At 53.3% G+C, this 57671-nt stretch carries 48 protein-coding genes (1 of these 48 running past the window's edge); 17 read left to right on the top strand and 31 right to left on the bottom strand.

Annotation, left to right across the window (positions count from 1 at the left end; translation table 11 throughout):
- On the bottom strand, positions 1 to 481 hold the 5' portion of the coding sequence (locus tag JXO48_09515; GenBank protein ID MBN2284114.1) for an FAD-binding protein. 893 nt of this gene lie to the left of the window's left edge; the window shows 481 of its 1374 coding nt (coding positions 1–481); it begins with the start codon at positions 479 to 481; its stop codon lies beyond the left edge, outside the window.
- 313 nt (positions 482 to 794) lie between these two features.
- Here JXO48_09515 and JXO48_09510 point away from each other — a divergent pair, with 313 nt between their 5' ends.
- From JXO48_09510 to JXO48_09495, 4 genes are all read left to right on the top strand, one after another.
- Entirely contained in the window at positions 795 to 2540 is a 1746-nt protein-coding gene (locus JXO48_09510; GenBank protein MBN2284113.1) for a right-handed parallel beta-helix repeat-containing protein, read from the top strand.
- Between the two features lie 202 nt (positions 2541 to 2742).
- A complete protein-coding gene (locus JXO48_09505) occupies positions 2743 to 4533 on the top strand; it encodes an acetylpolyamine amidohydrolase (protein ID MBN2284112.1) in 1791 nt (596 codons plus the stop codon).
- A gap of 358 nt (positions 4534 to 4891) precedes the next feature.
- On the top strand, positions 4892 to 5956 hold the full coding sequence (locus JXO48_09500) for a mechanosensitive ion channel (protein ID MBN2284111.1): 1065 nt from the start codon (positions 4892 to 4894) through the stop codon (positions 5954 to 5956).
- 65 nt (positions 5957 to 6021) lie between these two features.
- Positions 6022 to 7203 (top strand): 4Fe-4S binding protein, encoded by a 1182-nt coding sequence (locus tag JXO48_09495; GenBank protein MBN2284110.1) that lies wholly within the window; start codon positions 6022 to 6024, stop codon positions 7201 to 7203.
- 90 nt (positions 7204 to 7293) lie between these two features.
- Here JXO48_09495 and JXO48_09490 read toward each other — a convergent pair whose 3' ends face one another.
- The 3 genes from JXO48_09490 to JXO48_09480 all read right to left on the bottom strand — a co-directional run bounded on the left by JXO48_09490 (position 7294) and on the right by JXO48_09480 (position 12294).
- Positions 7294 to 9165, bottom strand: coding sequence for an AMP-binding protein (locus tag JXO48_09490; protein MBN2284109.1), 1872 nt, complete (start codon positions 9163 to 9165; stop codon positions 7294 to 7296).
- Positions 9166 to 9194: 29 nt separating this feature from the next.
- Positions 9195 to 10418, bottom strand: coding sequence for an acyl-CoA/acyl-ACP dehydrogenase (locus JXO48_09485; GenBank protein MBN2284108.1), 1224 nt, complete (start codon positions 10416 to 10418; stop codon positions 9195 to 9197).
- A gap of 163 nt (positions 10419 to 10581) precedes the next feature.
- Positions 10582 to 12294: an AMP-binding protein gene (locus JXO48_09480; protein MBN2284107.1), complete on the bottom strand. Its 1713-nt coding sequence runs from the start codon at positions 12292 to 12294 to the stop codon at positions 10582 to 10584.
- Positions 12295 to 12532: 238 nt separating this feature from the next.
- On the opposite strand from JXO48_09480, the gene JXO48_09475 reads away from it, so the two are divergent.
- The 5 genes from JXO48_09475 (at position 12533) to JXO48_09455 (ending at position 19362) form a co-directional block, all read left to right on the top strand.
- On the top strand, positions 12533 to 13231 hold the full coding sequence (locus JXO48_09475; protein MBN2284106.1) for a nitroreductase: 699 nt from the start codon (positions 12533 to 12535) through the stop codon (positions 13229 to 13231).
- A 174-nt stretch (positions 13232 to 13405) separates the two neighbouring features.
- Positions 13406 to 14251, top strand: coding sequence for an enoyl-CoA hydratase/isomerase family protein (locus JXO48_09470; protein ID MBN2284105.1), 846 nt, complete (start codon positions 13406 to 13408; stop codon positions 14249 to 14251).
- A gap of 434 nt (positions 14252 to 14685) precedes the next feature.
- Entirely contained in the window at positions 14686 to 15330 is a 645-nt protein-coding gene (locus JXO48_09465; GenBank protein ID MBN2284104.1) for an alanyl-tRNA editing protein, read from the top strand.
- A gap of 141 nt (positions 15331 to 15471) precedes the next feature.
- On the top strand, positions 15472 to 18261 hold the full coding sequence (locus JXO48_09460) for a S8 family serine peptidase (GenBank protein MBN2284103.1): 2790 nt from the start codon (positions 15472 to 15474) through the stop codon (positions 18259 to 18261).
- A gap of 42 nt (positions 18262 to 18303) precedes the next feature.
- A complete protein-coding gene (locus JXO48_09455) occupies positions 18304 to 19362 on the top strand; it encodes a calcium/sodium antiporter (GenBank protein MBN2284102.1) in 1059 nt (352 codons plus the stop codon).
- Between the two features lie 27 nt (positions 19363 to 19389).
- Here the strand turns inward: JXO48_09455 and alaS are convergent, their stop codons facing one another.
- The 6 genes from alaS to JXO48_09425 form a co-directional block, all read right to left on the bottom strand.
- Complete coding sequence (gene alaS / locus JXO48_09450; GenBank protein ID MBN2284101.1) at positions 19390 to 22029, bottom strand: alanine--tRNA ligase; 2640 nt, start codon at positions 22027 to 22029, stop codon at positions 19390 to 19392.
- Complete coding sequence (locus JXO48_09445; protein MBN2284100.1) at positions 22016 to 22510, bottom strand: RecX family transcriptional regulator; 495 nt, start codon at positions 22508 to 22510, stop codon at positions 22016 to 22018. The genes alaS and JXO48_09445 overlap by 14 nt, the downstream gene beginning before the upstream one ends.
- Positions 22511 to 22513: 3 nt before the next feature.
- Positions 22514 to 23530, bottom strand: coding sequence for a recombinase RecA (recA, locus tag JXO48_09440; protein MBN2284099.1), 1017 nt, complete (start codon positions 23528 to 23530; stop codon positions 22514 to 22516).
- Positions 23531 to 23630: 100 nt separating this feature from the next.
- A complete protein-coding gene (thpR, locus tag JXO48_09435) occupies positions 23631 to 24209 on the bottom strand; it encodes an RNA 2',3'-cyclic phosphodiesterase (protein ID MBN2284098.1) in 579 nt (192 codons plus the stop codon).
- Positions 24199 to 25455, bottom strand: coding sequence for a CinA family nicotinamide mononucleotide deamidase-related protein (locus JXO48_09430; GenBank protein ID MBN2284097.1), 1257 nt, complete (start codon positions 25453 to 25455; stop codon positions 24199 to 24201). Before JXO48_09430 ends, thpR begins: the two co-directional genes overlap by 11 nt.
- 9 nt (positions 25456 to 25464) lie before the next feature.
- Positions 25465 to 25935 carry a phosphatidylglycerophosphatase A gene (locus JXO48_09425; protein ID MBN2284096.1) on the bottom strand — a complete coding sequence of 157 codons (471 nt, stop codon included), beginning with the start codon at positions 25933 to 25935 and terminating at the stop codon, positions 25465 to 25467.
- Between the two features lie 265 nt (positions 25936 to 26200).
- On the opposite strand from JXO48_09425, the gene lexA reads away from it, so the two are divergent.
- From lexA to speD, 4 genes are all read left to right on the top strand, one after another.
- Positions 26201 to 26785 carry a repressor LexA gene (gene lexA / locus JXO48_09420; GenBank protein ID MBN2284095.1) on the top strand — a complete coding sequence of 195 codons (585 nt, stop codon included), beginning with the start codon at positions 26201 to 26203 and terminating at the stop codon, positions 26783 to 26785.
- 313 nt (positions 26786 to 27098) lie between these two features.
- The gene (locus JXO48_09415) at positions 27099 to 28400 is read left to right on the top strand and encodes a DNA polymerase IV (GenBank protein MBN2284094.1); all 1302 of its coding nucleotides are present in this window, start codon (positions 27099 to 27101) and stop codon (positions 28398 to 28400) included.
- Positions 28401 to 28807: 407 nt separating this feature from the next.
- Positions 28808 to 30625, top strand: coding sequence for a long-chain fatty acid--CoA ligase (locus JXO48_09410; protein ID MBN2284093.1), 1818 nt, complete (start codon positions 28808 to 28810; stop codon positions 30623 to 30625).
- Positions 30626 to 30957: 332 nt separating this feature from the next.
- Positions 30958 to 32034 carry an adenosylmethionine decarboxylase gene (gene speD, locus JXO48_09405; GenBank protein ID MBN2284092.1) on the top strand — a complete coding sequence of 359 codons (1077 nt, stop codon included), beginning with the start codon at positions 30958 to 30960 and terminating at the stop codon, positions 32032 to 32034.
- A gap of 29 nt (positions 32035 to 32063) precedes the next feature.
- Here speD and JXO48_09400 read toward each other — a convergent pair whose 3' ends face one another.
- The 15 genes from JXO48_09400 to JXO48_09330 all read right to left on the bottom strand — a co-directional run bounded on the left by JXO48_09400 (position 32064) and on the right by JXO48_09330 (position 46786).
- Positions 32064 to 32651, bottom strand: a complete 588-nt coding sequence (locus JXO48_09400; GenBank protein ID MBN2284091.1) for a hypothetical protein — start codon at positions 32649 to 32651, stop codon at positions 32064 to 32066.
- Between the two features lie 44 nt (positions 32652 to 32695).
- Positions 32696 to 34141 carry a sodium:proton antiporter gene (locus JXO48_09395; GenBank protein MBN2284090.1) on the bottom strand — a complete coding sequence of 482 codons (1446 nt, stop codon included), beginning with the start codon at positions 34139 to 34141 and terminating at the stop codon, positions 32696 to 32698.
- 199 nt (positions 34142 to 34340) lie between these two features.
- Complete coding sequence (locus JXO48_09390; GenBank protein ID MBN2284089.1) at positions 34341 to 34748, bottom strand: F0F1 ATP synthase subunit epsilon; 408 nt, start codon at positions 34746 to 34748, stop codon at positions 34341 to 34343.
- A gap of 22 nt (positions 34749 to 34770) precedes the next feature.
- On the bottom strand, positions 34771 to 36180 hold the full coding sequence (gene atpD, locus JXO48_09385) for a F0F1 ATP synthase subunit beta (GenBank protein ID MBN2284088.1): 1410 nt from the start codon (positions 36178 to 36180) through the stop codon (positions 34771 to 34773).
- Between the two features lie 55 nt (positions 36181 to 36235).
- Positions 36236 to 37117, bottom strand: a complete 882-nt coding sequence (atpG, locus tag JXO48_09380; GenBank protein MBN2284087.1) for an ATP synthase F1 subunit gamma — start codon at positions 37115 to 37117, stop codon at positions 36236 to 36238.
- Positions 37118 to 37159: 42 nt separating this feature from the next.
- The gene (locus tag JXO48_09375) at positions 37160 to 38674 is read right to left on the bottom strand and encodes a F0F1 ATP synthase subunit alpha (GenBank protein MBN2284086.1); all 1515 of its coding nucleotides are present in this window, start codon (positions 38672 to 38674) and stop codon (positions 37160 to 37162) included.
- Positions 38675 to 39220: a F0F1 ATP synthase subunit delta gene (locus tag JXO48_09370; GenBank protein ID MBN2284085.1), complete on the bottom strand. Its 546-nt coding sequence runs from the start codon at positions 39218 to 39220 to the stop codon at positions 38675 to 38677.
- On the bottom strand, positions 39217 to 39903 hold the full coding sequence (locus tag JXO48_09365; protein MBN2284084.1) for an ATP synthase F0 subunit B: 687 nt from the start codon (positions 39901 to 39903) through the stop codon (positions 39217 to 39219). Before JXO48_09365 ends, JXO48_09370 begins: the two co-directional genes overlap by 4 nt.
- Positions 39903 to 40328 (bottom strand): ATP synthase F0 subunit B, encoded by a 426-nt coding sequence (locus tag JXO48_09360; GenBank protein MBN2284083.1) that lies wholly within the window; start codon positions 40326 to 40328, stop codon positions 39903 to 39905. Before JXO48_09360 ends, JXO48_09365 begins: the two co-directional genes overlap by 1 nt.
- Positions 40329 to 40600: 272 nt before the next feature.
- Positions 40601 to 40966, bottom strand: a complete 366-nt coding sequence (locus JXO48_09355; GenBank protein ID MBN2284082.1) for a polymer-forming cytoskeletal protein — start codon at positions 40964 to 40966, stop codon at positions 40601 to 40603.
- Positions 40967 to 41015: 49 nt separating this feature from the next.
- Positions 41016 to 42119: a rod shape-determining protein RodA gene (gene rodA / locus JXO48_09350; protein MBN2284081.1), complete on the bottom strand. Its 1104-nt coding sequence runs from the start codon at positions 42117 to 42119 to the stop codon at positions 41016 to 41018.
- A gap of 189 nt (positions 42120 to 42308) precedes the next feature.
- Complete coding sequence (gene mrdA / locus JXO48_09345) at positions 42309 to 44207, bottom strand: penicillin-binding protein 2 (protein ID MBN2284080.1); 1899 nt, start codon at positions 44205 to 44207, stop codon at positions 42309 to 42311.
- A complete protein-coding gene (locus JXO48_09340) occupies positions 44173 to 44685 on the bottom strand; it encodes a hypothetical protein (GenBank protein MBN2284079.1) in 513 nt (170 codons plus the stop codon). Before JXO48_09340 ends, mrdA begins: the two co-directional genes overlap by 35 nt.
- Positions 44682 to 45503: a rod shape-determining protein MreC gene (gene mreC / locus JXO48_09335; GenBank protein MBN2284078.1), complete on the bottom strand. Its 822-nt coding sequence runs from the start codon at positions 45501 to 45503 to the stop codon at positions 44682 to 44684. Before mreC ends, JXO48_09340 begins: the two co-directional genes overlap by 4 nt.
- Positions 45504 to 45715: 212 nt before the next feature.
- Entirely contained in the window at positions 45716 to 46786 is a 1071-nt protein-coding gene (locus JXO48_09330) for a rod shape-determining protein (GenBank protein ID MBN2284077.1), read from the bottom strand.
- A gap of 119 nt (positions 46787 to 46905) precedes the next feature.
- On the opposite strand from JXO48_09330, the gene JXO48_09325 reads away from it, so the two are divergent.
- Positions 46906 to 48507: a SurA N-terminal domain-containing protein gene (locus JXO48_09325; protein MBN2284076.1), complete on the top strand. Its 1602-nt coding sequence runs from the start codon at positions 46906 to 46908 to the stop codon at positions 48505 to 48507.
- 17 nt (positions 48508 to 48524) lie between these two features.
- On the opposite strand, the gene JXO48_09320 is transcribed toward JXO48_09325, so the two are convergent.
- Entirely contained in the window at positions 48525 to 49553 is a 1029-nt protein-coding gene (locus JXO48_09320; protein ID MBN2284075.1) for a hypothetical protein, read from the bottom strand.
- A gap of 188 nt (positions 49554 to 49741) precedes the next feature.
- Here JXO48_09320 and JXO48_09315 point away from each other — a divergent pair, with 188 nt between their 5' ends.
- The gene (locus JXO48_09315; protein MBN2284074.1) at positions 49742 to 50500 is read left to right on the top strand and encodes a hypothetical protein; all 759 of its coding nucleotides are present in this window, start codon (positions 49742 to 49744) and stop codon (positions 50498 to 50500) included.
- Here JXO48_09315 and JXO48_09310 read toward each other — a convergent pair.
- Positions 50476 to 50784 (bottom strand): hypothetical protein, encoded by a 309-nt coding sequence (locus JXO48_09310; protein MBN2284073.1) that lies wholly within the window; start codon positions 50782 to 50784, stop codon positions 50476 to 50478. The two genes, JXO48_09315 and JXO48_09310, sit on opposite strands and share 25 nt — an antisense overlap.
- 228 nt (positions 50785 to 51012) lie before the next feature.
- On the opposite strand from JXO48_09310, the gene JXO48_09305 reads away from it, so the two are divergent.
- Together JXO48_09305 and JXO48_09300 are read left to right on the top strand one after the other, a co-directional pair.
- Positions 51013 to 52959: a 4Fe-4S binding protein gene (locus JXO48_09305; GenBank protein ID MBN2284072.1), complete on the top strand. Its 1947-nt coding sequence runs from the start codon at positions 51013 to 51015 to the stop codon at positions 52957 to 52959.
- Positions 52956 to 53582, top strand: a complete 627-nt coding sequence (locus JXO48_09300; GenBank protein MBN2284071.1) for an indolepyruvate oxidoreductase subunit beta — start codon at positions 52956 to 52958, stop codon at positions 53580 to 53582. Before JXO48_09305 ends, JXO48_09300 begins: the two co-directional genes overlap by 4 nt.
- A gap of 28 nt (positions 53583 to 53610) precedes the next feature.
- On the opposite strand, the gene JXO48_09295 is transcribed toward JXO48_09300, so the two are convergent.
- From JXO48_09295 to JXO48_09280, 4 genes are all read right to left on the bottom strand, one after another.
- Entirely contained in the window at positions 53611 to 55593 is a 1983-nt protein-coding gene (locus JXO48_09295; protein ID MBN2284070.1) for an HD domain-containing protein, read from the bottom strand.
- Between the two features lie 217 nt (positions 55594 to 55810).
- Positions 55811 to 56851: a diguanylate cyclase gene (locus JXO48_09290; protein ID MBN2284069.1), complete on the bottom strand. Its 1041-nt coding sequence runs from the start codon at positions 56849 to 56851 to the stop codon at positions 55811 to 55813.
- A 123-nt stretch (positions 56852 to 56974) separates the two neighbouring features.
- Positions 56975 to 57226, bottom strand: coding sequence for a DUF493 domain-containing protein (locus JXO48_09285; protein MBN2284068.1), 252 nt, complete (start codon positions 57224 to 57226; stop codon positions 56975 to 56977).
- A gap of 246 nt (positions 57227 to 57472) precedes the next feature.
- The coding region (locus JXO48_09280; protein ID MBN2284067.1) for an AtpZ/AtpI family protein at positions 57473 to 57671 on the bottom strand (199 nt) is incomplete at its 5' end.

Here is a 57671-nt window from a genome sequence, read left to right as displayed (position 1 = left end):
AGTCCCGTGTAACGCCATACTTGACGCCCCGCGGCCCACCGGCATTTTCTCCCACGTTTCCCCCCATTGTGCTGACAGCCCATGATGCCGGATCGGGGGGATAAAAAAGGCCCAGTTTGTGTGCCTCGTTCTGCAGTTCCAGGTTTGTGAGTCCCGCCTCTACGATGGCGTATCGATTTTCTTTGCTCAGCTCGAGGATCTTTTTCATCCTCGTCAGGGCGATGACGATCCCTCCCTTGTGAGGGATCGTGCCTCCGCTCAAATTCGTTCCCGCTCCCCTTGGTGTTACCGGAATTCCGGCACTGTTAGCGAGCTTCATTATTTCCGCTATCTCTTCGGTGGTTTCTGGAAGTACGACCGCTTCCGGCAGTGCCTCATCAACAGAGGCGTCATAGGAGTAGTTGATAAGATCCTCCACCGAATCAAGATAGTTGTCTTCTCCAACAATAGCACGAAGCCTTTGTGCAATTTTTCCATCGATCATGCTGCGGGGTCACTCCTTTCCCCTTATTAACATGCATAAAACATGCCCTTATAAAATTCCGCACTATGGATCGTTCGCAGAGAGCGAACCGACATCACATACAATGTCAGATTTCAGCAAATACACTTATAAGTAATGGATTTCACGTTTGTTTATGAAGTGATGACCATTACCCCGGACCGGTGAGCCAGGTTTAGCGATATCCATTGACAAACACATTGCCCAGGCATATATTCCGCTGCAGCATCACTTCATGCCTGAGCATGAAACTCGTTAAATCGTTTCGGCCGCGGAAAGCGGGGAGGCTGCAATGAGGGCAAAGAGAAAAAGTATGTTTAACACGGCTCGTTATTTTGTTGTGGTCTGCATCACGATTCTCGGTTTGCTGACAATTATCGGCACCGGTGGCGGCGGTGGCGGTGGTAGTGAAGGTGGTGGTGGTAATGGTGATGGCGGTAACGGTGATACAACGATCTGTACAGCGAGTGGATCATATGCGTTAGTCGCAGATACGCTCACCATACATTTCACTTCAAGCAATTTTGCCGATGACGAAGGTCCACAGGTCGGAGTTGAAGAATATACTGTCACATCCATTGGTGCTACAGCGATGGAATGGGTCGGTGAAGATGATACCGATGACATGATATGGACACGTGACAGCGGTACTGTTGGCGATATTACAGGCACATGGGAATATGTCGATGAAAAAAGCGGATGGACCTATGAACTTACGATAAACAGCGATGGAACATTTACAGTGACAGGGATCCAATCCGGCACTCCCGTTACACTTGTTTCCATTGCAGTGACACCTGCCAATCCGGGCATTTTCGTAGGATTCACCCAGCAATTTACAGCTATCGGCACCTACTCGAACAGTTCAACCAACAACATATCAGCGGAGGTTGCCTGGAGTTCGTCAAATACATCGGTAGCAACCATCGATGGGAACGATGGTAATGCTGCCGCACTTGCCGAAGGTACGACAACAATTACCGCTACCCTGGGGGATGTATCAGGAAGCACGACCCTCACGGTGACGTCGGGAGGAATCTATACCGGCGGCACGATCCGTATCTCTTCTAATGATGAATTTACCGCGGCAAATGGAGTGGTCAGTGGCTCGGGAACTCAGTCCGACCCCTATATCATAGAGGGATGGACAATAGACGCCTCCTCTTGTGACACCAGCGTCTGGCCATATATCAAGGTGGGGATAGCTGTTGGAAATACCTCGAAATATTTTGAGATAAAAAACTGCAGTGTGTCGAACGCTGATACTTACGGATGCGGGATCTCATTGACCCTGTTGAGCAACGGGACTGTCCGGGACTGTACGCTGGCAAATGATTATACCGGTATCAGCATCGACGGTTGTTCCAACGTTGTTATTGAAAACAATACGGTTGAAAATTGTTACATCGGCATAAGCAACGGCACCTATGCCTCGAACGGTATTACCATTTCCGACAACACCGTAACGAATTGTACGAACACGGGGATAAAGTTCCACTACCTTACAGACAGCTTTGCGGACAGTAACACGGTTACAAATAATGGCACCGGAATTTACGTATCCTCTGTTGTATCCGATACTCCTAACGGCTGTACCGTTACCTATAACACAGTGCAGGAGAACAGCTATGACGGCATCGATGTAAATGACTCACAGAACGTAAGAATAGCCAACAACGGTACAAACAATAATGGTGGCGAGGGAATCGGTGTCTGGTGCAGCTCCAATATAATCGCATATAACACATCCAATAATAACGGGTATTCAGGTATCCGTCTGGATTACGTTGGGCTTACCGACAAAACCGCCAGTAACAACGTGGTAGCGGACAACAACGCCATGAATAATGGCATGCATGGCCTCTACATTGGTTTGAATTGCGTGAATAATGACATCCATAACAACCTGTTGCTCAATAACAATGCGCTCGACAAATATTATGCTGACATGACGCCATGGTATTTCGACATTGATATTGAGGCACAGCCGAACACCCTGTTCAACAACGACTATGGGACGTCTTATATCGCTCCATAGGACATGGATGAACCATTCTCATCTGAGATCCTTGATCCGGGGGAGAGGGATGTATTCCCTATCGAAATGAAGTTGTGAATTGCCAAAATATTGCAGGCCTCTGATTTAACATGAGGTTGAAGTATCTGGGGAAGTTAAACAAAAGATACCACAGTGACCAACAGTATGATATTCTTACTTTCATCACTGGAGGTATTCCTTTATGTTTCGTATCCGGCGCATTTATGACGACACGCTTCCCCGTGACCGAGAAGCGATCGTGCAGGTACAGGCCATCCTGAGAAATCAGTTCAACGAACTCGATGAAAAGGACATCGCGCGCCTCCCGCACCAGTTAAAAAATCCCCTGAAATATCGTTTCCGCTCAATCATCTTCATCGCCGAAGATTCCCAGGGGAATGTGAAAGGCTTCGCCCTGATGCAGCACGCTCCCGATCTGGGGTTCTGTTATCTTGATTATCTCTCGATAGAGCCGGAACGAGCCGGTCGCGGTGTCGGGGGAGCCCTCTATGATCGTGTGCGGGAAGAGGCGGCAAAGTTGACCAACGAGGGACTCTTTTTTGAATGTCTGCCCGACGAAAAACATCTGTGCCGTGACAAGCAAGTATTGAAGCAGAACCGGAAACGCCTCAAGTTCTATGAGCAATACGGAGCATATCCGATTATCAACACGGCCTATGAAACACCTTTCAAACCTGAGCATGACTGTCCGCCCTATCTTGTTTTCGACCCCCTCGGAAGGAATGTAAGTCTCTCGCGGGACATACTGCGCCATGTTATCCGGGCTATTCTGAAAAGGAAATATGGAGACTCCTGCCCACCGGGCTATATTGAAATGGTTGAATCCTCAGTAACGGATGATCCCGTCCGGTTGCGCCCGCCCCGATATACTGTGACGAGGCCGGCGTTCTCCGTACAAACCACCCGCTCCATGGAAAAGAGGATCGCCCTTGTCGTGAACGACAAGCATGATATCCACCACGTTCACGAACGGGGGTATGTTGAAGCACCAGCCCGGATTCAGCGGATACTGGAAGGCATCGAAGGAATGGATCTCTTTGACAGAATGACACCTCGTCACTTCCCGGAAAAAAATATCAAGGCGATCCACAACACCCACTATGTGGAATATTTCAAGCGAATGTGTTCGCAGATGCAACCGGGAATATCCGTTTACCCATATGTGTTTCCCATCCGTAACAAGGCACATCCTCCCCGGGAAATGCCCGTCCGGGCGGGCTATTATTGCATTGATACCTTTACGCCATTGAACCGGAACGCCTACCTGGCGGCAAAACGGGCTGTTGATTGCGCGCTTACAGTGGCCCAGGCAATTCTTGATGGCTACCGCCTTGCCTATGCCCTGGTCCGCCCACCGGGACACCACGCAGAAAGAAACGCGTTCGGCGGTTTCTGCTACTTCAATTCAGCGGCTGTGGCGGCACATTTCCTCAGCCGGTATGGGAAGGTCGCCGTTCTTGACATCGATTACCATCACGGGAACGGGACACAGGACATCTTCTATGAGCGGCAGGACGTCCTGACGATTTCAATTCACGGTCATCCTCGTTCAGCATATCCCTACTTTAGTGGCTTCCGCAATGAGCGCGGTGAAGACTCCGGAGAAGGCTTTAATATCAATTACCCTCTCCCTGAGAAGATCGATGCCGCAACCTACACCAGGGTCCTGCGAAAGGCGCTTCACAGAATCAGCCGGTTTCGGGCGACCTTTCTGCTTGTCGCCTTCGGTCTTGATACGGCCAAAGGAGATCCGACTGGAACATGGAATCTTTCGACAACTGATTTCTATGAAAATGGACGTTTGATCGGAACGCTCGGGCTTCCGACAATCATCGTTCAAGAGGGCGGTTATCGCTCTCGATCGCTGGGTTCAAATGCCGGCCGATTTTTCATGGGTCTTTGGGAGGGGTTCCATGGTATTCCTCCCTCCCAGAGAAAGGGCCGCTCTTCGCAGGCAAAGAAACCTCTATGATGGGCTTAGTTTTCCTTTATTTAAATGCCTTAGATGTTTGGTACCGCATGTTACGTTTGACTTCCGATGTTTACGACAATTGCAGTCTAAAAAAATGCGTAAACCTGAAATAACAAAGACACGGGATCCCGGGAGGAAGCCTTTTTTACAATGAATCAACAGGATTCATCCTGACGTATCAACGTTTATATTCAAGATTATTGACAAACATCATCACAGGCACTTTATTTTTTAAGCATTTAACGGGGGAATTAAGTCATAAATATAGCTTTCTTTTTTATCCTATAAAATAGCATTATGTGTAATTGAAGAGAAACCATATATTATAGTGTTCGATGGGGAATAACGGGTATCCCAAATGCTGGAATCAGAGAATTTAGTGCATGAGTTAATAACTTTTTTACCAGCCTTATTAACGGTCATAGGGGTATGTATAATTCTTCGAGCCGGACATTGGTTTCTTATCGGAAAGCACCCTGATCTCGGCAATGAGCGGAAGTTCCCCCGGCATATGATTTTGCTTGGGCTGACTCTTGGAGGACTTCTTACCATAATTCTTGCTTTACCGATAAGCGAAAGCTCCCGCAACCAATTGATAGGACTGATCGGGATTCTTATTTCAGGTGTCATTGCGTTTTCGTCAACGAACATTGTATCCAACCTGATGGCTGGTATAGTCCTTCGAATAACAAAACCGTTTCGGACTGGTGATTTTATTCGTGTAGGCGATCATTTCGGACGCGTTTCGGAGCGAGGGTTGTTCGATACTGAGATTCAAACCGAAATGCGTGAGCTCATTTCGCTTTCCAATACTTACCTGATCAAAAATGCGGTCACCACAATCCGCAGCTCGGGAACAATAATCTCGGCTTCTCTGTCTTTAGGATACGATGTTCACCATTCTCTGGTCGAATCTCTTCTCATACAAGCTGCCGAAAAAAGTGGGCTCGAAGAACCGTTTGTACACATTTTAGATCTTGGTAATTATTCAGTTGAATACCGCGTAGCTGGTTTATTAACGGAAGTTAAAAAAATGATATCGGTTCGCTCAAACCTCTATCAGTCAATATTGGATACGCTGCATGAGCAAGGTATCGAAATCATGTCGCCAACTATTATGATCCAAAGACGGATGGGTGATGATCAGAAAATCGTTCCGGTTTCGGTTGCCGTGACATCAGCTAAAGGGAGTATAAATGCGGAGGAGATCGCGTTTGACAAGGCTGAGCAAGCTGAAAGAACCGAAAATGAGAAAAAGAGTCTGGTTAAAAATATTGAAGAACTCGAAGCCGCATTAAAGGAGGCGCCTGAAGATGACAAGATACGGATTAAGGAAACTATTAAGGGGCACCAGGAACGTCTGAAAGCCCTCGATGGAAAGAGTGAATCAAGTTCAGATCAAAATCAAAAGCCCACCGAATAAATCGCTCCAACGGAAGAGATTGCAGACATATTACAAGTGGTTTTGAACATTAGTGAGAGAGATTTATGATCAACCGAACAATTTTGAAGACAGTTGCTCTCTTTATTGTATTGATTATTGCTGTGGTTGGATTGTCATTAATATCTGCCAAGATATGGGGTGACAAACCTGAAAAGTTGCCAAAGCCTGATACTCTGATTATTGAAAGGGGGATGACTGTCGCACAATTCGGTCAGACCAATAATTTGTCTAATCAGGTCCTCAGGGAAATTTTTGGGTTGCAGGCAAAATCCGATCTGGAGAATACGCTGGAGACATACGGTACCCCTCCCCAGATTTCAGCGCTTGTCCTGAAAAAATTGGCATTGGCCTCCGAACATGCTTCCAAGAACTGGATCAAGATCCTGGTCAAATTTTTTTTCTGGGCGGTTTTTCTGGTAACGGTTTACATGATCTTTAACAAGCGTAAAGTTAGCCAGCGACTCAGGAAGTGGATGTTGTTCACTGCCATCCTGATCTTTGGTGTTATACTCGGCTCCGATCCCAGTCCGATGGGTACGGTCAAGGATGCCATTTATCTCTATGGCTCGACAGGAGCAATCTTCCCCCCTCGGATTATTGCACTGACAGTTTTTTTGGCATGCGTCTTCCTCGTAAACAAGTATATCTGTGCCTGGGGTTGTCAGGTGGGGACCCTGCAGGACCTTATTTTTCATATCAATCGGACCGGTAAGAAGAAGGCTGTTTTCGGGAAACAGATAAAGCTGCCCTTTGTCCTGACGAACACACTCCGTATCGCATTTCTGGGTATCTTTACCATTGTCGCTTTTTTGTGGGGAATCGATATTGTAGAACCAATTGATCCTTTCAAGATCTTCAACCCAGGACACGTTGTTCTCGCAGGCAGTATATTCATCGTTGCGCTCCTTGTTGCTTCTCTTTTTATCTACCGTCCGTGGTGCCACATCTTTTGTCCCTTCGGGTTAGTGGGGTGGCTTATAGAAAAAATAAGCCGCGTAAGGGTAAACGTTAATTATGAAACCTGTATTGCCTGTGAAAAGTGCGCTGCCGCATGCCCCACGACGGTTATGAGCGCTATCCTAAAGAACGACAAAAAGACCATACCGGATTGTTTTTCCTGCTATGCCTGTCGAGATGTATGTCCGACAGGGTCTGTACGTTATTCCACTGACAAGAGAACAGTGCCTCCCGCAGGACACTTTGATAAACAAAAAATAGTGAAGTAATCGCCTTTGACAGGAAATAAGAGAAAGAGAAGGCATGCACCGCCATCTATTTTTCAGGAAGATGCAGATTGACCTGATCCCATGTCTGACTCAGGATTTCGGGATCTGACCGGCCCCGTGGTTACCCGTCATCTCCCTGAGAGCGAGCTTGTTGACCTTGTCCACGTTGGAGAGGGGGATCTCATCAAGGAAGACATATATTTTGGGTTTGTAGTAGGCGGACAGTGACTTCTCCACCAGGGCCGTCAGTTCTTTTTCCAGGTCCGGTCGCGGGACTTCCCCCTCTTTCAGCTGAATGAACGCCTTTACAATTTCACTTCCCGGCCGCGCCGGGTCAGGAACACCGACACAGCCGGCCAGAAAGACGGAAGGATGCCTGCGCAGGGCTTCATCAAGGACCTCTGTGTAAACCTTGAACCCCCCCACATTGATCATATCCTTCGTTCTGTCGACGATCCGGAAAAATCCGTCCTCGTCCATAATGGCAACATCGCCGCTTCCCAGATAACCGTCCTCTGTAAGGCCGCTGCCAGTTTCCGGGAAATAGCCCATCATAAGCTGGGGTCCCCGATAGAAGAGCTCTCCCGGCTCTCCTATTCCAACTTCCTTTCCAGTTGTGACATCCAGGAGCTTCACATCGGTATCCGGGAGGGGGGTGCCGACACCTTCCTTGAAGCCGCGAACCTTTTTCCCGCTCATCGCTTTCTTTTTCACCCCTCTCTTCAGGAGCGGCAAAAATATCGGCTTCAGGAGCGTTACGATCATCCTTCCCGGCCGGGATTGCGCGAAGTCGATCAGATGGGGCAGCACTTTTACGGCCATCGGCATGGTTCGACCGACCCACACGAGCGATCGATCGCCTCCGGGCAGGAGCTTGGCCGCAATTGAGAGGTTTGCCGTAACCAGGCAGTTGGCCTCAGACTGCCCGTACACGTCCGTGACGACACCCCCTCTTTCCGTTTCGATCTCCCTGGTAACGTCCGAGGGAAGCGGCGCCGCCCCTGATAATCCAAGCAACGGCGTGTGTGTGAGCCGCTTATCCGCGGAAACCTTCATCCACTGCGCCGGAACGAGGGCGGACAGGAACGGTCGATAGGTATTCATCATATTTACTATGCTCTCGTAATCCCGGTTGTCGGACAGCAGTATCTGGGTAAGGCCGAGCGCCGTCATGTAGATATAGGTGAACCCACCCAAATGGAACATCAACAGGGGAACGATGGTGACGAGGTTCTTCCCTTTCACCGCCCCGATGATAGGCAGCATTCCCTGGATCTGCCTGGTGTTCGCGGTCAGATTGAAGTGGCTTGACATGACACCCTTGGGAATTCCTGTGGCCCCTCCGGTGAATCTCAGAAGGGCGCAATCATTCTTTGGATCGATATCCACCCGGGGAGGAACGGAGGGATGGTCGGCTATGAGCTTTCTGAACCGGAAAACCCCTTCGATGTCCTCACCCAGCGGTCTTTCTGTGGCCGAGTAATCATCAAGGGCTGTTATGATGACATGTTTCAGGTTCGTGCGAGCCTTGATCACACGTATCATATCCAGATTCGTATCAAGGGTGATGATAGTTTTAGAGCCCGTCTGGTTGAGAAGATCGATCAATTCCATTTCCTTGAGCATGGTGCTCGCCCAGAGCTGTGTCGCTCCCGTTCTGCTGATGCCCCAGATGGATATGGCGAACTGGGCTGATGTGGGAAGGAGTATGGTAACCGTTTCACCTTTCCTGACACCCAGGCCTGCAAGGGCCGCTGCGAGTTTCTCCGTTTCCTTTTTCAGACGCCCGAAGGTGATCTCACCATCCATGTAAATAATGGCAGTGCTGTCCGGATGTTCCCGGGCGGTATCGTCGAGCAGTTGATGAAGGGGTATTTCAGGATAGGGCTCCATGGTTTCGGGAATTCCCAGTTTCTTATAGAAATTCAACCAGGGTTTAGGTGCGTACAGGTTTTCTTTCATGATTCTCAGCCTTCCCCGTATATCGCTGGTCAGACATAGGCCGACATTCCCAGCGCTTCATTCCCCACGACCAGTTTCTGTATCTCCGTCGTACCGTCGGGAATGGTCCACGACCGGGCATCCCTGAAATAGCGTTCCAGCGGCAGGTCCACGGAAAGCCCCATGGCGCCGTGGATCTGAATGGCGCTTGAAGCCACCCTGACCGCCGCCTCCGCGGCATACCCCTTTGCCAGGGACGACATGAGCCGGGCCTCCCCGCTCCCCTTCATGGTGAGGTCCAGTGCACGGTACGAGAGGAGCCGGGACGTTTCCGTCAGGGCCATCATCTCGTAGATCATACCCTGGATGGTCTGGGTCTTGCCGATCGGCCTCCCGAACTGCTCCCGCTCCTTCGCATATGCGATCGACGCCTCCAGGGCGGCCCGGCACACACCCACCGCCGCCAGCGCCATCCAGGAGCGCGAAAAGCAGAAGATGGCACTGACGGGGGACATTACGTTGAAGAGCTTCCAGAGCCCCATTTCGGTCACCAGCGGAAATTCTTCCATGATCTCTTCACGTCGTCCGCTCGAGAACGCCGTGGAGACCATCTCCATGACATTGTTCTCCCGGGGGATACAACACTCATCAAAAAACATCTCCCCCGTGGGGCCGGCGTGCAGGCCCAGCTTCAGCAGCTCTCTCGTCTGAAAGGGAGATTCCTCCCGATCGATCAGAAAGGCGCTTTCCCTGCCCGTTTCGTCCTTTGCGACAAGGAGACATATATCGGCGATCGGGGCATTGCTCACCCAGGTCTTCGAACCATTGATGATATATTTGTCCCCGTCGAGAACGGCGGTGGTCCTCATGCTCCTGTGGTCTGAACCCGCGTTGGGCTCGGTTATGGCGTTACAGCTGATCAGCCCCCCTTCCCGCCACTGCGGCATCAGTTTTTCTCTCATTGCGTCCGGCGCGAGAAGGAGCAGCGTCTGACCGAAATTCATCGTATAGACCAGGTCCAGGCTGAGCCAGACACGGGACAGCTCCTCCGTGAGGATCCCGAACGTCATGAAGTCCTGCATAAACCCTTTGAGGCTCTGGGGGTCCCAGCCGACACCGATCTTTTTGAACTTCTTCATGAACCCTATCGCTTCCTCTCTGGCAAGCGGTCCTTTCTTGTCTCTCTCATCAACGATCGGGGCGATCTCCTTATCCAGAAATCTCCTGAAGCTGTCCCTGAACATGTTCTGGTCGCTGTTGAAGTCAAAATCCATCGAGCACCCTCCCTCTCCAAGTGGATGTTCCTTTCGAGCGCACACCATATCGCACGCCGCGGAGGTTCACTGTCCATTACCACTCCGGCGATCATACCTGTTACCTGTCATACCGGACCTGATCAGGGGTCCGGTCTGATCCCGGGGCCCCGATCCTGTTGCGTCACAGCAGTTCTCTAAGCTCCCTCTTCAGGACCTTTCCCGCCGCGCTCACAGGGATCTCGTCGACAAAGCGCACCTCCCGGACATGCTTATAATGGGCAACCCGCTCGTTCACGAACTTCATGATCTCATCGGTACCGGCATCAACGTCCGGCTTCCGCTGGATGAACGCAACAGGGACCTCTCCCCCCTTCTCGTCCTTCTTGCCCACCACGGCACAGTGCGCCACCGCGGGATGCTCGAACAGGACCTCTTCCAGTTCCCGCGGATAGACATTGTATCCCTTGTATATGATCATGTCCTTCTTCCGGTCGGTGATATAGAAGTATCCGTCTTCATCCTCGTACCCGATATCACCGGAGTGCACCCAGCCATCGATCAATACCTGGGCCGTTTCTTCCAGTTTCTGCCAGTATCCGAGCATGCACTGGGGACCCTTGATGCAGATCTCCCCCTCCTTTCCCGGAGGAAGCACTTCGCCTGTGGTCAGGTCAATAACATTAATGTATGTGTCGAATATCGGTATGCCCACGGAGCCCGGTTTCAGCCCCTCTCTCGTCGGGGGGTTCCCGATACAGATCATGGTGATCTCCGTAAGCCCATAGGCCTCGCAGACTACACCGGAAAAAGCATCGAGCATCTGCTCCAGGATCGGCACCGGCAGCGGTGCGGCACCGGACACGGCAAGCTTAATGCCCGACATATCTATCTTCTTGAACTCGGGATGCTGTACCAGCGGGATATACAGCTGAGGCGCACCCCCTACCATTTCGGCCTTATACTTTTCAATGCCCCTGATATATTCCGTGGGATCGAAACGCGGATAGACGATCATCGTATGGGTCCCGTAGATCAGGTTGTTCAGGTACCCGATGGTACCCATTGCATGGAACCAGGGAACCACGACAAGCATGGTCATGCCCTCGGTCAACGCCTGTTCCTTATCGGGCATCTCCTGTTCTATTAATGTCCTGTCCCACGTCAGGACGCCGTCCTTATAGGAGATATCGCCGCCGGCAAACCAGTGGTTGGCCTGGGTGACATTGACCACCACGTTGTAATGAGACATCATGACCCCCTTGGAAAGCCCCGTGGTCCCGCCGGTGTAAGCGAGATGGGCCAGATCCTTTTTCGGATCGATCTCCACATCGATCGGGTCGGTGCTTCCCTCCTGCAGCAGGGTCAGGAAATCCTCTCCCTTGGGGATCTGCCCCTTTGTAAGAAGCTTGACCGGTGCCGAAACCGGCGGATAGGTATCGGCCAGGCTCGCGACTACCAGGTTTTTAACCTTTGTCCTGTCCAGTACTTTATCAACGACACCGAAGAGGAGCTCAAGAGTGACAAGCGTTTCAGCGCCGGAGTCATTGAGCTGATACTCCAGTTCTCTTTCAACCATCAAAGGAGAACAGGGCACGAATATGGCACCCAGCTTTAACAGGCCGTAATAAGCGATGGCAAACTGCGGGCAGTTGGGCAGGTGAACGGCGACCCGGTCACCCTTCTTGACGCCCCGTGCTTTCAGGGCATGGGAGAACCTGTTACTCAGGTTCAACAATTCCTGATAGGTGAGCTCCATTCCGGCAAACCTGATCGCCACCCTGTCCGGGAATCTCGCGGCGGCGGAATTGAGAAACTGATACACGGGCATCAAGGGATAATGCAGCGACTTCGGCCTGCCCTTGGGCCATGCCTTAAAGTTCTTTTTTTCTTCCATCAGGACACCCCCTTCTGTGTTATCGTGAACATTATATCCCGGCTTTCATCCTCTTTGCTTCCCCGTTGAACAGATTTCACTTCCCGTAAAGCGTATGGTGACCGGCAGTGTTTGTTGACCAACCCCGGATTAACCATATTCCTATGTAATTGACAGAGATGTATGAAAAGACTATACTGCCCGGTAAAGAAATCGTCTCACCCCGAATTTAATCAACACTCAACAGGAGAACATGTGCATGGATATCGTTGAAGCCATACGAATGCGAAAAAGCATAAGAAAGTATAAACCGGATCCGGTTCCGAAGGAAATCCTCAGTAACATCCTCGAGATTGCTGTCCGCGCCCCCTCAGCGATGAATACCCAGCCCTGGGAATTTACCGTGATTACTGGAAAAGTACTTGAAAATGTAAAAAACGTCAACATTGAAAAGTTGCATTCCGGTGCTCCGCTCCATCTGGAACATCCCTCCGGGGGGTGGCCTTTTGAAAGCGTGTACCGCGACCGCCAGGTGGAACTGGGCATGCAGCTTTTCGAGCTCATGGATATTCCCCGAGATGACATGGAAAAGAGGGCTGCCTGGCTTGAACGGGGTTTCCGCTACTTTGACGCGCCGGCCGCCATCATTATAATGACGGATCGCGTTCTGACGGAGGGCGGTCCCATGTTCGACATCGGTACCGTTGCCCAGAACATCTGCCTTGTCGCGCTCACTTACGGTCTCGGCACCTGTATCGAGGATCAGGGGATCATGTACCCCGACGTATTGCGGGAGCACGCAGGAATACCTGAGTCCAAACGGATAGTCATGTCCATTGCCATCGGCTATCCTGACTGGAAGTTCCCGGCAAACAGGCTGGAAAGCGCCCGGGACCCCATAGAACGTATCACCACCTGGTGCGGCTTTGATCCGATCACCGGACCGGAACAATTGTAACGGTCGTTATTGCTCACTTCCCTTTCATTTTCCTTCGTTGTCTTCCTTCCACTCTTCTGCAGCACGAAACCCCGGCCCGGATGCTTGCTGTCGTTCATAGTATCAATGACTTCTCATTGACGGCAAGGGTCACCTGTTCATCATGTCACAATATTTTTTTACCGGGAGGTGCCTGTGAACTACAAATTTTTCGAATTACAGAATGTAGAGGGTGTCGGTGTGGTCACCATCAACAAGCCGCCGGCAAACACAATGAACAGTTCCTTTACGGACGAATTGAAACACCTGGTCTCCCGGATGGATAATGCACCGGACATACGATGCGTGCTGTTCAAAAGTGCAATAAAAAAATTTTTCTCAGCGGGGGCCGACCTGACCGATATTCCGTCCGACATACCTCCTGAAGCAGCTGCATCCATGGACCAGGCACAACTGGTGAAACAGATGATCAAGGGTCTCGCGACCAAGGTAGGAGATATATTCGCCGAGGTCCATCAAACGTTCAATATGGTCGAAACCATGAGAAAACCCACCATAGCGGCCATTAACGGCCATGCCCTGGGCGGGGGGCTGGAATTCGCCATGTCCTGCGATTTTCGATTCATGGGCAGAAATTCAGGAACGATCGGACTACCTGAGATACGACTTGGGTTACTGCCCGTGGCTGGTGGCACCCAGCGGCTTCCGCGTCTCATCGGCAGGAGCAAGGCTTTGGAGTTCATGCTGGAAGGTTCAAGGATAAGTGCCGACGAAGCCCTGTCCCTCGGCCTGGTGAACAGGGTCTTTGAGGCGGAAGAACTGGAAAAGGAATCGCTTTCTTACGCAAAGAAACTTGCCCGTGGAGCTACGTACAGCATGGGCCTGATCAAGAAGTGCGTCAACACAGGCAGGGACCGGGGCATCCCGGAAGGGCTGAAAGAAGAAAGGGCAGCGGCGGTAGAATTGGTCCAAACTGAGGATTTTTTTGAAGGCCTGATGTGCTTTCTCGAAAAGAGACAACCGGAATTCAAAGGCAAATAGATGATTCCTTAACGTTCATACGCTGAAACCACTGCATCACAATTAACGAAAAAGGGGCGCAGGCAGCTTATGGTACTCTGCATGATCAATCCTCTCTGCCTGAACCTCGACATGGCAAAAACGCTGAATATTCCTAATGATATCATTAAGGAACACGGGCCGAACATCACGCGGCTGCAGAAACCCGCCATCGACATCCCGTAAAGGCAGAAACAATTTATTGTCACTTGTCACAATATCAGCGTCTTCATTTTTGTGCCGAACAAAGGAAGGCACCAACACTTGTGACAATCATCATCTTTGTCTTTTTATATTGTTTCTCTTTATACTCCAACCGTTTGCACGGTTTTACGAAATAAATGCTTGAAAGTTTCCTGAAAGGGTGTATGAAGGAATGCCGATGGCTTCAAAAGCTTTATGTTGGAGTAGTATCTATGGCAACTGAAAAGGTCTTCTGGCAGGATCCTTATCTGACGGAGCTGATCGCCACCGTAACGGATGTCAGCGGAAATATTGTCACACTTGACAGAACGATCCTCTATGCCTTTGCCGGCGGGCAGGAATCCGACCGGGGAACGATCCAGGGGTTCAAGGTCCTGAAGGCCGAAAAAGACGATCTGGAAATTTTTTATACCCTTGAAGAAGGACATGACCTGTCGACCGGTGAGAAGGTCCTTATCGAACTGGACTGGAACCGCCGGTACCGCCTCATGCGCCTTCATTTCGCCGCCGAGATCATCCTGGAACTTGTCTATCAGCGTTTCGGCCGCCCTGAAAAGGTCGGCGCCCATATCGCCGAGGACAAGGCCCGTCTCGACTTTTTCTGGGAGGGAAGCATATCCCGCATCTTCCCTCTTCTTGAGGAAAAGGCCCGCGAACTCATAGGGGCCGACCTTCCCATCACCAGTGACTTCAGTGACGGTAAAACCGAGCAGCGATTCTGGGAAATACCCGGTTTCGGAAAGGTCTCCTGTGGCGGCACGCATATTAGGCAAACCGGTGAGATCGGTCCCCTGGAGCTGAAGCGAAAAAATATCGGAAAAGGCAAAGAGCGGATAGAGATCTACCTGAAGGATTGAACTTCCATCCTCAGGCTCAATGTTCCGGCTGATCAAGGAGGCACCTGGTCGCCGTTACGGGAACGTATTGCTCGGAGCTGGAACTTTCAATGACAGACCTTCTTCCTTGAATCCAGGCTGCTTTTGGGATATTTTTGCCAAATGGTACGGTTCCCTTCCGACATGAGAATACGTTTCTTCATCACCATACTGACCATCATGTTCCTGCTTGCAGCCGGACCCCGCCCGTCGCAGGCGCTTGAAAAGGTCCCCCAGGGGACCGACGGGAAAGAAAGCGTCGTCTGGCATGTAGGAGACCGTCCGGTACGGGCCGTCATGGCGCTCGACGAGTTCGCCCTTTTCACCCGCCCGGGACAAAGGCTCGACCTGAAAGAAACGTCCCTCGCGGAAATTCTCCAGGTGGATACCCTTGCTGTCGAGGAGGGCGACCGCTTTACCCGCCTGAAGATGCCCTTCCCCGTCAACCGGAAAGACCTGCCATCCATCCTGGCCACGCTGCGCCGAACGGAAAACGCCGAAGCGGCAAGCCCCGTTTTCTACCGCGGAACGGACCGTAGCCCGGCATCCCGGCTGATCCCAACGGGAAATATCATTGTCCGCTACCCTGACTCATTGACGAAGGGTGACATTGCCGCTATTGAGGAAATCTATGACCTGGAACGGGTACAGGTCTTTCCCCTCTCCGACCGGGCGTTCCTCTATTATGCCGGCGACCCTCTCGATTCGATAGAGACGGCCGATCGGCTTTATAAAGAAAAGAATGTTCTGTATTCCTATCCCGCCTGCTTACGATACTTCGAGAAAAAAGCCATTCCGACCGATACCCTCTTCGGTGATCAGTGGCACTTGAAAAACACGGGGCAGGAGGGTGGCACGCCGGGTGAGGACGTGAACATCGTCACCACCTGGGACGTGTACCGGGGCAGTACTAACGAGGTCATTGCCGTCGTGGACGACGGCCTTGAGATACATCACGAGGATCTTCAGGCCAATGTTCTTCAGGAATACTGCTGGGATTTTGTGGACATTGACAATGATCCCACTGCCAGCAATCATGGAACATCATGCGCCGGTCTCGCCGCCGCCCGCGGATTCAACGGGATCGGTGTTGTGGGCGCCGCCCCCTCCGCCGGTCTTGTGGGAATCCGTATTATGAACGCCTATGGTTTCATTGATGAAGCCGATGAGGCCCTGGGTCTCACGTTCGAGCCGGATATAATCGACATATACAGCAATAGTTGGGGCTCCACCGACAGCGGCGCGTATTTGAAAATTCTTCCACCTGCAACGGAAGATGCTCTGGAGGCAGGCGTCACGACCGGAAGGAACGGGCTTGGAAACATTTATGTCTGGGCCGGGGGAAACGGGAACGGTGAGCCCGAATATGATAATTCAAATTATGACGGCTATACCAATTCCCGTTACACCATCGCCGTGGCCTCGTCCACCTGCGACGGAGAACAAGCCGATTACTCTGAGGAAGGTTCAAACATCCTGATAAACGCCCCGTCGAGCAGTGAAACAGCGGATGTGACGACAACGGCTCGAACATACCTTGGAAAATATACAAACACCTTCACGGGCACATCGGCGTCGACGCCCGTTGTTTCCGGCATCGTCGCCCTTATGCTGCAGGCGAACCCCTCTTTGGGCTGGCGTGACGTGCAGCACATCCTTATCACCACTGCGGAGAAGAATGATCCCCTGGATATAGACTGGACCACCAACGGCGCCGGTTATCACATCAATCATAAATACGGTTTCGGCCGGGTCGATGCAACGGCGGCGGTCACCGCCGCTGAAACGTGGTTGCCGGCCGAGGACGACGTTGTGACCGAAAAGACATCGAGTCCCCACATACCGATCCCTGACAATGATCCGGTGGGGGTCAGCGACAGCATAACGATCTCCGATGACATCACGGTTGAGTTCGTGGATGTCTTTTTTACCGCGGATCATCCCTACTGGGGGGACCTTGCGATAGTGCTGACCGCGCCCTCGGGAACACAGAGCATTCTGGCTCTGCAACACAGGAACGGTCGCGGCAACGAATACGACAACTGGCGTTTTGGAACCGTCCGCCATTTCGGGGAATCGGCCCTGGGAACATGGACACTCGCGGTGGGAGACCTGGCTGAAAAAGATTCAGGAACATTCGATACGTGGAAGATCAGGATCTACGGGGTTCCGGAGATCCACACGATCACAGCCACGGCTGGTGCGGGGGGAACTATCTCTCCTGCAGGCTCAATTGTGGTCGGTCATGGAGCAAGACAGACATTTGCGATCAAGCCCGATGATGGTTTCTGGATCGCTTCTATCAGCATAGACGGTACCGGTATTGGAGCATTTTCCACATATACCTTCACAAATGTTACCCGTGATCATACCATCGAGGCCACCTTTGCCGATCTGCCGCCAACTTACGAGATACGCGCCTCGGCGGGAGCAGGTGGAAATATCGATCCATCGGGTACGATACCGGTTGCGGCAGAAAGCGAAAAGGCATTTACCATCTCCCCCGATCAGGGGTATCATGTGTCTGATGTGCTGGTGGATGGTGCGTCGGTGGGCGCGGTCTCATCTTACACTTTTACCGACATCGGGGAAGACCATGAGATCCAGGCGCTCTTTGAGACAGACGTCGTCACATTTTCCATCACGGCAACCGCCGGTGAAGGCGGCACTATAACCCCCTCGGGGACCCTCACGGTGGCGGAAGGCGGAACCCTTTCATTTGCCGTAGCAGCGGAAAAAGGGTATTCCATCGCCGATGTTTTTGTCGATGGCACATCGGCTGGTGCCATCTCAACGTATACCTTCGAATCGGTGACGGCGGACCATGTCATCGAGGCGACCTTTGAAAAGAAAGAAAGCGGTTCCGGCGGAGGCGGCGGGTGTTTCATCGGAACGCTGTGTGGAAAACGGTAATGTTCGGGCGGTCCGTACTGAAACAAGGAAGGCTCTTGTTATATGGATATTCTTAACCTCCTGGGCAATGATACAGCGATACGGGAACTGGTCGCGGGACTGCCTTCCCTTGCACTGGTCATCGCCATCATCGTCTGCATCGTCCTTCTCTCAAAAGGCGCCGACTGGATGATCGACGGCGTGGTGAGTCTTGCCCGGCGAACAGGTCTCTCACAGGTGGTCATCGGGGCCACGATCGTTTCCCTTGGAACGACGACACCGGAGGCCTTTGTCTCCGTCGTGGCCGCCTGGCTCGGAGACCCCGGCCTGGCCCTGGGAAACGGCGTCGGCTCGATCATCGCCGACACGGGGCTTATCTTCGGCGTCACCTGTCTGCTGGCGGCGGTACCCGTGAAACGCTATATCCTGAACCGAACCGGTCTTGTGCAGGTCGGCGCCGCCACGTTGCTGGTCGTTCTCTCCCTTTTTGCCTGGTTCGCTTCGGGGGGAGAACCGGTCCTGAACCGGTGGGTCGGGATGCTTCTGCTCGTTTTGCTCGGCTGGTATCTTTTCGCCACGTACCGCTGGGCCCGGCAGGATGAAGAAGAAAAGACCCGCAGGACAGCGGACCCCCCGGCGGAAACCATGTCACTGGGAAGGGCGTGGGCATTGATAGCGGCGGGGCTGATCCTTGTGGTGGCCGGGGCACGTATTCTCGTTCCCTGTGCTGCGGAACTGGCATACAGGATCGGTGTTCCCCACGATGTCATTGCAGCGACCATGGTGGCCCTGGGAACATCACTGCCGGAACTGATGACGGCCGTGGCGTCCGTCCGCAAGGGGCATCCTGATATTACCGTGGGCAATATCGTCGGGGCCGATGTGCTGAACTGCCTTTTCGTCATCGGCGCCGCGGCGGCCACCCGTCCCCTCGCCGTTCCACCGAATTTCTTCACCTTTCACTTCCCGGCCATGCTCATCATCCTCTATTCCTTCCGGTTCTTCATCGTGATGAACCGCGACGGCCGGTTCAAGCGCTGGCAAGGGGCGTGGCTCCTGGGTATCTACCTGGTATACGTGATCCTTCAGTACGCGCTGACAATCGGTACCGGGCAGGCGTGAACAGCAGGCTGCAGAAAATTTACATATCTATCCCGCCGCCACGATGGCCTCCAGTTTTTCCAGGGCCGCCGGCAGTTGCTCGGGCTTTGACCCGCCCGCCTGGGCCATATCGGGACGCCCGCCGCCACTACCGCCCACGATGGGCGCTATCTCCTTCACGATGGCTCCCGCGTTGTACCGGCCGGTCAGGTCCTTTGTCACCATGCACAGGAGCATCGCCTTATTGTCCACTCTTCCGCCCAGCAGGATGATCCCCGACCGGAGCCGGTCACGTACCTTGTCGCCGAAATCACGCAACGCCTTGACGTTGGGCACCTCGACCATGGTGGAAAGGATTTTTACACCGGCGACCTCCTTTGCCTGTGAAAGCAAGTCGGCGGAATCCCGTGACGCAAGCTTCCCTTTGAGAGATTCCATCTCCTTTTCCATCTCTCTCTGATTCTGGAGCAGTTTCTCGATCCGGCCGGAAAGCTCGAGGGGATTCGCCCTGATCATAAAAGCCGTTCTTTTCAGTTCTTTTTCGACCTTCTCGGCATAGCGGACAGCCTCGCCGCCGGTCACGGCCTCGATCCTCCGGATCCCCGCGGCGACGGATGACTCACTGATGATCTTGAGAAACCCCACATCACCGGTTCGCCCGACATGGGTCCCGCCGCAGAGCTCCATGCTGACGTCCCCCATTTTCACCACCCGTACGGATTCACCGTATTTTTCATCGAAAACGGCGGTAGCACCCGTCTTCATGGCCTCTTCACGGGGAAGCAGCGTTGTCTCCACGGAAAAGTTCCGACGGATATATTCGTTGGCTATGTTTTCCACCCGTTCGAGCTCATCATCCTCCACTTTCGCGAAATGGGTGAAGTCAAAGCGCAGACGCTCAGCGTTGACGAGCGAGCCCGACTGTTTCACATGGTCACCGAGGACCCGTTTCAGGGAAGCCTGCAGGAGATGGGTCCCCGAGTGGTTCGCCTCAATTGCACGCCGGATGGCTTCATCCGTCTTCAGGGTCACCCGGTTGCCAACCTTTATGGTTCCCTTTTTGAGTTTTCCGATATGGCTGAACAGATCGTCGAGTGGTTTCTGCGTATCCCAGACTTCAAAGAGCGCTCCATCACCCTCGATGACTCCCACATCGCCAACCTGGCCGCCGACCTCGCCATAGAAGGGGGTTTCTTCAACGAAGATCTCTCCCTTTTCCCCCTCGGCCAGTTGATCCACCGGCTCATCTTCCTTCAGTATGGCCGTCACTTTGGAAGTGCTTTCGATGATCCCCTCGTACCCCACGAAACGGGTGGATATCTTCCGGTTCGAAAGTTTCAGGTACACGTCGGAGATCTCTTCCTCCCCGCTTCCCTTCCAGGATTCCCGGGCCTTTTCACGCTGTGCTTCCATGGCCCTTTCGAACCCCTCAAGGTCGACGGTCATCTCATGGCTGCGGACGGCATCGGCCGTCAGGTCCGTTGGAAACCCATAGGTGTCGTACAGCTTGAAAACCACACCGCCGGGAATGACCGTCTCACTCCGGCTCCTGAGGCGCTCCACTTCGTCGTTCAGTATTCTGAGGCCGGCATCAAGGGTCGCCATGAACCGCTGCTCTTCGTTGACCACAACGTTTCGCACATAGGATTCCTTGTCGAGAAGCTCCGGGTAGGCGTCCTTCATTTCACCGATGATGACGGGTATGATCTCGTTCAAAAAAGGCCGGTCCAGGCCGAGCAGTTTCCCGTGCCGTGCGGCACGCCGCAGGATGCGCCGGAGCACGTACCCCCTGCCGTCGTTGGACGGGAGAATGCCGTCGCTCACAAGAAAGGTAATGGCCCTGCTGTGGTCGGCGATGACCCGCATTGAGATGCTTGCCTCTTCACCCTCGCCGTACTTTTTCGACGCAAGTTCTTCGATCTTCCGCAGGATCCCCGAGAACAGGTCCGTATCATAGTTGCTCTGAACCCCCTGCATGACGGCGGCAAGGCGCTCCAGACCCATGCCCGTATCGATGTTCTGCTTGGGAAGAGGGTTCATTGTTCCCGCGGCATCCCGTTCGAACTGCATGAAGACGAGGTTCCACAGCTCGAGATGGCGGTCGCAGTCACAGGTGATGTCGCACTCGGGCCTCCCGCAGCCGACACCGGGGCCCTGATCGTAAATGATCTCCGAGCAGGGACCACAGGGACCGGTCTCTCCCATCATCCAGAAGTTATCCTTTTCGCCCAGGCGGAATATCTTTTCTGCGGGAACGCCGATCTTCCTGTTCCAGATCTCGAAGGCATCATCGTCATCCCGGTAGATTGTCACCAGCAGCTTTTCCTCTGGAATACCCATCACTTTCGTGAGAAATTCCCAGCCGTATTCAATGGCCCCCTCTTTGAAATAATCGCCGAAGGAAAAATTCCCGAGCATCTCGAAAAAGGTGTGGTGCCGGGCGGTAAATCCCACGTTTTCCAGGTCGTTATGTTTTCCTCCGGCCCTGACGCACTTCTGGGATGTCGTGGCCCGCGTGTAATTCCGTTCCTCCATTCCCAGAAAAACGTTCTTGAACTGGACCATCCCTGCGTTGGTAAAGAGCAGCGACGGGTCTTCCTTCGGTACGAGCATCGAACTCTGCACAATCGCGTGCCCCTGCTGCCGAAAATATTCGAGAAATTTCTTTCTGATCTCACTCGCCGTAATCAATTGATTCCTCCTTGAGCGTTCGTAATGCTTCATATATCAAAGGCGGCGGGAAACCTCTTCCGGCAAGGGTGCGATACAGCCGTCCCTTGTCCTTCAGTGATATTGTTTTCCCGCCGGTCCTGTTCTTCAGTTTCTTGTTCAGGAGCATTTCCAGTGCTTCGTGCTCTTCTATCTCCTCACGGGCCGCCGCGATGGCACGTTCTATGGCGTCGCCGCTGATTCCCTTTTCCCGAAGGTCCAGGGTGATCTTTCTGTTTCCCCAGAGCTTGTTGACGGCACAGTTTCTCGCCCACTCACGGGCAAAAGCCTCATCGTTAAGAAAGTCCCGTTCCGTCAGCCAGGACACGACCCGGTTGATCATGGAGCGGGAATACCCCGCGCTTTCCAGCCGGGACGATACCTCCTGGACGCTCCGACCCCGGTAGGCAAGCATTCGCACCGCCCGGTCCCTCGCCTTTTCAAATGCCGGTTCGTCCATCCATTATTCCTGCTGCTCGGGACGCTCCTTCAGGAGGTTGAATTTCCGTCTGACCTCAGTCTCTATGGTCTTGAACATCTCAGGATGTTCCTTCAGAAAGAGCCGCGTGTTGTCCCGGCCCTGTCCGATGCGCTCGCCGCCGTAGGCATACCAGGCACCCGACTTTTCCACAATATCATTATCCACGGCCAGGTCAAGAATGTCGCCTTCCCGCGAGATACCTTCTCCGAAGATGATATCGAATTCGGCCTCCTTGAAAGGCGGGGCCACCTTATTCTTCACCACCTTCACCCTGACGCGGTTTCCGATGATGTCCTGTCCCTGTTTGATGGCCGAGGTCTTCCTGATATCGAGCCGCATGGTAGCGTAAAATTTCAGGGCGTTGCCGCCGGTGGTCGTCTCAGGATTACCGAAAAAGACGCCGATCTTCATCCGCAACTGGTTGATAAAGATCACCGTCGTTTTGGAGCGGCCGATACTCCCCGTCAGTTTACGAAGGGCCTGTGACATAAGCCGTGCCTGGAGCCCCATCTGGGCGTCACCCATGTCTCCCTCGAGCTCTGAACGGGGAACCAGCGCTGCCACGGAATCGATGACGAGGATGTCAAGGGCGCCGCTCCGAACCAGAACCTCTGCTATCTCCAGGGCCTGCTCCCCCGTATCGGGCTGGGATATCAGCAGGTCGTCAGTATTCACCCCTATGTGCCGGGCATACGTCACGTCAAGGGCGTGCTCCGCGTCGACAAAGGCCGCCAGGCCTCCCATCCGCTGCGCTTCCGAGACCAGGTGCAAGGCCAGGGTCGTCTTCCCGCCCGATTCCGGTCCGAAGATCTCGATGACCCGGCCCCGGGGAACACCGCCCACGCCAAGGGCAATATCAAGACTGAGCGCCCCCGTGGAGATCGTCGGAACGTTTGAAATGACCTCTTCACCTCCCAGCCGCATGATGGAACCTTTTCCAAACTGTTTTTCAATCTGGGATATGGCCAGCTCTACGGCCCGTTCCTTATCGCCTTCCATTGCCATAATTCACTCCCCCTTTTCATATCGTGAGCCGGGGCCCATGTCTTCCAGCAACGGTGAAAGACCAGAACCCGGCAATGTGTTTTATTGCAAGACCTCACCCCGGAAAGGGAAACTCCGCCAGCACCGTATAGACCGCTCCGTCAGGACGCAGGTCGCTCCTGAAGAGGGTCAATGTACCGGCACTGAATGTCTTCTGTTCAATTTTCATATCTTTTACGGCCTCGCGAAGACCGATGATGGTTCCCTTCGAATACCGGGCCCTGCCCAGCGTCAGATGCGGCCGGAATGACCTGTTTTCCTTTTTAAACCCCAGGGCTTCGAGGCCTTCTTCGATCTCCCCCTGGAGGGCCGCAAGTCGCTCTGTCTCCCCTTCCAGACCTATCCAGAGCACCCGGGGCCTCTTGAAACTGGGAAAGGCGCCGAGGTGCCCCAGTTTCATCGTGAAGGGTGCGACTCCAGCCGTCCGCTCCCTGACGACACCGATGATGCCCTCACGGTCCTCACGTCGAATATCACCGAAGAATTTCAGCGTCAGATGGATCCCTTCTGGGCGGGTCCAGCGGACACCTTCCAGGAGGTTCTTCAGCCGTTTTTGAACAGACCCGATATCATCCTTGACGCCGGCTGGAAGGTCAATGGCAAGAAAGGTACGGACCGGTTTCTCAGCTTCCATGGATATCCACCCCTGTCAGTCTTCGCCTGAGCAGTTCAAGGGCGATGTGGGCGGTCATTTCCTTGTTTCTCCGGCGGTCCCAGCGAAAGTGGAACTCGCGCCACACCGTACCGTCCCTGTCTGTAATGGCCATAAAGACGGTCCCCACGGGTTTTTCCTTTGTCCCTCCTGTGGGACCGGCGATTCCCGTCGTCGCCAGGCCGATGTCGGTCCCTGCAAGGGCCCGGATTCCTTCAGCCATGGCCACGGCCGTCTCACTGCTGACCGCCCCTTTGGTTTCAATGACCCCGGCCGGCACCCCCAGCAGTTCCATTTTTGACCGGTTGCTGTATACCACGACACCCCTTTCCAGAACATTGGAACTTCCCGGCACATCGGTCAGGTGATCCGTAATGAGCCCGCCAGAACATGATTCCGCCACGGAAAGGGTAAGGCCTTTCTCCCGCAACAAGGCATACACCACACCTTCAAGGGTCTCGTCATCATACCCGAAGACGTACGGATGAAGACGCTCCTCGATCCATCCGACCAGTGACGACAGTTTTTCACGGCCTTCTTCATCCCCTCCGTTCCGCGCGGTCAGGACGATGTGGTTTTCCGGGAAACGGGGGTAGAACCCGACGGTCATCCCCGCGGGTGCCCGCAGGTCCGAGAGCCGTTTCGCCACTTCAGCCTCGGTAAGTCCGAAGGTCTTGATGGTTTTCCGAAGCGGCGCTGCGTTGTCCCTGCCGGCTGCTTTTCTGAGCCGGGGTAGAACTCCCTCGGGAAACATCCGATACACTTCGCGGGGGACGCCGGGAATGACGAAGACCGGCACACCATCCCGAAGCAGTGAAAATCCGCAGGCGGTCCCGACGGGATTGTTTATGACATCAGCGCCTTGAGGAAACCGGGCCTGTTTCGCGTTCGTGTCCGACCAGGGAAGACCGACGGCTGTGAAAAGTTCCTTCATTCGCTGCAGGATCGCCTCATCCGTATAGAGTTCGAGGTCGAAGGCGGTGGCGATCGCTTCCGTGGTGATGTCATCGGCCGTCGGACCGAGGCCTCCCATAACGATGACAGCGTTGGAGATCTTTATGAGATAGGCGAGGGCCGCGGCAATGGCCGTCCCTTCATCACCGACGATGTGGATGCCGGAGATCCGCCACCCTTCGGCGTGGATCTCGCGGGCCAGGTAGGATGAGTTCGTATCCTGGGTCATCCCGCCCGTCAGTTCATCACCGATAGCCATGATACCAATGTTCACCGGTTCCTCCTACAGGCCCGTCAGGGCAATTATCAGCTGTAACACAACGTTCGCGTATACACCGGCGACAACGTCATCTCCTACGATACCGTATCCGCCAGGCAGTCGCCGTTCGCAGGCACGGATCGGAAAAGGCTTGGTAATATCAAAAAGCCGGAAAAGAAGGAAACCCAAAAGTATGTGCGCCGTCGTGGGCGCGACGAGAAACATGGTAACCAGGAACCCGACGACCTCGTCGATGACAACCCGTGAGGGGTCCCGTTCCCGGAACAGTTTCTCCGCTTCCTGGGAAACGAAGACGGCGAGAAAAAAAAGGGCTGTAACCGACAACAGGTAGAGCGGCCGGGAAAAGGTCGCAAAGAGCAGGAACAGAGGGATTCCTACAAGCGTTCCCACGGTACCCGGCGCTAGGGGGGAAAGGCCGCTTCCGAACCCGACCGCCACAATTTTCACGAATTTCTCAAACACGCCATGCCCCATTCTTGTCAACCGGTGGCAGCCGGGTTGCTGCAGCATTCGTGAAAACCGGGACCTTTCACATCGCTGCGTTCCGTTACCTGTGCCCTATATAGTACAAGAACGGTGTAATGTAAAGCCCCTTCAACGGCGGATCACTCCCGGCACAAATCAGCCGCATCTATCCGTATTTATTAACTTTACAGAACCCCGGCATGAAGACGGCCCGGCGGCTCCCACCGTAAAATACCGCTTGACAATAGAACGATTGTTCTATTATATGGAATCCATGGAAAAAAGAAAACGAACCAGGGAAAGCGTGGAAAAACGGATCACCGGGTTCTTTCGTGAATACCGGCGGATGCCCACCTATTCCGAAATGATGCGCCTTCTCGGGGTACGTTCGAAGAGCGTCGTCGATTTCTGGGTCAGAAAACTCGTCGCCGCCGGTACGCTTGAAAAGGATAACCGGGGATTCCTGAGGCCGGCCCAGCGCGCCCTTCCGATCCCTCTGGTGGGGGAAGTCACCGCCGGGTTTCCCTCACCCGCCGAGGAGGAATTGCGGGACACGATCTCCCTCGACGATTACCTGATCACCCGCCCTGATTCCTCGTTCCTGCTGAAGGTCACCGGAGACTCGATGATCGACGAAGGCATCCGCCCGGGAGATATCGTCATCGTGGAAAAGGGCCGGGAACCGCGAAACGGTGACGTCATCATCGCCGAGGTGGACGGAGAATGGACGATGAAATACTTCAGAAAGCGGCGGGGCACCGTCGTCCTCGAGGCGGCGAACCCCCGTTACCCGCCCATCAAACCGAAATCGGAGCTCACGATCGGCGGCGTCATCACCGGGGTGATACGGAAGTATTAAGCTATGGATTAAGGGGATTACGGATTAGGGATTACGGATTACGGATTAGGGATTATGGGATCAGGTTTATGAATGGTAAACAAACGGGGTTCTTCTCCCATATAGTTAAGGAAAAGGGTTCAAGGGTTCAAGGGTTCAAGGGTTCGAGGGTATTTTTTACATTATGGTGCTCCTATCCACGCATAATGGACATGATGTATAAGAATACATTCAAATTCTTGCCCACTCCCGGGTTTTCGCTTGGACCCTTGGCCCCTTTGTCGCTTTGCCCCTTTGCCACTTTGCCACTTTGTCGCTTTGCCACTTTTTTATTATGAACATCTTCGGTCTTCATTCCTGGCCCCGTGCCGTTCTTCACTGTGACGGGGATGCCTTTTTCACCTCCTGCGAGGAGGCCATCCACCCCGAGTTGCGGGGGAAACCGCTCATTACGGGCGGCGAGCGGGGGATCGTGGCCTGTGCCAACTACGTGGCGAAGGACCGGGGCGTCAAGCGGGGCGTTCCCCTCTACCAGGCCAGAAAACTCTGCCCTGAACTGGTCATTCTCCCCTCCGATTACGAAACCTACAGTCTCTTTTCAAAGGGAATGTTCAACATCATCCGCCGGTTCACTCCCCAAGTCGAGGAATACTCCATCGACGAAGCCTTCGCCGACATTACCGGCCTGCGGCGGGTCTTTCACACATCCTACGAAGGTATCGCCCTGGCCGTGAAGAATGAAATCCGGCGGGAACTGGGCATCAGTGTAACGGCGGGGCTGAGCACCACGAAAGTGCTGGCCAAGATCGCCTCCAAATACCGGAAGCCCGACGGTTTCACGGTCATCCCGGGCAGGAGCATCGCTTCATACCTGGAGAAGGTTCCCGTGGACACCGTATGGGGGGTCGGCCACGCCACGACCCAGCACCTGCGGAAGCTGGGCGTTCGAACAGCCCTCGATTTCGCCAGGCTCCCCGAAGAACTGATGAGAAGGCGTTTCACCAAGCCGACCCGGGAGATATGGCGGGAACTGCGCGGGGAGCCGGTCTATCCCGTCGAGGCGGCGGAAAAAACCTCCTACGCATCGATCAGCAAGATGAAGACCTTCGCGCCGCCGACGGAAGATGCCGATTACCTTTTCGCGCACCTTATGAGAAACCTTGAGTCGGCCTGCATCAAGGCCCGCCGGTACCGCCTGGCGCCGGTCAAGATCGCCGCGGTGATGAAGGAAAACAATTTTTCCACGAGCTGCGCCGAGGCAAAGCTGAATCGTCCCTCGGCCCGTCCCCTCGAACTTTCACGGTTGCTCCGGGAACTTTTTGAAACGCTCTATCGAGGAAACCGTCTCTACCGGGCGACTGGCGTCGTTCTCCTGGAGCTCATAGAAGATAATCATATCCAGTATTCCCTTTTCGAGAGCCCCCTGAGAATCGAGAAGATAGAAAACCTGTACGCGGCGACCGACGTCCTTTCGGAAAAGTACGGAAAGCATACCCTTCACCTCGGCGGGTCCCATCTGCTGGAACTGATCGGAACGGGCAAACGGGGAGCTCCCACGGTCCGGCAGCAGACACGATTCACGGGGGAAACGCGACGAAAACACCTCGGCCTTCCCATACTTCATGTAAACGTGTGAAGCTCCGATCTCATGAGCTCACAAGTTCGCGAGGATCGCAATTCCCTTAAGGTATCGGGAGTCGTGAACCGACGGCTCCTGTTCATTTTATGAACATTCTCCGTTCGTGTCGGAATCGGCGAATCCCATCAGGAGAAAGACCGTAACGATACTCACTGACCACCATGCCGAGTCACCCGGCATAGGTGAAAGTTCCTTTATATTCCACAGATTACCGCTTTGATTTTTGTCAGGAATGTGCTATAGAACCAACCATAATTATTGCGTTTCCGGGCTACTTGCGAACATTCTACATCCATTTGCCGTTGAACCTATCCTCTCACCGGGCCGGCACGAGTCATGGCAGACTCTCGCTGTGATCACCCGTGGGGAAGATTTGAAATAAAGATTCCGAAAAGGAGGAGTATATGGCCAAGTTTGAAGAAACGTCAATGGGTGCAGTCTTTCAGAACCGAGTGGAGAAATACGGAAACAGCCCTCTTGTCGCCTACAAGAACAAAGCCGGCGTTTACGAAGACATCTCATGGAACAAGATGAACGAGATGGTCCGCAACCTCGGGTATTTCCTCATCTCAAAGGGTATCAAGAGCGGTGACAAGGTCGCTCTCTTTTCTCCCAACAGATATGAATGGTGGATCGCCGACCTGGCGATCCTTTCCGTCGGCGCCGTGAACGTGCCAATCTACGCGACCAATTCAGCCGAAGAATCACGTTACATCATCGAGAACTCCGATTCAAAGATGTGTTTTGTGGCAACGAAGGAACACATGGATAAGATCCTGGAAGTGAAGGGTAAACTGCCGAACCTGGGTGAGATCATATCTTTCGACGAACTTGACACGCCGGTCCCGGGTGTCATTACCCTGGCCGAAGCGATGAAAGAGGGAAGCACATACTCGGACAAGGAAGAATTCGATCGCAGGATAAAGGCGACCAAGCTTGCCGATCTGGCAACCATCATCTACACCTCGGGAACCACCGGCCCGCCCAAAGGGGTTATGCTCTCCCATAACAACTTCTTCTCGAACTGCAACCAGTGCTACGATGTGGACCCGAGCACGTTCCAGAGGGAGAATCTGAATTTTCTCTCCTTCCTGCCGCTGGCCCATTCGTTTGAAAGGACCGTGGGCTACTACCTGCCCCTCTTTACGGGCAAGAAAGTGTACTTCGCCGAGGACTTCGCGAAGATACTTGAAAACTTCCAGGAAGTACACCCGACCTGCATTGTCAGTGTGCCGAGGCTCTACGAGAAAATCCACGCCGGTATCGTCGCCAAGGTCTCCACCGCGCCGCCTGTCAAGAAGGCGTTGTTCAACTGGGCCATGGGGCTTGCCAAAAAGAACCTGCCCTACGTATGCAATGACAAACCCCGCACAGGCCTCTTCGCGTTCCAATACAATCTTGCGGACAAGCTGATTTTCTCGAAATTGAAGGACGCTCTTGGAATGGACAGGCTTGAGTTCGCTTTTTCCGGCGGCGGCCCCCTTGCCGTGACAGACGCTGAATTCTTTCTCGGCATGGGCATCAAAGTCATCGAGGGATTCGGCCTCACCGAAACCACACCGGTGGTGAATGCCAACAAACCTTTCAAGATCAAGCCGGGCACCGTCGGGCCCGCCGTCAGGGACACCAGTGAACGCATCGACGAAAAAAGCGGTGAGATCCTCATCAAGGGTCCCCAGATCATGATGGGCTATTACAAGAACGAGGAAGCAACGAAAGAGGCCTTCACCGATGACGGTTACTTCAAGACCGGAGACATCGGCGAGTTCGACGATGAGGGATACCTGAAAATAACGGGCCGGATAAAGGACCTGATCATCACCTCTGGAGGGAAGAACATTTCACCTCAGAACCTCGAAAACGATATGAAGGCGTCACGATTCATCGAACAGGTGGCCGTGATCGGCGACAACCGGAAATACCTCTCCGCCCTCGTCGTTCCGAATTTCGAGGAGCTTGAAGCCTGGGCGAAGGAACAGAACATTTCCTTCGGCAGCCGCAAGGAACTTATTGAGAACGACGCTGTAAGAAAGCTCTACGAAGGAGAGATCAAGGAAACGACCAAAAACTACGCCCGTGTCGAGCAGATCAGAAAATTCAGTCTCCTGGAAAGCGAGTGGTCGCAGGAAACGGACGAACTCACGCCGACGTTGAAGGTAAAGCGGCGTGTCATCAACCAGAAATATTCCACGGTCATCGACGACATGTACGTGGGAGAGTAGCCACAGGAAGGTCCCGCAAACCGGCAGGGTGGACCGGACACAAACTTTATGCACCGCACCATAACCTCCTGTATTTTTATCGCGCCTGCATAAAACCGGTTCCCCTGCCGGATTTTTCACCGTGTCGGAAAAGTCCGTAACAATAAGCCCTTGTCAATTCCGTCTATTTTCCTTGACAGGACCTGCCCCTTTTGTATATAAGGAGCGCCTGTTTGTGAAACGTTATGCCCATTGATATCACCATCGTGATGGCTCTTGCATGATCCGGCACCGGTCATGCAGGGTATTATTTTTTGGGTATCACACAAAAAATAATATAATGGAGGTTCGCCATGAAGCCCACGGGTACACAGCTCGTCGCCGAATTCTTCAATTGCTCCAAGGACATCATTAACGACCGGGAAGCCATCGAACAGGTCCTGCGTGACGGCATCGGCAGGTCCGGTATCGACCTCATCAGCATCAACAGTCACTGTTACGACCCCATCGGAATCACATCGATAGCCGTCATCAGCGAATCGCACGTGGCTATCCATACCTACCCGGAAGCCCGCCACGCATCCATCGACATATTCACCTGCTCCCGGAATGAAGGATGCTCCCTGAAAATACTTGAATTCTTCAAGGAGCGCCTTGCCCCGCGAACAACGAGAACAGCTGAAATATCCCGGGGAAACCCCATAGAAGTGACCAACACCAACTGGATAACCGATGATACCGGGTCCGCGGGCTTCGATATCCGCTACCACATTGAACGGGAGATATTCAGCAAGAAATCGAAGTACCAGGATATATTGATCATAGAAAATGAAAGTTTCGGAAGGATGCTTTTTCTCGACAACGATCTCCAGATAGCCGAGCATGATGCCCATCTGTACAATTCAAGCATGGTAAGGCCTCTTATGAAACCGGGCCTGTCCCTTGACCATGTCGCGATACTTGGGGGCGGCGACGGCGGGGTGCTTCGGGAGGTCCTGAAACTGAACCCCTCGCGGGTGACCCTGATCGACATCGATGAAGAAGTTGTGACGGCCTGCCGCACCCACTTGAGCGCGGTCTGCGGTAATGCCTTCGATGACGCTCGGACGGAGGTTATCTACGACGACGCATTCAGGTTCCTTGATCAGGACCGGCGTTACGATGCCCTTATTTATGACCTGACGATGCACCCGGAAGCTTTTATCGACATGGATCGTGAAGAGTATCTCGATCTGATCTTCGGGAAAACGTCAAAGGCCCTGAAACAGGGAGGTGCCTTATCTGCGCAATGCTGCTCGGGTCACGACCATGAGACACGGGAAATCTCGGAACGGATCCTGACGAAACATTTCTCGGATGTGACCTTTTCCAGCACCTTCATACCTTCCTACTGCTCCCCCTGGGTCTACGCGAGCGCGACCAGGAAGTGACCCGCGTAAATGACGGGAGATCACACCGATCAGGTGTATTCGAGCCTGATGTCACCCAGTTCGACCATCTCGCAGTGTTCCGCCTTCCCGTAAAAATCAATGACGTCCTTGATGGGTCCGTGTATTCTCCCCTTCCCCCGCAGTTCGTATTCATGAAGAGGGGCGTATGCTTCCACGCCTTTTCCTTCGGGGTTTATCTTCTCCACCGGCTTGTATCCGGCTTCGAGATGCAGCCCCGTGGAATGATCCGAAAGGGAACCGAAAAGCTCTTTCAGTTTATCCCCTAATTCCCGTGTATAGGCCCGGTAACTGAAATCAAAATACGCCGTTTTTATTTCTTTTACCGACACGATGTTTATGTCGAGATGTCCCTTGCGGCGCTCCAGCGCCTGACTGAGCAGTTCGTGGAAACCGGCGCCCACGATGAAGTGGACCGTTCGGCCCCGCACGTTAAGAAGACGCAGGAGCTGGCCGAATTTATCCTCATTTTCTATGTGGTGTTCCCGGCCGAAAATGACCTCACCATCGAGTTCGCTTCCCTCAAGATAGCCGAGGACGAAGCCCTTGACGCATTCAAAGGAACCTTCAACCACAACTTCATAATAGGTCTTCATCATCTCCCGTTACCCCCTGTTTGAAATACCCATGGATCCGCCGAATCTCAGAAAAACACGAAGGTCACTATGATGAAAACCGGGATCAGCATGGGCATGGAGTATTTTAACATGTATCCGAAGAAACTCGGCATATTGATTCCCGCTTCTTCGGCGATCGATTTCACCATGAAGTTCGGCGCGTTCCCGATGTATGTGTTGGCACCCATGAAGACGGCCCCTGCCGAGATTGCTTTCAGATAACTGATGAACAGGGGATTTGCCGTTTCGGCCCCCGCCGCCAGTGCCGCCGGCACACAGGGTTCCGTGAGCCCCAGCTTGCCCAGCGCGAGATTGAAGAAGGTGAGATAGGTCGGCGCATTGTCCAGGAACGATGAAAGCGCCCCCGTCACCCAGTAGTAGTGATAGGGTTCCTTCACCAGCGCGACCAGGCTCGCCATCGCCCCGTGGCTGCCCGCCTTCAGTATCGCCAGGGCGGGAATGATCGTCATGAAAATGCCGGCGAACAGTTTGGCCACTTCTATGATGGGAAACCAGGAAAAATCGTTGGCTTCCCTGAGTTCCCTCGGCGTAGCGAAAAGGGACAGGGCCCCCATGATCAGAATACCGACGTCACGGACCGTGTTTTGATATTCCATGTGAACGCCCATGACCATGACGTGTCCCGGCTTCCAGTATCCGCTCATCAGGACCAGCCCGACGACACCACCGAGAAAGAGAAAATTATAGATGCCCTGCACCCGCACCGGCGCTTTTTCTCCATCATCGGCGACGGCCAGTTTTCCTGTCTTCATTTCTTTCCGGTAATAGATGGTGTCGATCACGAAGAACATGGCCAGGAGGATCGCCGTCGTCAGAAGCATGTGAGGCAGGATTCCCGTGGTCACCCAGAAGAAGGGAACGTTATGCAGGAAACCCAGAAAGAGCGGCGGATCACCCAGCGGTGTGAGGGAACCGCCGATATTGGCAACGAGAAAAATGAAAAAACACACCACATGGACCTTGTTCAACCGGTATTTGTTTGCCCGCAGCACAGGCCGTATCATGACCATGGCCGCTCCCGTCGTTCCCACCCAGGAAGCCAGGACCGTTCCGATGAGAAGCATGATGGTGTTTAGCACGGGCGTCCCCCTGAGCGTCCCGCTGATCACGACACCGCCGGCGATCGTGAACAGGCCCCAGAGCAGAATGATAAAGGGAATGTAATCAATCAGATAGATATGAAATATCTGATGAAGTGCCTCCATGTGATAGACGTACAGAAAGGGTACGGCGAAAAGGAGCGCCCAGAAGGCGGAGATTTTGCCGAAATGATTATGCCAGAAATGAGGGAAAGCAAGCGGGAAGAGCGCTATGGACAGAAGAATTCCTGCAAAGGGAATAACCGTCCAGACCGGCAGAACGGCGCCGATACCGATCCCAATCGGGCAGGAGGCATCCTCCACGACGCTTGCCAGCACCGGGTGCGCCGTATAGAGAGAAACAACCAGCATCGCGGACAGGCCGGCCAGGATATGACTTGAAACCTTCTTCATGTTCCCCATGGGTACACTCCTCATGTCGGACAAACCAAAAAAAACAAGCCAAGTAAGATCACCCTCCTTGGCTTGTATACATTCCATCCCGATTCCTTAAATTCTACAACACCAGAGCTGAATGGAAGTAAGTCACTCGTTCTTGTTTCTCAGGCAATTACACTTTTTCGGCCACTTTCAGTTTAACTTCAGCTCTCTTCAGGGCATTCACCGTTTTTTCAAACTGCGGATCATCTTTACCCAGTTTCGTCAACTGGCTCTCGGCTTCTTCCTTTTCTTTCCGTGCTTTCTCTATGTTGATCTCACCGGCTTCATCCGCCGATTCCACAAGAAGCGTCACCTTCACATCGGTCACTTCCACATAGCCGGTTCCGACAGCATAGTAATGCTTCTTATGTTCCTTGGTAAAATTCACCTCACCATAATTAACGGCGCTCAAAAGGGGGACGTGCCCGACGAGCACCCCGAATTCCCCTTCTGATCCCGGTATGGTCACTTCCTCAACGGTATCGCTGAAGACCTGCCGTTCCGGGGTTACGACTTCTAATGTCAGCTCATCCGCCATCGGTTACTCCTCCGCTCCCGGATTACTCTCCTTCGAGCCGCTTGGCTTTTTCAATAACTTCCTCGATGCCGCCGACCATATAAAAGGCCTGTTCCGGCAGGTCATCATGTTTTCCATCCAGGATCTCCCTGAACCCGCGCACCGTGTCCTGAACGGAGACGAACTTGCCGTCCGTACCGGTGAACTGAGCCGCAACGAAGAACGGCTGGGACAGAAAACGCTGGATCTTGCGCGCCCTGCTGACCGTCAGCTTGTCCTCTTCCGAAAGCTCGTCCATCCCGAGTATCGCGATGATATCCTGAAGGTCCTTATATTTCTGGAGGATAACCTGGACTTCCCGTGCCGTCTGGTAGTGTTCTTCACCAAGAACGTTGGGGTCAAGGATTCTCGAGGTTGAATCAAGGGGGTCCACTGCGGGATAGATACCCAGCTCGGCGATGGGACGGGACAGAACGACCGTACCGTCAAGATGGGCAAACGTCGTGGCCGGCGCGGGGTCCGTCAGGTCGTCTGCGGGAACGTACACGCACTGCACGGCCGTAATGGAACCCTTTGTGGTCGATGTGATCCGTTCCTGGAGTTCACCGAGGTCGGTGGCCAGTGTGGGCTGATAACCGACGGCCGAGGGCATGCGTCCCAGAAGGGCCGAAACCTCGGAACCGGCCTGGGTAAATCTGAATATATTATCGATGAAGAGCAGCACGTCCTGGCCTTCTTCATCCCTGAAATACTCGGCGGCGGCAAGAGCCGTCAGGGCCACTCGCGCGCGGGCTCCCGGAGGTTCGGTCATCTGACCATAGATCAGAGCGGCCTGGGCGATAACGCCTGATTCCTTCATCTCAAGATACAGGTCATTACCTTCACGGGTTCGCTCACCGACACCGGCAAAAACGGAGATACCGCCGTGATGCATGGCGATATTATGGATCATCTCCATCATGACGACGGTTTTACCGACACCGGCACCGCCGAACATTCCCATCTTCCCGCCGCGGGGAAAGGGAACGAGGAGATCGATGACCTTGACACCCGTTTCAAGAACATGCACCGAGGTATCCTGCTCGATAAAGGCAGGGGATTCTCTGTGAATCGGCGCCGTATTGACGATGTTGACCGGTCCGAGACCATCAACGGGTCGCCCGACGACGTTCAGGATCCTCCCGAGGCATTCTTTTCCAACGGGAACGGTGATCGGGGCATCCGTATCCTTGGCGGACATACCGCGTACCAGACCATCCGTAACGTCCATGGCGATGCAGCGGACAACATTATCGCCAAGATGCTGCGCAACCTCAACAATCAGATTATCCTCTTCATCATTGATGGCCGGGTTTGTTATCGTAATAGCGTTCATGATGCTTGGAAGCTGACCTTCCTGAAACTCTACGTCGACAACGGGACCAATGACCTGTACAATCTTACCAATATTCATCCCTATCTCCTTATATGGTTAATCCGGTATTATTTTCTCATCCTGCGGTGCCATATCACTTCGCCTGAGCCAGAGCCTCCGTTCCACCGACGATATCCATCAGTTCAGCCGTGATAGCGGCCTGCCGCGCCTTGTTCATCTGCAGGGTCAGACTTTCAATCATTTCCTTGCAGTTACTGGTCGCATTGTCCATGGCGACCATTCTCGCCCCGTGCTCGCCTGCCGATGTTTCCAGCAGGGCCCGGAATATCAGGACCCTCACATACACGGGAATGAGGTGGGTCAGCAATTCCTCCTCGGAGGGCTCGTACACATATCCCAGCAGTCGCTCCGAATCTCCTTCCTCACTCTCTTCGATCGATGATATGGGAAGCAGCCGGGTGATAACCGGCTTCTGAGAAGCAACATTCTTGAACTCACTGTATGCGACATACAGCTCATCATATTCCTCGGACACGAAGGAGCCGATAAGCTCTTCGCCGATGGTCAGTGCAATGTCCATGTTGAAACTTCCCAGCACGTCGGTATACTGCCCAACGATGTTCGCTTTCTTTCTGTAGTAATCCCTGCCCTTTCTGCCGACCGTCACCAGCGACACTTCCTGCCCCTGGGATGACCGGTATTTGATGAACCCTTCCACGGCCTTGATGACGTTCGTATTGAAACCGCCGCAGAGCCCGCGATCCGATGTCATCATAATCACCCGGACCTTCTTGGGTTCACGCACGGCAAGCAGGGGACTTGCCACCGATTCGACCCTGAGCGCCAGGCTGTTCAGGACTTCGAGAAGCTTCGTCGCATAGGGCCGGTAATTTTCCATTCTCAGCTGAGCCGATTTCAATTTTGACGCCGCCACCATGTTCATGGCGCGTGTTATCTGCTTTGTTTTCTCGACAGCCTGAACCTGTCTTCTGAGGTCTCGTAACGATTCAGCCATTAATACGCACTCCCTTTATACCCTTTCGTGCCGTCCGATCAGTTATTGAGCAGCAAATACCGAATCAAATTCCTTCATGACATCGCGCATCTTATCTTCCAGTTCAGCGCTGATTATCTGTTTCTCATCGATTTCCTTCAGTACCTCAGGGTACTTGCCCGACACGTAACTAAGCAGCTGTTTCTCATACTCCTGGATCTTCTCAACGGGATACTTGTCGACGAATCCCCTGACGCCCGCGAAAAGCACAACGACCTCCTCGGACAAGGACATGGGGCGATACTGGGGCTGCTTGAGCAGTTCTACCAGCCTGATACCACGGTCGAGCTGCGCCTGCGTCGCCTTGTCGAGGTCGCTTCCGAACTGGGCGAAGGATGCCAGTTCCCGGTACTGGGCAAGGTCCAGCTTCATGGTCCCGGCGACCTGCTTCATCGCCTTCACCTGTGCCGCGCCGCCGACACGGGAAACGGAAAGACCGACGTTGATGGCCGGCCGCACACCGGAGTAGAAAAGGCTCGGTTCGAGGTACACCTGGCCGTCGGTGATCGAAATAACGTTGGTAGGAATAAAGGCCGACACGTCGCCCGCCTGCGTCTCGATAATGGGAAGCGCCGTCAGCGTCCCCGCACCGAGTTCGTCGTTCAGTTTCGCCGCCCGTTCGAGAAGCCGCGAATGGTTGTAGAAAATATCGCCGGGGAAGGCCTCGCGTCCGGGAGGACGTCTCAGCAGCAGAGAGATCTGCCGGTAGGCGACGGCCTGCTTGGAAAGGTCGTCATAGATGATCAGGGCGTCCTGCCCGTTGTCTCTGAAGTATTCACCGATACTGCATCCGCCGAAGGCAGAAATATACTGCAATGTTCCGGGGTCGCTTGCGCAGGCCGCGACAACGCAGGTATAATCCATGGCGTCATTTCTCCGCAATGCCTCGACCACCTGGGCAACGGTCGACTTTTTCTGGCCGATGGCGACATAGATGCACTTGATCCCCGTGTCCTTCTGGCGAATGATGGCATCGACGCAGATGGCGGTCTTCCCGATCTGGCGGTCACCGATGATAAGCTCACGCTGTCCCCGTCCGATGGGCGTCATGGCGTCGATGGCTTTCAATCCCGTGTACATGGGCTGCTTGACGGGCTGTCTCTGGATAACACCGGGGGCCACCATTTCTATTCTCCGCATTTCGGCGGCTTCGATGGGACCTTTTCCGTCAAGGGGCTGTCCCGTTGCGTCGATGACACGCCCGAGAACACCCTCTCCCACGGGAATCTCCGCAATCCTTCCCGTTCGTTTGACGATGTCTCCTTCCTTGATGTGGATGTCTTCACCCAGAATGGCGACACCGACGTTATCACGCTCAAGGTTGAGGACCATGCCAAGGATGCCGCCGGGGAATTCCAGAAGCTCCATGGCCATGGCGTTTTCCACACCATAGACACGGGCGATACCGTCTCCGACAGACAGAACGGTACCGGTCTCACTGATATCGAGTTTCTTCTCGTATTCCTTTATCTGCTTGGAAATTATTTGGGTTATTTCCTCTGCCCTGATTGCCTCCATCTATATTTCCTCCCTAATGAGTTCCCTGATACTGTTTAACTGTGCCCTGATGCTCCCGTCGTAGAGCGTATCACCGATTCTGACGACAATTCCTCCGACGAGCGTGGTGTCTTCATGAACGTCCATCTCTATGGTTTTGCCGGTCATTTTTTCAAGTTGTGTCTTGATTCTTTCGGTCAGCTCATTCGTCAGGGGAAATGCCGTCGACACATTCACACGCGCCTTGTTCAGAACGTCATCCACGTATGTCCGGAAGCAGGCCTCTATTTCCGGCAGGGTGTCAATGCGCCTTTTGTCGACGAGCAGTTTAAGAAAATTCGCCGTCATAAGCGAAATTTTCATTTTTTCGAGAAGTTCGATGACAACGGATTTTTTATCATTCAGGTCAAAGATGGGATTTGCCAAGAATTCCCTCAGATTCTCATTATCGTGAAGAATGGAGGAGAATTGTTGTAATTCGCTGTAGGTCTTCTCCAGCGCATCTTCTTCCCGCGCTATCTCGAACAGTGCCCTGGCATACCGGTTTGCAATATCGCTCCCAATCAATTTCGAGTCACCATCCTATCTATGAAATCTTTCACCATTGCGTCATGATCTTCTTTTGTCACGTTCTTCTTGAGGATTTCCTCGGCCATCTGAACGGAAAGCTCTGTGGCTTCTACCCTGAGCTGCGCCACGGCTTTCTTGAACTCCTGATCGATGCGGGTCGTTGCGTCCTCTTTCATTTTCTCAGCCGTCTTTTTCGCATCCTCAACTATCTTTTCTTTTTCAGAAACGCCTTGGGCCTTTATCATCGCCGCGATGTTCTCTATTTCGGCGGAAGCCTTTTCTATTTTTTCGTTCACTTCCTGAAGCTTTTTCTCGGCTTCGGCCCTCATCTCCTCGGCCTCTTTCAGCGAAACGACCACGGCTTCCCTGTTGCCGACAAAAAATCCCTTGATACCCTTGGCGGTAAGCTTGTAAAGGATCGCTGCAAGAATGATGAAGCTGAGAAGCCGCCACCCGAAATCAATGACCTTGTGGTACCCGCCGCCATGTTCACCTTCATGTTCGGCGGCATGCTCCCCCGCCACATCCTCCGCTTCCATCACTGTTTCCTGCGCGTCCAAGTCCTGACCGGCAACCTGCGCCGCTTCGGTATTGTGGCTCGCGGCTGAAGCGACCGTCACAAAAGCGCAGAAAGAAAGCGCGACACATATGATCAACGCAATAATCCAAAGGCGTTTCATTATACACCCCTTCCCAGTACCTTTTCGGAAATCTCCAGAGCGATGTCCTTCGTTTTCTCCCGTAAAATCGCGCGCGCTTCTTCTCTTTCCCGCTCCATCTTCGCTTTCAGGTCCGAAATGGTCTCGGCGATCTCGTTCCGCGCAGCCTGCATGATCTGTTTCGCTGTTTGGGAACCTTCTTCCTTGAGTTCGTCTCTCTGACCCGCAGCCTCCGACCGCGCCTGCCGAAGCTGTTCGTCATACTGCGCCATCTTGTCACCGGCTGCCTGTTCAAGAGAGCGAACACGCTCTTTTGATTCGTCAATGACCGATTCCCTTTTGTCGATGATGTTCAAGATGGGTTTATAGAGAAGAACGTAAAGGATGAAAATGAGAACGAGAAAATTGACCATTTGGATCCAGAGGGTGTAATTCAGATCTATCATTCCATGTCACCTCTTACGCTGAATGCCAATACCTGCGAACGCAGTAAAATATCGGAAAATTCTGATGCCTCGTACTGATTAAAAAACCGGGGAGTACTAAGCATACCTGACCTTTCTTGTCAAGTATTTTTTTGACCGACGGTCATAATCTATATGGAAATTATGAGAATGAAATTGCAGCAATAGCCGTCTTGTGAACGTAAGCTCCTGTGGACCTTTGAAAAAAACTGAACGAAACATGAAACTTCCCGTCACACCCCGTCAGGGGTAATTCATTCTCCTTTCTGACCACCGTTATTCCCCCGGGGCATGGCGCATTCACCCTCAAAGATAGCGCCTTCCTCAATGACCAGCAACACCGTCGATACTTTTCCAAAAAGCCTGCCCGACGAATTGATCTCCAGCTTCTTTGCCGTTTCGATGGTTCCCCGGACCTCCCCGAAAACGAAAAGCGAATCCACCGTGATATCCGCCTCGACACGGGCTTTCTCGCCGACGATCAGGGTACCCTGTCCCGATATTTCACCGACGAAATTACCGTCTATTCTCACGGAACCGCTCAATACCAGTTTGCCGCTGAATTCGGCGCCCGCCCCAAGAAATGCCTTCACTTCCTCGTCCTTTTTCTTCACGAACACGTTCTCTCCTTATGACCACTCTTTGCTTACATGAACACCCTTGTCCGCATCACGGCTGAAGCATGAACCGCCGCATACTGACGTTCATCAACAATCCGATCCCGATCATGAGAACTATCAGCGAAGACCCGCCATAACTCAGAAAAGGGAGCGGAATGCCCACGACAGGCAATATCCCGACCACCATGCCGATATTGATAAAGAAACCCCAGAATATGAACACCGTCACCCCGTACGCGATCAGGGCTCCCGGCAGGTCCTTTGAGTTCCTGCCGATCCTGATACCCCACAGCATGAGTGCCATGAATAATACCATGAGGAGGATGACCCCTGCAAAGCCCCATTCTTCGGCAAAAACGGAAAAGACAAAGTCTGTCTGTTGTTCGGGCAGAAAGCGGAGCCGGCTCTGGGTACCCTTGAGAAAGCCCTTTCCCAGGATACCACCCGACCCGACAGCGATGATCGACTGGATAATATGATATCCCGATCCCAGTGGGTCCCGTTCCGGATTCAGAAAACTCAGTATCCGGTCGCGCTGATAATCTTTCAGGAAAAACCAGCAGAGCGGGGCGAGTACCAGACCGGCCGAGGAAAAAAAGACCAGCACCCGTTTGCTGATCCCCATGAACAGCACGATCGAGAGAAAGAGCAGCACCAGAAAAAGCGATGTGCCCAGATCCGGCTGTTTCACGATCATGATAAAGGGAATGACAAGGATGGCTGAAAGGATCAGGAAGTTTCGCAGGGGATAACCCTCATCGATCTGCCGATCCGTGTAAAACCTGGCCAGCGCTATGATCATGGTGAGCTTCACCAGCTCCGAAGGTTGAAATGAAAATCCCAGCAGGACCAGCCAGCGTTGCGACCCGTGGGTAATGTGACCATAAAAGAAAACGAGCATCAGCAGAACGACACTCAGCCCATAGAGCAGATAGGCATAGTGGAGCACATAATGATAATCAATGCTGAAAGCGATGATCATCAGACCCAGTCCGATCATGAGCCAATACGTCTGTTTCATGTACAGCGGCTTCGCCGACGCCAGACCGGCACCGGCACTGTAAAGGTTCATCAATCCCGTCGCGGCGATTGAGAGCACCAGCACCAGGAGGATCCAATCAAAATTTATAAAAAGGCGACGATCTATTTTCATAAAACAAGGGGCAAAGGGGCACAATGCCCGACGGTTATATGGTGTGTTACCGTTTGTTTACCATTCATAAACCTAATCCTATAATCCTATAATCCGTAATCCATAATCCATAATCCGTAATCCGTAATCCATAATCCGTAATCCATAATCCGTAATCCATAATCCGTAATCCGTAATCCCATACTCCTCTCACAATTCCAACCTTTTGCCGGCCTCTTCACCTCCCTGTTGCCCCACGCCTTTGTCGCTCCGCATCTTTTTAAGAGCAAAGTAGCCGTCGATGATCTTACGGGCAACGGGAGCAGCCACGGCCCCACCGTGGCCTCCGTGTTCCACGATCACCAGGACAGCCACCTCAGGGTCCTGGCGTGGCGCAAAACAGACGAAAAGGGCGTGATCACGCTGGTTGTAAGGAACCGATTCCTCCCGAAGGTCCTCTTCATCCTCCGGCATGCCGATCACCTGTGCTGTCCCCGTTTTTCCGCAGACGTCCCGCTCATCCCGTCGAAGGGCCCTCCCCGTTCCCCGGTCATCATTCACCACTCCCCAGAGGGCATCCTTCAGAAATCGCAGGGTCCTGCCATCGGCAGGAAGCTTTGACACCGCCTCCGGCGGATATTCGCTGATCACCTCCCCGGTAACCGTCTCAATCCTGTTTACCAACCTCGGCTTGAACAGCGTTCCACCGTTGGCTACGGCGCAGTAGGCGTTTATAAGCTGCAGCGGCGTCACCAGGACAAAACCCTGGCCGATGGAAACCGAAATGGTCTCACCCTTCTGCCAGGGTTCTTTCATTTTCTGCACTTTCCACTGTTTCGTGGGGATCAACCCTTCGCGTTCAGCGGGGAGGCAAATGCCGGTCTTCCGTCCCAAGCCGAATTTTCCCGCGTACTCGGCAAGCGTGTCGACACCGATGGAAGCACCGATAGTATAAAAGTAAACGTCACAGGATTCTATGATGGCCCGTTCCAGATCAACCTGTCCATGGCCTTCCTTTTTCCAGCACCGGTAGGTCCTGTCACCGAGCGTAAAACTTCCGGAACAGTAAACCTGCTTTTCGGCCGATAGTAATCGTTCTTCCAGGGCCGCGGCGGCAACGATCACTTTGTAGGTCGAACCCGGTGGATACTGCCCTGATATGGCCCGGTTCTGCAATGGTGACAAGGGGTCCTCCAGGAGCTGCCGCCAGTTTTCCTCGGTAATACCGCGATTGAACTGTGCGGGGTCGAATGAAGGTTTGCTCATCATGGCAAGGATCGATCCGTCGCGAGGGTCCATGACGATCGCCGCTCCCGCGGGTTCCTCAAATGCGTTCCAGCATATTTTCTGAAGCGCCGCATCAATGGTCAATTGGATGTTATGCCCCGGTACGGGGTCCACCCTGCCGAGAACACGAAGTTTTCGACCCGCCACATTGACCTCTATCTGTTCTCCCCCGCTGTATCCCTTCAGATACCGGTCCAGTGTTTTTTCTATGCCTTCCTTTCCCACGATATCATCGGGCTTGTATCCGCTGTAATTATTCTCCTTCAACTCACCGGTGCTGATCTCCCCCACATAGCCGAGGACGTGGGCCAGCATTTCGTCATAATTGTATTTTCTCACGGGAATGACATCGACCACCACCCCGGGGAGGTCAATAGCATTTGTTTCAATGACCGCCAGCTTTTCACGCTCTATATGCCGGTCTATCTTGACGGGAACGAAGGGCTTTCTGCCCGGCGCGAACACCACATCCCTGCACTGTTCCATCTGCCGCTCTTCAAAGAGCGAATCCAGCTTGGCTGCTATGACCGTCATGTCCTTCGCATCTTCCGGGATAATTGAGACATCAAAAGAAGGCTGATTGTCAACAAGGATCCGTCCCGCTCTGTCGGTAATCAACCCACGCAGCGGTTTTACTTCCTGGACCCTGATGCGGTTGTTTTCCGAACGCCGGCGCAGTTCGTCGCCCTTGACGATCTGGAGATACCAGAGTTTTATCATGATGACGCAGACGGCACAGGAGATCAGCGAAACGACGATGGTAAACCTCGAGCGATATCTCGCCTGGTCATAGTCCGTTAAATTTTTGCGTTTCCGGGCCACTTAATACATCCTTGAAACGGTCAAGCAGGAAGAAGATGACGGGAGCAATGAAGCCCATCATCAGTGATTGCGGAAGATAAATGCGAATCGCCTCCCCCGCCACATTGATCCCGAAAAAAAGATCATACATGAGAATGACGGCGGCACCTTCAAAAAGTCCGCACAGGATGCAATACCCTATCACAAAAAGAGGTCCTTCGGAATAGACCGCCTCGGAAATAAGCTTCGTCATCAGAAACACGGCCATGTAAATAAGGACATAGAGACCGGGCATGACACCCGCGATACCGTCCATGGCGCAACCGAGGACGATCATGACGAAGGCACCCCTGAAGGGTTCCAGGCGGAACCCGGCGTATATCACGACAATCAGTGATATCTCAACGGCGAACAGATCAAAGGAGAAGATATTGAGAACTGCCGTCTGCACGGCGACCAGGAGCAGGGAAAAAAGCGGCACCAGCAGGTAAAATCTCACCTTTTCTCGCCCCCCGTAATAACAAGCACTTCTTCAAGGCGCGACACATCGATCGCCGGTGTGACGCGGATTTTCTGGAACAGTCCCGCTTCCTCCTTCTCCACGATCGTAACGGAACCGATATAAAGTCCCTTCGGGAACACACCCGCCAGCCCGGACGTGACGACGGCGTCACCTTCAAAGACATCCTCCGAACGCTGCACATACTTCAGGTTACACCCGAACTGACCTAATCCCTGAACGATCCCCTGAACCCTGTTCCTCTGTATAAGCGCGTCTATGTTGGAGTTGTAATCGATAAGAAGAAGGACCTTCGACACATTCCAGGATGATTCGATCACACGGCCGACGACCCCCTCGACGGCGATAACGGGATCTCCCGCTCCTATACCGTCTGCGGCCCCCTTGTCTATGAGAACGATCTTAAAGACCGAGGGGCGGACCTCACCCACGACACGGGCGACAACCGTCGAGGTGGAAAAGTTCCGTTTCAAATCGAGAATGCTTCGCAATCGGAGACACTCGAACCCCATCTCGCGATAGTCGTTCAATTCGCGTGAAAGGCTGGAAACCTGCCCCCGCAGCCGCCGGTTCTCCTCTTCTAGACCCACCAGGAATACGTATCGTCGCCAGGCTTTTATGACAGTGTCAAAGACACCGTTGATGGCTCCCTCCAGTGGCGCGACCGCTTCCAGGACCGCCTTCTTGCACGGGCCGGGTTCTCTGTCGGGACCGGTGCCGATGGAAAACACATAGAGGGCGATCATCAAAAAGGCAATTGCCGTCAGGATCAACTTGAATCGTCTGGGAGATTTCATAGGCGTTCCCGAAAACCGGCCCGTCCCTCCTCACCGGGACATGATCGGAGAAGGAGGCGGCACCCTTGTCATTTCGTGCAGCAGTGTGGGAAGTGCGTGACAACGCGCCCCGTCAATGAGGACACGACAATGAAGAAATGCTGGTGATAATTCCTCGAAAATACGTGACACTTCGCCGGCGAAAGAGCCATCACCCGTGGAACGGCACCATATCAAACCTGGACGGCAACTTCCTTGAGAATGTCAAGTTCATCCAATGCCTTGCCCGCCCCCCGCGCGACTGCCGAGAGAGGATCATCGGCGATGGTTATGGGAAGTCCCGTTTCCTCACGCAGGAGAACATCAAGGTTCCGCAACAGGGCTCCGCCGCCCGCCAGAATTATTCCCCTGTCGACGATATCCCCCGCCAGCTCAGGGGGGGCATTCTCCAGGGCATTACGAATCGCGTCAACGATCACGCTGATCGGTTCCGCCATCGCATCCCGTATTTCCTCCGAATTGATCTCAACAATCTTCGGGATACCGGATATCAGGTCACGCCCCTTTACATCAACCGTTCTTATCTCGTCATCGGGATAGGCACAACCGATCGTCGTCTTAATCATTTCTCCCGACCGCTCGCCTATGAGAAGACTGTATTTCCGCTTCATGTAATTGACGATCGTTTCATCGATCTTGTCGCCGGCAACCCTGACCGATTTTGAATAGACGATACCGGCCAGCGATATGACGGCAACTTCCGTGGTCCCTCCGCCGATATCAACGATCATGGAACTGACGGGTTCCGTGATCGGCAACCCGGCACCGATAGCCGCCGCCATGGGTTCCTCGATGAGATACACTTCACGGGCGCCGGCCGACTCGGCCGTTTCCTTGACGGCCCTGCGTTCAACGGGAGTTATGCCCGAGGGTATGGAAATGATGATACGGGGACGCACCAGCGCCTTCCTGTTATGAACACGCTGAATGAAATGACGCAACATGGCCTCGGTGATCTCGAAATCCGCTATCACCCCGTCTCTCATCGGCCGGATCGCCACAATGTTTCCCGGTGTTTTACCGAGCATCCGCTTGGCGTCCTCACCCACGGCAAGAACTTTTTTCACCCCTCGCGAATCACGGTGCACGGCCACGACGGATGGTTCGCTCAGAACAACTCCCTTTCCCTTTGCAAAGACCAGGGTGTTCGCCGTTCCAAGATCGATTGCAAGGTCGTTCGAAAAAATCCCTAACAGGTAATCGAAAAGCAATTGCGTATCCTCCCCGTTTTCGATGGATGGCATTTTTCTATACAGTATTTCAGTAACCTAATCAATTAAAAAACTGTTGCATTTTGTCTTCTCATATACTACTTATACCGCCCACAAGGCACCACAAATGAGTTGAGGAGTAGAGGTCATCCATGCTCAGTTTAATGAGAAAACATGCCAAGAACTGGCTCATGAAGGTCATCCTCGGTATCATCATAATCGTCTTCATCTTCTATTTCGGTTCAATGCGGGGAAGGCAGCAGGCGGAAACCGTAGCCGTTATCGACAACAACCGAATCACCTATGCTGAATATCAGAAAGAATATCAGAACCTGCTTGACTATTATTATGAGCAATATGGCGCCGACCTGACCGATGATGTCCTCAGGTCCCTGAATCTCAAGCAGCGTGCGCTGGATAACCTGATCGACCAGATCATCATTCTCTCCCAGGCCGATCTTCTGAACCTCGAAGTAAGCGACGCAGAGCTGAGAGAATCCATATATTCCTATCCGGTTTTCCAGAGGAACGGTGTCTTCGACAAGGAGCTCTATGAACGGCGGCTGAGATATCAGCGTTTGACACCGGAGGAGTTCGAGTCCATTCAAAAACGCATGCTCACGACAAATAAGCTCGAGCGCCTCATAAAGGAATCTGTGAAGGTTTCCGAACAGGAGATCTTCGACATATACACGATCCAGAATGAACAGATAAACGTGGAGTTCCTCTCCATCCCGGCGAGTGAATTTCTCACCACCCTTGATCGCTCCGAAGACAGGCTCAAAGAGTACTTTGATGCTCATGCGGAAGATTTCCGGGTCCCCGAGACGATATTTCTGAAATATGTTGCGTTCAGAGGTGATGATTACGCCCGCACGGTGGAGATACCGGACTCGGAGATCGCAGACTATTATTCCTTTCATCAGGATCAGTTCACCAATGATGCCGGCGTGGTGACCCCTCTCGAAGAAGTAACGGGTGATATCAAGGAGACCCTGAAGCAGATGAAGGGACTTGACCGGGCCTATGATGAAGCAAAACAGGCTCACGATATCATATATCAGGAAGAAAATTTTCAGGTCTACGCAGCGGAGCACAAATGGAACGTTCATGAAATCCCCGTGTCGAGCGCCGCGGATTTTCCCGAGGAACTGGCCGCGCTCCGGGATCTCTCGGAATACGTGTTCACCTCCGCTGAAGGCGACCTTCTTCCCGTCGTCTCCGATGAGAAAGCACGCTACCTTTTCTACGTCGAGCAAGTTCGCCCGTCATACATTCCGGATTTTGCTGATGCCAGGAAAGACATCACGGAACAGTACACTGCGGAAGAATCCAGAAATCTCTGCATGAAAAAAGGGGAAGCCCTCCTTGAAGACCTGAGGGAGGGTGCCGATCTCGCCGATCTCGCCCGCAAAGAGCATCTCACGCTCTCGGAAACGGGCTTTTTCATACCGAATCCGGAGATACCCGGCATCGGGTACTCACCCGACCTGGGGCAGGCGCTCTATGAACTCAGGGAAGGAAACCCCTATCCGGACATGCCCTACTTCGTCGGTGAAGACTGCATCATCGTGAAGCTCAAGGAAGCGGGGAAACTCGACGATCAGGATTGGAACAACAAAAAGGCCTTGCTTGCCCGCTACATACGAAAGCTGAAGGAAGAGCATTATTTCAAATCATGGCTTGACGCAACACGGCAAACCATGATCGATGACGGATTGATAAAGATCGTCAAGAATACCGAAGAACTCTGACAGACCCGCGGCGGTCTTCAGAACAGCTTCCGCAGTTCCTCGCAGAGAGCCTCCGGGATCGTGGGGCAGATAATCTCGTCATGCAGCTTTTCAAAGTAATTGAGATCGCTTGTTCCCAGGGGGGGAAGCAGAAAGCGGGGAAGTATCTTTCCCTGGACCCGGAAATCGTCCGTCTCCGTCAGAGTGGCGAAGATGGCCATGTTGAAACTGATAAAGTTGTTCTCCTGAAAGTAGCGGAAAATCGTGAAGAGCCCCCCGGTAAATGCGGTCCAATCCGTTTCATGAAGGTCGAACAGTGATATCTTCCCGTTGAAAATGAATGAAACCTCCCCGGCCATGCCCTTGGGCGCAAAAGTGGCCAGCCAGACGACATTGTCCCGCTCTGCTATGAATCGTTCGTTCTCTTTCCTTTCATAGGAGACCAGGTCGTCCCACAGGTTTCGGCCCGTTCGTCGACGGTGCTCACTCCCCTTTCGAAGCAGGCGTTCCATGAACCGGGTCGGTCTCCCGCTCACGATGGTTTGAAGATGAGGATGTATCAAACCTCCTCCCGCCGGCGGCATGTAGTTCCAGTTGATGGAACAGAATCGCAGGCTGCTGTCGAGGACGCTCATTCTCTCAAAATAATCGCGGCACACCAGAAAGCCGTCCTCCATGACCTCGGGGCGAAGCACATCAAGGCCGAGAAAGTGTTCATGTGAAAAGATCGCCACGGCATTGTTGCCGTCGTAGGGAAAGGCGTTTGGAAACAGCACCGCGCTACCACGCTTGAATTTACCTTCCCGGTGAACATCGGGTGTGAACCGGGGGGTCATCTGGTCGAACAGAGCGGTGCAGAAGGGACATATCGAATCCGGCGATTTTTCAATATACGCATTCAGATCGGGTTTTTCCGCTATCGAAAAACGAAAGGGAAGGATCCGACAGGTGACACCGGTCGTGTCATCCCGGCGGATCTCAAAGGATGATTCCTTGCTCTGAAACCCATTGAACGGATCGAGATAGGTACCACGGGTTGTTTCCTTGTGGAATCCGATATCGTTCATACCGCCCCCTCCTTGGCTTTTTGCGGAAAATAACACAGGGACCGGGCTTTGTAAACAGATGACAAGGATTCACCGTTTTTCATCTGTGATATATTTCACCCGCTGCAGGTGACCACTCTCATTGCGCATGTCTGGTGAAACAGGGTATACGGGAATCGTGGATATTTCGCCGGGAGCTGATATCGCGCATGGATAAAGAGGAGCTCATGACACACCGGGAAGGACCACATACCGAAGAGAGGGTCGTGATGGACCGGAACGAATCAATGCCCGCGATCGTCGACCTGGCCGTCGATATCATGGTCGAGGGAAGATCGATACGCAATTCATTCATCAGAGAAATCTGCGGAGATACCATCGTCCTGGTTCAAACATTCCCTCCCTTTGATGAACGGCATATCGGCACGGTGATCCTTGTCACTTATGTAACACAACAGCACGAATGCAGGCGTTACGGCTTTAATGCGGAGATACTCGAAGTCCGTGAGGGATACGAAACGGTCGGCAGGGGGTTTCCCGCCATCGTTGCCCGAAAAATATCGGGAATTTTTGAGCATGATCTGCGGGCCCACAAGCGAACAGTGTCACCGGCAGGTTTACGGATCCTCCTCGGCGGTGCATCCTGGGACATCGTCGATATTTCGATGGAAGGAACGCATATCGTCGGGAAGAGCCGGGAAGCCGGGCTCATACACACCGGTGATACGCTTTTTCTCACTCTTGAGATCAATGCTCTTCGGATTCAGCGGGAAGCCCGCGTCATGCGGATATGGCATACAAAAGGCGCTCGAGGACCCACGCACCTGGCCCTTACCTTTCTTCAGGAAGTCCCGGAGATCGCCTGTGCCGCCAAGGCAAACGGCGATCCACATGCGGGACGGCACAAGCGGGATCTTTTCTCTCCCGGATGGAAGGCCACTGTCTATGATTTTCCGAAGAAGTCCTGAAAGCGTTTGATCAACGCGACCTGTTCGGCGAGCGGTACGGTATCTTCAAAGACAAACTCAAGCAGGAACATCAATTTATAGGCGACGGCGGAATCGCTGTATTCCTGGATGGCGGTCACTTTCACATCTTTCATCTTCACAGCGCCTTCCCCAAGAAATTGAGGCTGCTGAAGAATGAGTTCAATGGCCTCCTTGGCATCCCGTTCGTTTTCCAGAACCAGTTCGATCGCCTCCAGCTTTCGAACAGCATTAACGATCTTTTCCTTTTCAACCTTGATCTTCATGACACCATCCACACATACGTAGTTAAGTGATAGTAGAGAAGGCGCTGATATTGGTCAAGCAAAAACTTGACGGCCTGCCCCCGGAGGGCATATTTCTTTCTTGAGTGGCTCTTGAAACGTTTTACGGAAATATCTGTTTCGCTTCCCCGCCATTTTTGATATTTAAAAACCGGTTCCGCAGGGGTTTGAAACGGAATCGCATCAACAGTGCGGGAAAGGGAGCTTTCCATGTCATACCTGACAGATACGCGGGAAGGCGCTGTTCATCTCCTCATGGGTAACGAGGCGATCGTTCGAGGCGCCCTGGAGGCGGGTATACGGGTTGCCGCCGGGTACCCGGGAACACCGTCGTCTGAAATCATAGAATCTTTCTCGAAAGTGGCGGAGCAGCAGGACCTCTATGCCGAATGGTCGACGAACGAAAAGGTGGCGCTCGAGGTTTCAGCGGCCGCTTCTTTCGCCGGGCTGCGAACAATGTGCGTCATGAAGCAGAACGGGGTCAATGTGGCCTCTGATTTTCTCCTTCATCTGGCGAGCTCGGGGACCCGGGGAGGGATGGTGCTTGTCGCCTGCGATGACCCGGGGGCCCTTTCGAGCGTAAATGAAGGAGAATCGCGTATTTTCGCGCGGCTCGTGGAAATACCACTTCTGGAGCCGGGTGATTTCCAGGAGGCGAAAGACCTCACCCGGTGGGCCTTTGAGCTCTCCGAGGAACTGGGTAACGTGGTCCTCCTCCGGAGCGTGACCCGCATGTCCCATGCCAGCGGCAATGTGACCTATGGCCCGCTTGTCCGGGCGACGACACAAGCCCGATTCAGGTATGACGGCCCCCTCTTCGACCCCGAATGTGGACCGGTCATCAGCATGATCGTGGGTGCCTCCAAGCTCCAGCACGAACCTCAGCAGGAAAAGATCAGAAAGGCTGCCCTGATCTTCGAGGACTGTCCTTTCAACACCTACACGGGACCGGAGAAACCGGAGCTCCTTGTCATAACCAGCAGCGCCTGCAACCTGTACAGCAGGGAAGCTATAAACATTCTTCAAGCCGGCGAGCGGGTGGGGATATTGAAGCTGGCCACCACCTGGCCATTGCCGCCGAAACTCATGCAAAAATATCTCTCCACTGCGGACAGGATTCTTATCGTCGAGGAGGTCCTGCCGGTCCTTGAGGAACAGATCAAGATCCTCTATGCGGAAATGGTATCAGAGCTTGGAGCGAAAACCTTCTTCGGCAAGAATTCCGGCCACCTTCCATCGACGGGGGAATTGAACCCTGATTTCGTGATCACCGCAATCTCCTCGATCCTTGACATTTCCTATTCGCCGGTGTCGCAATCCTTCGCCGGACAAGCCCGTGAACTGGCATCAATTTCGGCTGCGAATCGCGGTCTGACCTTCTGCCCCGGCTGTCCGCACCGGGCGTCTTTCTGGACGATCCATAACGCCCTCGAACTTGATGGAAGAAACGGCTTCGTCTGCGGAGACATCGGTTGCTATGTCATGGGAACACTGCCCAGCGGCTTCAGCACCGTCAAGACGCTCCACTCCATGGGATCGGGAACCGGCATCGCGAGTGGTTTCGGAAAACTGAAACAGTTCGGAATGGACCAGCCTGTTATCTCCGTTTGCGGTGACTCGACATTCTTTCACGCTGCCATGCCGGCACTGGCAAACGCCGTCCACCAGAGATCCCCGCTCACGATGGTCATCCTCGACAACAGCGGTACGGCCATGACGGGATTTCAGCCCCATCCCGGATCATCGGAGAACGTTCTCGGTGAGGATGCCCCGGCCCTCGACATAGAGGCCATCTGCAGGGCCATGGGGGCCCGCGTTGAAATCGAGGACCCCTTCGATCTCGAAGCGACTCGTGCGGCTTTCCACCGCCTGATCGAACTCGAAGAAGGTGCGAAGGTCCTCATCCTGAAACAACCCTGCGCGCTCAGTCCCGAAAGAAGGTACACAAAAGGCTTCGAAATGAGCATCGACGAAGAAGTCTGCCTCGGTGAGAATTGCGGCTGCAACCGTCTCTGTACGCGGATCTTCGGATGCCCGGGTATCATCTGGGACGACAAAAAGGGTGTCAGCAGGATAGATGAACTGATCTGCGTCGGGTGCGGTGTCTGCGCCGATATATGCCCGGCCGGCGCCATACGGAAAGGGGAGGTCTCATGACCGTGTCGGACAGGTCCTTATCACATGATCCCTATAATATCATCATCACCGGTGTCGGCGGACAGGGAAACGTCATGGCATCCCGTGTGCTGGGCACGATGCTCGTCACCAAAGGATACCATGTCACCATCGGGGAAACCTTCGGTCCATCCCAGCGAGGCGGTTCCGTCATGAGCCACCTGAGGATATCACGAACATCAAGCTGGAGCCCTCAGATACCGGAATACGGTGCCCACCTGATCGCCTCGCTTGAGCCCGCCGAAGCGACGCGGGTCTTCGCGCAATACGGCAACCCCGATGTCATCGTGATCTGCAATACCCGGCCCATATACCCGGTGACGGTCATCAGGGGGGAGGCGTCCTATCCCTCGGTGGACGATATACAGAAATCACTGAGCACCCTTGCCGCCGACACAACGTTCATTGATGCCACCGATGAGGCACAGAAACTGGGCAACTCGATACTTGCCAACATCATCATACTCGGGGCGATTTGTGGAAAGGGGGTCCTTCCCATCGACCGGGAAGGCTTTCGAAGGGCGATTTCGGAGCGCGTCAAGGAGGAACAGATCGCCGTCAATGTGAGGGCCTTCGACCTCGGCACCGAACTTTCTTCCCGGTGACCGTGCCGTCACCCGGGCAGAAGACCGATCACACGGTCAGTAATTTTTCCAGTGATTCCATGACCTGGGGATCGTATTTCTTTTTACCGGATTCTTTTCCAAGCAGCGACAGGGCGAACGTGTAATCCCAGGCATTCCGGTAGGGGCGCCATGATGTCAGGGCGTCATATGAATCGGCGACACATACTATTCGGGCCCCGATGGGGATATCCTCACCCGCCATTCCTTCCGTATATCCCGAACCGTCATAGCACTCGTGGTGATAGAGAATGGATTGAAAGGTCGTCTCGTTCTCAAATCCCATGGTCTTGAGAACGCGAACACCTTCACGGCAGTGTTTCTTGACCTCCTCGAATTCCTCGCGGCTCAGCGAACCCGTTCGATTCAGTATGTGGTGAGGAACGATGGTCTTTCCGATATCACAGAGATACCCGCCGAGGGCGATATCCACCTTGTCCTTGTCAGGTAGGTTCATGCTATCCGCTATGGCGTAGGAAAGAAATCCGACGACCCGGGAGTGGCCTATCGTACCGTCAAGGGCCTCGACGGGCAGGATGATGTCTTCGGGAAAGTTACCCAGGCGATTGAATTTATCAATATAGGCGTCCCAGATCCCCTGGGGAATCTTGTTCCTGTCCAAAAGCGGGTCCTTGATGCCGCTCACTTCATAAAGGTGCAGCCGCCGCCGTTTCCCCCTGAGCGTCACCGATTGCAATTCTTCTATCTTGAGAGAGCATTCGGCAAAGGAAACTTTCAGCGCATCATCCGACGGATCCAGTTCAAGGGCGCTCTTCAGGTAGTGCCTGGCCTGCACGGGGTCATCGACGCTCATCAGAAGAAATCCCGCCTCTTTCAATACCATTACATTATTAGGCTCCTGTTCCAGGACGGACAGGCATTCCTCGATTTCCCTGGCCAACTGGGGATCGCTGATGCGTGATATACTCTGGACGGTTCTGATCTCCGTATTGAAAAAGCGGCGCACATGGCCGTAGGTTGACTCATCAATCGTAACGACACCGGGACGACAGACCTCTTCTATCCGGTTCGCCATGTTCACAACATCGCCCAGGGCTGTATAGGCTTGACGATTCTGACCGATCAGGCCGATTATCGCCTCGCCCGTCGCGATACCGATACGCATCTCCCAGGGAAATCCATGCTGTCGATGAGCTTCCTGCATCTTCAGTCCAGCCATGACCGCCAGGATGGGGTGCCGGTCATAATCCATGGGAGCACCGAACTCCGCCATAATCCCGTCTCCCATGTACTTGTCTATGTGGGCCCGGTAACTCAACAGGACCCGTTCCATGATACCGAAATAGCGATTCAGTTCCGTAACAACGAGCCCCGCCGCCTTCTCTTCGGAATACTCCGTGAAGGACCGGAGATCGGCAAACATGATGCTGAGATTTCTTTTTTCCGTTCTCAACCGTTTTTCAATGATCAACTTTGCCACCGTGGGGTCCATGGTGGAATACAGGGCTTCTTCGACCTTTTCCTTGTGATCCTCGATGGCGATCTTTGCCTTCTGCAGGTGCTCTGTTCGTTTTTCAACCTCTTCTTCAAGGCGTTCGCTTTGTTCTATCAATTCCCGGGTCACGTTGGTCAGGGTTTCCCGGCTTTCACTCAGTTCATCCTTCAGCATTATGCGCTGATAGATTTCCTGCTTCAATTTCTGCTGCAGAACCCCAATCAGGGCACCCGTAAGAATCAGAAAGGCCCCCCAGATAAAAATATAGAGGCCGATGTCAAAGGGCTCGGAACTCATGATGAAGGACTCCGGTTCGACATAGGCATAAAAGGCAGCCATGACTATGCACAGGAAGGCCCCTAAAATGGCGCGGCGATGATCAAGATAATAACCGGCGATAAGGACGGGAAGGAAGTAAAAACTCAAAAAAGCAAGTTTGTAGGGAATAAAATAATTAATATAGACGATACTGATAAGTGCAATAAGAACAAAAAACTGTTCAAAATGCAGCACTACATAATTTTTAAGCCTTTCCATGCCCCCCCACCTGAAGCCGAACGTCGCTTAAAAATGCATGTGTATTGGCTGTTCCGACACAAGACTTCGAGAAGTCTAGCAGAATCCAGACTCTTGTCAAGCACTTATCCTCATTAAATTCACATCTTATTGAGAAGGCTCGTAAAAGATCGAACAGGGAAAACGACATCCGCCCACTATTGTTTTTCTTCTGTTCCCGCTGAAAAGAAAGCGACGATTATGTCCCGACGCTGTTCTGTCTTTTTTTCTCCTCATAAAGGGCTGAATCAACACGGCGTAACATTTCATCAAGCTCAATTTTCCCCTCAGGAACCGGGCCAAGCCCGAAACTGACCCCGACCCGCAGGCCCCTGTTCCGAGCCCATTTCGTGAATTCATTACGGAGCTGGGCGGTCACGCACTCGGCACTTTGAACAGTGGTATTCGTCATGATGAAAACGAACTCATCACCGCCGTATCGAGCCGTGATATCGGTCTTGCGCAACCGTGATCGAACGAGATCCGAAAATCGCCGGAGAACCTGGTCTCCCATGGTATGACCCCATTCGTCATTGACCGCCTTGAAGTGATCGAGATCGGCAAACACGAAAACCAGAGAGATGTTCGTCCGTTCATGCAGGTACAGCAGATATTCCGCTGCCTTGACGAAGGCCCGCCGATTCAGAAGCCCCGTCAGTCCATCTATCTCGCTGATCTCGACGGCCTGCTGCTTCATGGATTCAATTCTTCGCACCAGCATATAGGAATAAAAGATGCTCACGACTATGAGCAGAAGGTAAAAATGTGTCTCGTAGGACGGCCAGTGCGGCAGAACATACAGGCGGATGACGCAGGCACCCCCTCCAAAGACCAGCCCTCCCAGCATGGATTGCACGAATATGGTGAGACCGTGCTGGATCCCGTTCCCCAGTACGGCGACAACGATCATCAATGCCATGGGCGGCATGATGAAGGGGTCCAGCGTGAACGCAAGGACCGCTCCTGCGAGGTCCACACATGAACCCAGGCTGATCATAAATTTTCCAACACCGCGGTGACGGTAATGCCACCACCAGAATAAATGGAAAATATAGTAACCGGCGACAATGAACAGGATCTGCCCGACAGAAAGTATCAGGGGTGGGATCGGGATGAAGTAGTAGTAGATTCCTGCCAATAGCCCCATCAGCAGGCGTATGAAGAACTGCATGCGGGGCATGTACGTTTCCGGGGTTTCGTCGGTGAAGGGAATGTTTCTGTGATCACCAGGTTTTTCCACGGTCAAGAAACTCCTGCAAAGCAATCGCAGCTCCGGTGGGAACGCATTCGCGCCTCTTGTTCAATTCCTTAGAGTATCAGTATAACAACACCTACCCGATTAAATATGACACGCCACTGATATTTAAAGGACGACACGCACCAGCGGGTGATCACGCAGCGCCTCATAAATCTTCAGACGATGAGCTTCACTGTCGACGGTCGTTTCAAGACGCAGAGAACAGTATGTTCCTTTTTCGCTCTTTCTTGACAGGGTCAGGATATGGGGTTTTCCGGATATGATGCAGGCGACGGCCCGTTCCATTCCTTCGCGGTCCGAACCCACGATGGTATATCGCCATCTGCAGGGATATTCAAGGTCAGGTTTCTTTACCATTGAGCATTCATCTCATGCGAATATTGCTGAGTTCTCCGTGAACCGCCGTATTTCCCCTGTCATTGCCGGCACGACATACTATCACTCAATCCGTGGACGGGCATCGATTCCGCGAACCCGGTACCACCATGGAAACGGTTCGTGTTATTGTAACATAAAAATACGACTTGTAAACGTATTAAAAAAATCCCCCCTCTCCGGCAAGAGGGGGGATGGGTGATGGTTATGGATTGGTGGTATCGGTGGTCACTGTTTTTTCATTTCAGTCCAGGCGTCCCAGTAGAGGCGGCCGATGGAGAGCATGGTGCCCAGCATGAAGAGCCCGAAGGTGAACATGGGCTGCGTACCCAGCTTCGTGTCCACCCAGCAGCCGGCCAGCAGGAAGAGGAAGGAGGCGATGACGATGGTGAAGCTCCAGACGCTGATCTTGAGGATGCCGGCGTAG

It is taken from the genome of Deltaproteobacteria bacterium (genome assembly GCA_016933965.1).
In the GTDB taxonomy this organism is placed as follows: domain Bacteria; phylum Desulfobacterota; class Syntrophia; order Syntrophales; family UBA2210; genus JAFGTS01.
This window is presented reverse-complemented; position numbering and strand designations above follow the sequence as displayed.

What these genes read in the sequence shown, in the direction of transcription:
- speD (MBN2284092.1), top strand. Translation starts at nt 30,958, where the DNA reads ATGAAGCCCACGGGTACACAGCTCGTCGCCGAATTCTTCAATTGCTCC.
- JXO48_09410 (MBN2284093.1), top strand. Translation starts at nt 28,808, where the DNA reads ATGGCCAAGTTTGAAGAAACGTCAATGGGTGCAGTCTTTCAGAACCGA.
- rodA (MBN2284081.1), bottom strand. Translation starts at nt 42,119, where the DNA reads ATGAAAATAGATCGTCGCCTTTTTATAAATTTTGATTGGATCCTCCTG.
- JXO48_09465 (MBN2284104.1), top strand. Translation starts at nt 14,686, where the DNA reads ATGGCAACTGAAAAGGTCTTCTGGCAGGATCCTTATCTGACGGAGCTG.
- JXO48_09300 (MBN2284071.1), top strand. Translation starts at nt 52,956, where the DNA reads ATGACCGTGTCGGACAGGTCCTTATCACATGATCCCTATAATATCATC.
- JXO48_09395 (MBN2284090.1), bottom strand. Translation starts at nt 34,141, where the DNA reads ATGCTGGTTGTTTCTCTCTATACGGCGCACCCGGTGCTGGCAAGCGTC.
- JXO48_09480 (MBN2284107.1), bottom strand. Translation starts at nt 12,294, where the DNA reads ATGGAAGAAAAAAAGAACTTTAAGGCATGGCCCAAGGGCAGGCCGAAG.
- JXO48_09505 (MBN2284112.1), top strand. Translation starts at nt 2,743, where the DNA reads ATGTTTCGTATCCGGCGCATTTATGACGACACGCTTCCCCGTGACCGA.
- JXO48_09510 (MBN2284113.1), top strand. Translation starts at nt 795, where the DNA reads ATGAGGGCAAAGAGAAAAAGTATGTTTAACACGGCTCGTTATTTTGTT.
- atpG (MBN2284087.1), bottom strand. Translation starts at nt 37,117, where the DNA reads ATGGCTGAATCGTTACGAGACCTCAGAAGACAGGTTCAGGCTGTCGAG.
- JXO48_09485 (MBN2284108.1), bottom strand. Translation starts at nt 10,418, where the DNA reads ATGGATTTTGACTTCAACAGCGACCAGAACATGTTCAGGGACAGCTTC.
- JXO48_09390 (MBN2284089.1), bottom strand. Translation starts at nt 34,748, where the DNA reads ATGGCGGATGAGCTGACATTAGAAGTCGTAACCCCGGAACGGCAGGTC.
- JXO48_09495 (MBN2284110.1), top strand. Translation starts at nt 6,022, where the DNA reads ATGATCAACCGAACAATTTTGAAGACAGTTGCTCTCTTTATTGTATTG.
- JXO48_09500 (MBN2284111.1), top strand. Translation starts at nt 4,892, where the DNA reads ATGCTGGAATCAGAGAATTTAGTGCATGAGTTAATAACTTTTTTACCA.
- JXO48_09325 (MBN2284076.1), top strand. Translation starts at nt 46,906, where the DNA reads ATGCTCAGTTTAATGAGAAAACATGCCAAGAACTGGCTCATGAAGGTC.
- JXO48_09365 (MBN2284084.1), bottom strand. Translation starts at nt 39,903, where the DNA reads ATGAAACGCCTTTGGATTATTGCGTTGATCATATGTGTCGCGCTTTCT.
- JXO48_09360 (MBN2284083.1), bottom strand. Translation starts at nt 40,328, where the DNA reads ATGATAGATCTGAATTACACCCTCTGGATCCAAATGGTCAATTTTCTC.
- thpR (MBN2284098.1), bottom strand. Translation starts at nt 24,209, where the DNA reads ATGGAAGCTGAGAAACCGGTCCGTACCTTTCTTGCCATTGACCTTCCA.
- JXO48_09475 (MBN2284106.1), top strand. Translation starts at nt 12,533, where the DNA reads ATGGATATCGTTGAAGCCATACGAATGCGAAAAAGCATAAGAAAGTAT.
- JXO48_09425 (MBN2284096.1), bottom strand. Translation starts at nt 25,935, where the DNA reads ATGGGGCATGGCGTGTTTGAGAAATTCGTGAAAATTGTGGCGGTCGGG.
- JXO48_09445 (MBN2284100.1), bottom strand. Translation starts at nt 22,510, where the DNA reads ATGGACGAACCGGCATTTGAAAAGGCGAGGGACCGGGCGGTGCGAATG.
- JXO48_09490 (MBN2284109.1), bottom strand. Translation starts at nt 9,165, where the DNA reads ATGAAAGAAAACCTGTACGCACCTAAACCCTGGTTGAATTTCTATAAG.
- JXO48_09320 (MBN2284075.1), bottom strand. Translation starts at nt 49,553, where the DNA reads ATGAACGATATCGGATTCCACAAGGAAACAACCCGTGGTACCTATCTC.
- JXO48_09400 (MBN2284091.1), bottom strand. Translation starts at nt 32,651, where the DNA reads ATGATGAAGACCTATTATGAAGTTGTGGTTGAAGGTTCCTTTGAATGC.
- recA (MBN2284099.1), bottom strand. Translation starts at nt 23,530, where the DNA reads ATGGAAGGCGATAAGGAACGGGCCGTAGAGCTGGCCATATCCCAGATT.
- JXO48_09460 (MBN2284103.1), top strand. Translation starts at nt 15,472, where the DNA reads ATGGTACGGTTCCCTTCCGACATGAGAATACGTTTCTTCATCACCATA.
- JXO48_09455 (MBN2284102.1), top strand. Translation starts at nt 18,304, where the DNA reads ATGGATATTCTTAACCTCCTGGGCAATGATACAGCGATACGGGAACTG.
- mreC (MBN2284078.1), bottom strand. Translation starts at nt 45,503, where the DNA reads ATGAAATCTCCCAGACGATTCAAGTTGATCCTGACGGCAATTGCCTTT.
- JXO48_09295 (MBN2284070.1), bottom strand. Translation starts at nt 55,593, where the DNA reads ATGGAAAGGCTTAAAAATTATGTAGTGCTGCATTTTGAACAGTTTTTT.
- JXO48_09315 (MBN2284074.1), top strand. Translation starts at nt 49,742, where the DNA reads ATGGATAAAGAGGAGCTCATGACACACCGGGAAGGACCACATACCGAA.
- JXO48_09305 (MBN2284072.1), top strand. Translation starts at nt 51,013, where the DNA reads ATGTCATACCTGACAGATACGCGGGAAGGCGCTGTTCATCTCCTCATG.
- atpD (MBN2284088.1), bottom strand. Translation starts at nt 36,180, where the DNA reads ATGAATATTGGTAAGATTGTACAGGTCATTGGTCCCGTTGTCGACGTA.
- JXO48_09330 (MBN2284077.1), bottom strand. Translation starts at nt 46,786, where the DNA reads ATGCCATCCATCGAAAACGGGGAGGATACGCAATTGCTTTTCGATTAC.
- JXO48_09415 (MBN2284094.1), top strand. Translation starts at nt 27,099, where the DNA reads ATGAACATCTTCGGTCTTCATTCCTGGCCCCGTGCCGTTCTTCACTGT.
- JXO48_09310 (MBN2284073.1), bottom strand. Translation starts at nt 50,784, where the DNA reads ATGAAGATCAAGGTTGAAAAGGAAAAGATCGTTAATGCTGTTCGAAAG.
- lexA (MBN2284095.1), top strand. Translation starts at nt 26,201, where the DNA reads ATGGAAAAAAGAAAACGAACCAGGGAAAGCGTGGAAAAACGGATCACC.
- JXO48_09375 (MBN2284086.1), bottom strand. Translation starts at nt 38,674, where the DNA reads ATGGAGGCAATCAGGGCAGAGGAAATAACCCAAATAATTTCCAAGCAG.
- JXO48_09285 (MBN2284068.1), bottom strand. Translation starts at nt 57,226, where the DNA reads ATGGTAAAGAAACCTGACCTTGAATATCCCTGCAGATGGCGATATACC.